Origin of the sequence: Novosphingobium sp. CCH12-A3 (assembly GCF_001556015.1) — a bacterium.
GTDB lineage: Bacteria > Pseudomonadota > Alphaproteobacteria > Sphingomonadales > Sphingomonadaceae > Novosphingobium > Novosphingobium subterraneum.
This window is the reverse complement of sequence record NZ_LSIA01000281.1, coordinates 1-41314: the sequence shown is the minus strand read 5'-3', so window position 1 is coordinate 41314 and position 41314 is coordinate 1. Positions and strand designations below refer to the sequence as shown.

The following is a 41314-nucleotide window of genomic DNA, read 5'->3' as shown; positions in this document are numbered from 1 at the left end:
CGGGCGGGAGTGCTGGGGCAGCTCCCGCTGCAGCGGGAGCGCCCCGGCTTTCCGATCCGGAGAAGAGGCGACTGGTCCGCGCGGTCTCGATCTCCTGGAGTCGCCGCTGCTCTTCTGGACTGATGCCGGGATTGGGCGTCGCTATACCGGGTGCCGGCACCGGCTGTCCTCGATCTTGGGTGCTTAAGATTGGTCGGCCGAGGTCACCGGGAAGGGGCGGACCGAGTTGGGGCACGCCACTGTAATCTCGCGGCAGCCCGGCCAGGCCGTCAGCCGTCGAGCGATTTTCGGTCGAATAGAGTTCGTCGTTGGGCCGACCGGCGTCGCGCGTCTGAAGCGCGTAGAGCAGTGCACCACCGAGGCCGACGCTGGCGACAAGACCAAGCCCGGCGAGGACCTTGCGCGATAGTCGAGTGACGCGGGGCGGTTCGGCGCGCAGACGCATCGGCGCTGGCCCGACCGGCTCGCCGGTCAGGGGCTGTGCATCATCGTCTGGCACTTCCTCATTTGGGGGCGAGTTCGCGCTCACGAGGTGGGCCTCCCGTCTGTTCGGACGATCCTGACGCGCTTCTGCTCGCGACCGGAACCGAACCGCAGTTCCGCCGCCGCGAAGAGTCGATCGACGATCATGTGGTGGCCGCGAACGCGGTAGTTCACCAGTTCTGAGGTGTTGCCCTCGGGCCCGACGACGAAGAGCGGCGGCATCTCGCCCTGACCAATGCCTCGCGGAAACTCGATGAAAACCTGGCGACCGTCGTCGAAGGCGCGCAGTGGGCGCCAAGGAGCGCGGTCACCCTCGATGGCATAGCGGAAATTGACGTTGGCGAGATCGACACCGCTCGCAACCGGTTGAGCGGCCTGCGCGTCGGCGTTCTGCCGGCGCAGCGCGATGAGTTGATCCTGCGGATACTGCCAGGACACGGAAGCCATGTAGGTTCGCTCTGTCGACCGCAACTCCATGTGATAGGTGCGCATGTTGGTGTTGATGACCAGGTTCGTCATCAGGTCGGCCCGTGTGGGCTTCACGAGGATGTGGATCTGGCGCGTCGCGCCCGATCCGCTCTCGGTGTCGCCGATGATCCAGCGCACCGTGTCCCCGGCCGCAACAGGGCCTGCACCGACAAGCTGTTCGCCGGGCTGAAGCGCAATGTCGGTGATCTGACCGACAGCGGTATATACCTGATAGAGCGCGCCTTGCGTCCAGGGATAGACCTGCATGGAGTTGATGAAGCCGTCGCGCACCGGCTGGACGCGGGCCGCCTCATTGGCCTGGTTGACGCGCGCCGTTGGGTTGGCCGGCTCGGGCGCGCGTCGCGTCTCCGGCACACGCTGCAACTGGCCGGGTAGCGGCAGCGGCCGCGGCAGTTCGACCACGGTGACGGGCGCTGGCGGATCGACGGTCTGCACGGCGGGAGCCGCGTTGTCGTAGGAGATCTCGGGCGGTGGGTTCGTGGTGGCGCAGCCCGCGAGCGCAGTTGTCGCCAGCAGGACCATCGGGATTGCGGCTCTGCGGAGAGCCGGGATTGCAAGTGCGTGCGAAGCCGGGTTTCCGGCTTTACGGAAAGACGGCTTCATTGCCCAAGCTCCCGTGACCAGTTGATGGCGTTGACATAGATGCCGAGCGGGTTGGCCCTCAGCCGATCGGCGTTGCGGGGGACCTGCACGACGATCGTCAGGATCGCGGTCCAGCGCGTGGTCTCGGCGAGCTGGCCGTTCTCATAGCGGCGCTCGACCCAGGCGACGCGGAAGCTGTCGGGCGAGGCGCGGATGACGCTTGAGACATCGACAGCAACCTGCTGTCGGCCGACCCGCGTGAACGGGTCGTTCGAGCGAGCATAGTCGTTGAGCGCCATGGCGCCGCGATCAGTCGTGAAGTCGTACGCCCGTAGCCAGTTCTGGCGCACGATGATCGCGTCCGCCGGGATGCTGCGGACCTGTTCGATGAAGCGCGCGAGATGAAAGGCGATTTGTGGATCGGTGGGGCGGAAGTCGGCCTCGGCGGGTGCGACCGCCTGGGACTGACCCAGTCGATCGACCTGCACGACCCACGGCACGACGGTCCCGCGAGCTGATTGCACGACGAGGGCGGTGGCGAACCCCGCCGTAAGGATCAGCGAGCCGAAAGCCATCAGCCGCCAGTTTTTCGCCTGGATCCTGGAGGCCCCGATCCGATCGTCCCAGACTTGGGCAGCACGTTGATACGGCGTCTCCGGCTCGGGTGCCTTGCCGTAGTGAGTGGATGGTCGTTTGAACATCAGCGGTCGCCTTGAGTCAGATTTACGGAGGAACCGCCGCCATGGGCGTCGCCAGAGCGGACGGCATGAGCCGTGGCCTGGGCGGCGTGAGTCATTTGCTGGGACCGGCGCATTCTCTGCGCCCAAGCCGGCGGCCCGCCAGCGCTCGCAGGCGCCGCGCCATCGCCGGCGGCATCACCCCCTATCGAGCCCATGGTGGACGTTCCGCCTGTCGCTTCGAACGCCGCTTTGCCGCCTGCGTTGAAGCTTGACCTCATGGTGTCGGCAGCGCGCGATGCGGCACGGCGCAGAGGTGAGACAGCCGCGCTGCCGCCCGCACGCGCAACGCCTCCGAGGCCGGAGGCCACCCCGGCCGCGCCGGACTGTCCGGCTGCGCCAAGGCTGTAGGCTGTGGACGCTCCACCCGCGATGGCGGCGCCACCACGAGCTGCGGCTGCCGCACCTCCTGCCAAGGCCGCGCCGCCGGAGGCTGCTGCGCCGACGGCGCCGGCGCCAAGAGCGACCACGCCGCCCGCTGCGAGGCCGGTTCCTATCGCCGCGCCTGCACTGAGCTGCGGGCCGCCAGAAACGAGCCCGGTTGCGATTCCGGGACCAAAAATGCCGAGGCCGAGAAGTGACAACGCGGCCAGCACGATCGCCATGGCTTCGTCGATCGACGGATTCTGCCCGCCAAAACCGGAAGTGAACTCTGAGAAGAGCGTTGACCCGATGCCAATGATGACAGCGAGGACCAGAACCTTGATGCCGGAGGAGATGACGTTGCCGAGCACGCGCTCGGCCATAAACGCGGATTTGCCGAACAGGCCGAACGGGATCAGGACGAAGCCGGCGAGCGTCGTCAGCTTGAATTCAATGAGGGTGACGAACAGCTGGATAGCGAGAATGAAGAAGGCGAGCAGGACCAGCGCCCAGGCAAGAAACATGCAGGCAATCTGGATGAAGTTTTCAAAGAACGACCAGTAGCCCATCAGGCTGGAGATGGAGTCGAGCAATGGTCGACCGGCGTCTAGGCCGGTCTGCGCAACTCTTCCCGGGCGCATGAGGTCCGCAGTTGAAAATCCGGTGCCACTCGCCTTCAGCCCGAGACCGGCGAAGCTTTCGAAGACGATACGTGCGAGGTTGTTCCAATTGCCGATGATGTAGGCGAAGACGCCGACGAAGAGCGTTTTCTTCACTAGCCGCGCCATGATGTCGTCGTCGGCGCCCCAGCTCCAGAACAGTGCCGCGAGCGTCACGTCGATGACGATCAGGGTCGTGGCGATGAAGGCGACCTCTCCGCTAAGCAGGCCGAACCCGCTGTCGATGTAGCGAGTGAAGACCTCAAGGAAGTGGTCGATGACGCCGGTGTTGCCCATGATGCTATCGCGCTTCGTTGATCTGTGGCGCGGTCGGCGCGTGATCTTGCGCGTCTGTCCCTCGTAGTTGAGGGCTGAAGACGTCACCGGTGGGTGATGCTACGTCCGGCAGGCGCTCAGCGGGACGAGAACCGGGCGCGAGAAAGCGGTGGCGGTTCTCAGCCCAAGCCCGGCGGCAGTCAGGGTCCCGCGGACCTTCTTCACCGAGTGCCTGGCAGCGGATGAGCGCGTCCCGCAGGGGATCCGCAGTTTCTTGAGCCGTTCGTCCGGACGGCCAAATCTCTGGCACTTCCTCTTTCCGGGACATCTCGATCGCGGTCGCGGTGACCGCAACCGCGACGAAAACCACAGCGCCCACTCGAGCGACCAACTTGCCGTCCACTGTCAGGCCCCTCAGTTGCCGTTCGGGAACATGCGGGCATTGCCCGGCTGGTAGCCGCTGCCGGGCGTGAGAAAGCGACGGCGCTGCTCACGGCCCTGTTCCGCCGCTGCGGCGCGCTCGGCTTCGGAGAGGCTCTGAGCGCGCCCGTTAGCGGCGACGACGGCGGTGAGGTCGGCGAGCTGCTGGGCCTGCAGTGCGAGCAGTTGATTGCCGGCCTGCGTCGCCTGCAACGCCCCCGTCGCGCCCTGGCTCTGGCCGATAAGCGCTGACATCTCCGTACGGTTGGTGTCGATATTGCCGACAACACCCGCCTGGACTCGCATAGCGTCCTGCAGACCACCGACAGTGTTCTGCCAGCGCTCCCGCGCCTGTGTGACGAGCGCCTGATCCGAGGCGGACATCGACGCATTGCCGTATGTGGTCTGGAATGCTCGGTCGATCTGCTGGACGTTGAGGGCTATCCCCTGCGCCTGGCTCAGAAGCTGTTGCGTCCGCTGAACCGACTGTTGAAGCTGCTGAAGCGAAGAGTGCGGGAGGCTGGCAAGATTGCGCGCCTGATTGATCAGCATCTGAGCTTCGTTCTGAAGCTGAGTGATCTGCTGATTCACCTGCTGGAGGGTCCGCGCCGCAGTGAGGACGTTCTGGGCATAGTTCGTCGGGTCGTAGACGATCCACTGAGCGGCAGCCGGGGTGCTGAGGACCGGTGAAAGTGCGAGCGGGACCGCGAGGAGCGCGGCCGTCACGCGCAGTGCGCGACTGTGGGTTTGAATCAGACGTGTCATGGACGTGCCTCCGGGTCTTGTTGATTGACGTTGGTGAGGTCGGTGATCAGGTCGGCAGCCCAGTCGAGTCGGTTGGCCGCCAGCCACTCGGCGAGGAACCGCTCGGTGCCGCTTCGGGCGTGGACATCGGCGATCATCGCTTGATGCTGTTTGGATGAGGCTGCGCACAGCGCCAGCGCCACATCCGACAGGCCCAGCTCGAACAGGCGATTGCCCCGTCGCGACTGGCAGTAATAGTCTCGCTTGGGCGTTGCCCGCGCGAGGATTTCGATCTGCCGGTCGTTGAGACCGAATCGGCGGTAAATCGCGGTGATCTGCGGCTCGACCGCGCGCTCGTTCGGCAGGAGGATGCGCGTTTGGCAGCTCTCGATAATCGCCGGCGCTATCGCAGAGCCGTCGATGTCGGAGAGCGACTGGGTGGCGAAGATGACGCTGGCGTTTTTCTTGCGCAGCGTCTTCAGCCATTCGCGGAGTTGTCCGGCGAAGCCGTCGTCGTCGAGGGCGAGCCAACCTTCATCCACGATCAGGAGTGTCGGCCGGCCGTCGAGGCGGTCCTCGATGCGATGGAAGAGATAAGCGAGCACCGCTGCCGCTGCGCCGGTGCCGATCAGACCTTCGGTCTCGAAAGCCTGGACATGCGCCTCGCCAAGATGCTCGGCCTCAGCGTCCAACAGCCGGCCATAGGGGCCGCCGACGCAGTAGGGTCGCAGCGCCTGTTTCAGGTCGTTGGACTGGAGAAGGACGGACAGCCCGGTCAACGTGCGCTCGGCGACCGGCGCCGACGCCAACGACGAAAGCGCCGACCACAAATGCTCCTTGACCTCGGGCGTAACCGGCACGCTCTCTCGGGAAAGGATCGCGATCAGCCAGTCGGAGGCCCAGGCGCGCTCGGCGACGTCGTCGATGCGGGCGAGCGGCTGGAGCGACACACTCTCCTCGGAGCCCTCGGTCAAACCGCCGCCGAGATCATGCCAGTCGCCCTGCATGGCGAGCGCCGCGGCGCGGATCGATCCGCCGAAGTCGAAGGCGAAGACCTGAGATTGTGGATAGCGGCGGAACTGAAGCGCCATTAGTGCGAGAAGCACCGATTTACCGGCGCCGGTCGGCCCGACGATCAGCGTATGACCGACATCGCCGACGTGGATGGAAAGCCGGAACGGGGTCGAGCCCTCCGTTCTGCCGTAAAGCAGTGGGGGTGCATCGAAGTGCTCGTCCCGTTCCGGTCCCGCCCACACCGCTGATAGCGGGATCATGTGAGCGAGATTCAATGTGCTGATGGGCGGCTGGCGGACGTTGGCGTAGACATGCCCGGGGAGTGAGCCCAGCCAGGCGTCGACAGCATTGATGGTCTCAGTCATCGCCGTGAAGTCGCGGCCCTGAATGACCTTTTCCACCAGCCGGAGCTTCTCGGCCGCGACGCGGGGATCATCATCCCAGACGGTGATGGTCGCGGTCACGTAGGCTTGGCCGGCATAGTCGGCGCCCAGCTCCTGCAGCGCCATATCAGCGTCAGCAGCCTTGTTCGCCGCGTCGGTGTCAACGAGCGCCGATGCCTCGTTGGTCATCACCTCCTTGAGAATGGCGGCGATCGACTTGCGCTTTGCGAACCACTGCCGCCTGATCTTTGTCAGCAGCTTGGTCGCGTCGGTCTTGTCGAGCAGGATCGCTCGGGTCGACCAGCGATAGGGAAAGGCGAGCCGGTTCAGCTCGTCGAGGATGCCGGGCGTCGTCGCGGTCGGGAAGCCGACGATAGTGAGGATGCGTACGTGCGCATCTCCAAGCCGGGGCTCCAGCCCGCCGGTAAGCGGCTGATCGGCGAGCAAAGCGTCGAGGTACATCGGCGTTTCGGGCACGCGGACGCGATGGCGCTTCGTCGAGATCGTCGAATGCAGGTAGGTGAGCGTTTCGGCGTCATCGAGCCATACGCACTCCGGCATGAAGGCGTCTATCAGGTTGAGGATACGGTCGGTGCGATCGACAAAACTTCGGAGCACTTCGCGCGCATCGACGCCGGCATGGTCCCGACCCTCGTAAAGCCAGGTCTCGGCACGGGCGGCATCCTCGGCCGGCGGTAGATAAAGGAATGTGAGGAAGTAGCTGGATTCGAAATGGGCGCCGGCTTCTTCAAAGTCTGCCTTGCGCTCGGCATCGACAAGCGCCGAAGCGCTGTCGGCAAATGTGCTTGCCGGATATGACACGGCGCCATGGCGCTGCGCTTCGACGAATATGGCCCATCCGGAACCGAGGCGACGGAAGGCGTTGTTCAGCCGGCCAGCGACGGCGACGAGCTCGGCTGGCACTGCGCTGTCGAGGTCAGGACCGCGAAAGCGGGCCGAGCGCTGCAGGCTGCCGTCTTTGTTGAGGACGACGCCTTCGCCGGCGAGCGCCGCCCAGGGTAGGAAGTCGGCGAGCCGGGTATTCCGATTGCGGTATTCGGATAGGTTCATCATTGCCCGGCTCCTCAAGTCGCCAAGTGGCCGGGGATGCGCAGATGCTTGCGCACGACGTCGACAAATTGCGGATCACGTTTGGCCGCCCAGACGGCGGCGAAGTGGCCGACCGCCCATAGCGCCAGCCCGACCAGCCAAAGGCGAAGGCCCAAGCCAAGCGCGGCGGCCAGGGTACCATTGAGGATCGCGAGCGAGCGCGGCGCACCGCCGAGCAGGATGTGCTCGGTCAGCGCACGATGAACCGGCACGGAAAAGCCCGGCACGTCCGCGCTATGATCCGCTCCAACGGCCATCAGACAAGCGCCCCGCCGCCGAACGAGAAGAACGAAAGGAAGAAGCTCGACGCGGCGAAGGCGATCGACAGGCCGAACACGATCTGGATCAGGCGGCGCGCTCCGCCCGACGTGTCGCCGAAGGCGAGAGTCAGGCCGGTGATGATGATGATCATCACCGCGATGATCTTTGCGACCGGGCCCTCGATCGATTCGAGGATCGACTGCAGAGGAGCTTCCCATGGCATCGACGAACCGGACGCATGAGCGGCAGGTGCGAGGGCTATGGAAATGAAAGTGACGGAAGCTGCCGTGGCTATGTGACGGCGGATGCGCAGGGCATGCTTGATCATTACCTGTCTCCTGAGATGGACGGAATTGTTGGAGTGACGCAGTAGTCACCGTCGGGGCCCAGGCCTTCGACGCGGGCAAGCTCGGCAAGGCGGCGCGAGGAGCCGCGGCCGGAGAGCACCGCAACCAGATCAATGGTCTCGGCGATCAGCGCGCGCGGAACCGTGACGACGGCTTCCTGGATGAGTTGCTCCATCCGGCGAAGAGCGCCAATGGCGGTGCCGGCGTGGATCGTGCCGACGCCGCCGGGATGGCCGGTGCCCCAGGCCTTCAGCAGATCGAGCGCCTCTGCACCGCGCACTTCGCCGATCGGGATGCGGTCGGGACGAAGACGCAGCGAGGAACGGACAAGATCGGAGAGAGAAGCTACGCCGTCCTTCGTGCGCATTGCGACCAGGTTTGGCGCGGCGCATTGCAGTTCACGGGTGTCCTCGATCAACACGACGCGATCGGATGTCTTCGATACCTCCGCTAACAGGGCGTTCGTGAGCGTGGTCTTACCGGTGGAGGTGCCGCCGGCGACGAGGATGTTCCGCCTATGAAGAACGGCCTGACGCAGCGTTTCGGCTTGGTCGGACAGCATGATGCCAGCCGCGACATAGTCATCGAGCGTGAACACGGCGACGGCTGGCTTCCGGATCGCGAAAGCCGGCGCGGACACCACTGGCGGCAGAAGGCCCTCAAACCGCTCCCCTGTTTCAGGCAGTTCGGCGGAGACGCGGGGCGCCCCGGCATGAACCTCGGCCCCGACGTGATGTGCGACAAGTCGAACTATGCGTTCGCCGTCGGCTGGAGATAGGCGTTCACCGGTGTCGGAGAGACCTTCCGACAACCGGTCGACCCAGAGCCGCCCGTCGGGGTTGAGCATCACCTCGACGATCGCGGGGTCTTCCAGAAACGTGGCGATCGCCGGGCCGAGCGCAGTGCGCAGCATCCGAGCACCGCGAAGGATCGCCTCCGATTTCTGGTGAGCTGCCGTCACGTCGTCCCCGTTCTTTTGCGGGACCGCCGCGGGCGGCCCTGGATCGGGGATGAGTAGAAGAGGCAGAAATCATGGCGTGACAACAACCATCATGTGGCCGTCGTACTGTGGCGTACAAAGACAGGGAAACGGCGGAACGGTCGAATACTTGTGATACGTCAAACAGTGATTATTCCGCGTCGCGCGCGGGGATGTCTTCCGCGATTTCCTGCCTGAGCTTCGGACCTTGCGCGAGTCGTCTGCCGAGCGCGGTCACGAAGGCTTCGTAGCGCTCCGACGCTTTGGCGCGAGCCGCGACCTGCGCCGGCTCCGGCAACGGCGGGTTGGAGGTCAGCCAGAAGCGGATGAACACGGCTAGCGTCTCGACCGATATTCCCAGATCGCGCTCCATGCGCGCCATGCGTCGGTCGAGCTGGTCAAGCCGCTTCGTCGTCGCGGCCTCCTGACGCTCGGCAGCGTCCGGCGAGAGGAATGAAGCGATACCGGCCTCGGCTACCAGTGACAGGGACAGATCGCGCCGGGCAGCATGGGCTGCGAGCGCCTTCATGACGTCCGGGTCGAGATAGACCGACAGCCGCTGCTTCTTCAAAGGTTTGGTCACCCCCGCCTCCTACAGATCGATGCCATCGCCGGGATCGAGCGATGCCTGCCGAGCGACCTGGCGCATGGCCTGCGTCATGCGGCTGAGGCGCGCAGCATCCTCATCGACGTCGTCGCGAGGATCGATCTCGAATTCGTTGTCGACGATCGCCTTGCGTTCGACGGTTTTCATGCGGCTCAGTTCAGGCTGATGCCGTTGCTCGGAGTCCGTCGGGTCGTCGTCGGCTAGGTTATCTGCCGTAGCTGGCGCACTCACCACGGGAGGTTCCGGTATGGCGAGCGCGCTCCAATCGTCGGCTCGAGCGCTTGCGGGCTTCGTGAGTGCGGGAGGCGTAAGGATGCGCTCCTGGAGCCGACGATCCTCGTAATAGCGTGCCTTCTTTGCGCGGATAGGCGGGATGCCGGCGACCATGACGATCTCGTCTGACGGCGGGAGCTGCATGATCTCGCCCGGCGTGAGCAATTGCCGTGCAGTCTCCGAGCGCGACACCATCAGGTGGCCGAGCCAGGGCGATAGCCGGTGGCCGGCATAGTTCTTCATGGCCTTCATTTCGGTCGCGGTGCCAAGCGCGTCCGAAACGCGCTTGGCGGTTCGCTCGTCGTTGGTGGCGAAGCTGACGCGCACATGGCAGTTATCGAGGATCGAGTTGTTCGGGCCGTAGGCTTTCTCGATTTGGTTCAGCGATTGCGCGATGAGGAAAGCTTTCAACCCGTAACCCGCCATGAAGGCGAGCGCGCTCTCGAAGAAGTCTAAGCGTCCAAGTGCGGGAAATTCGTCGAGCATGAGCAGCAGCCGGTGTCGATTGCTCTTCGCCTGCAGATCTTCCGTCAACCGACGTCCGACCTGATTGAGGATCAGGCGGATCAGCGGCTTGGTCCGGTTTATGTCAGATGGCGGCACCACGAGGTAGAGCGTGGTCGGATACTTGCCGCCAACCATGTCGGCGATACGCCAGTCGCAGCGACGGGTGACCTCGGCCACGACGGGATCGCGATACAGACCGAGGAACGACATCGCTGTCGACAGCACCCCGGAGCGCTCGTTATCGGACTTGTTGAGCAGTTCGCGGGCGGCGCTGGCGATCACCGGATGTGGACCGGCCTCGCCGAGATGGGCGGTCTTCATCATCGCCGCGAGGGTCGACTCGATCGGGCGCTTCGGATCGGAGAGAAAGGCGGCGACGCCGGCCAATGTCTTGTCGGCCTCTGCGTACAGGACATGCAGGATCGCGCCGACCAGAAGGGCGTGCGATGTCTTCTCCCAGTGGTTTCGCTTTTCGAGCGAGCCTTCCGGGTCGACGAGAATGTCGGCGATGTTCTGCACGTCGCGGACTTCCCATTCGCCGCGGCGCACTTCGAGCAGCGGGTTGTAGGCCGCCGACTTCGCGTTCGTCGGATCGAAGAGCAGCACGCGGCCATGCCGTGCGCGATAGCCGGCGGTGAGCGTCCAGTTCTCGCCCTTGATGTCGTGGACGATCGCCGACCCCGGCCAGGTCAAGAGCGAAGGCACCACTAGGCCCACGCCCTTGCCTGAACGGGTCGGCGCGAAGCACAGCACATGCTCCGGACCGTCATGGCGGAGATACTCGCGCTCATGCCTGCCGAGTACGACTCCGTCGGGGCCGAGCAGTCCTGCAGCCTTCACCTCTTCCGGTCGCGCCCAGCGGGCCGAGCCATAGGTCTCGACGTTCTTGGCTTCACGCGCCCGCCATACCGACATGCCGATCGCGACGGCGATGGAGATGAAGCCACCCGACGCGGCCATGTAGGCGCCCTCGACGAAGATAGGCGGCGCATAGGCGTCGTAGAAATACCACCACCAGAAGAAGGCCGGGGGATAATAGATCGGCCATCCGGCCAGTTCGAACCAAGGCTGACCGAGCTGGGGCTGGAAGCCGAGACGGTAGGCTGTCCATTGCGTGGCACCCCAGGTCGTCATCAAAACGATCAGGAACACGGTGAGGATCTGCCCCCAGAGGATTTTCGTCGCCGACATGGCAGGCACTCCTTTCTTGGTGGGGCTACATGCCGAGGCCGCGATTGCGGCCGAAGCTCCAGTCGACGCCGCCGCCCCCGCGTGAGACCCCGGAGACGTGCTGGCCGAGTTGACGTTCGAGGGACGGCGTCCAGGGCACGAGCTGGAAGCCGAGCCCGTCGTCGATCATGGCGAAGCGGCCCGAGGCGAGCGCAAAGCGTTGCCGATAGGTGCCCGCTACATACTCACCCGTTCCGGCCTTGGTGAATGGCCGGCCGGTTTCGGCCGCGAGCTTCTCGCCGAGCGCTTCGACCTCGCGCTGGCGCAGCGAGTCGATCAGTCCGGGCGAGAAGCTGACGCCACGGGTCTGCCGTTCGGCGAGCCCTTGGTGGATAAGATGCTCGGCGCGTCGGTCCATTGCCTGCCGCACCTCCGCGCCAAAGCCGCCACCACCGAGAGCCACCGGTTCGCGGGCGATGGCCTGCCGGTCGAGCCAGGTGGCGCCGGTCGCATGGACCTGCTGTTCGATATCGAGATCGGATCGAACAGCGAGTGCGACACGGCGGCGGCCCTGCACGTTGTCGAACTTGCGCAGCTCGACGATCGAACCCGGCGCGCTGTCGGCAGCCGCGTCGAGATCGGGGAGCTTAATATGATGGGTTCGCCCGTCGGTGCCGTCGACGACGGCATAGGCCGTGCCCTTCAGTTCGTCGTCGAGACCGCGATCGACCAGACGCCCGATGACAGGGTCATCGATGCTTTCGCCCGCGAGCACATAGCTCGCGGCGCCACGCTCGATGCCACGCTCGGTCAGGCCACGATGGATGCGCTTGATGATGTCGCCGCGTTCACCGAGGGCGCGCAGCGTCTTCTCCGCAGTCTCCGACACAACCCACTGACCGGGACCGACCTGATCGGCGAGACCAAGCGTCTCCAGCTTGCGCATCCTGCCGACCTTCAACGCGTGGAATTCGTCAGGCTTCTGATCGGGACGTGGCGCGAGGTCGACGATGCCGGTGCGATAGCTGTCGCGGGAGATCTGCCGATCGAGATCGGTCCAGCGTTCCGCCTCGACCTGACGTCCGAGGTTACGACGGATCTCCTGCTCGGTGCGGGGCCCCAGTTCCTGGGTGACGAGGTCTTGCGCGCGGGCGCGCATGCCTTCCTTGATGTAGTCGCGGGAGATTACGAGGTCCTGGCTGTCGTCGGTACGTCCTCGCAGGATGATGTGGACATGGGGATTGTCGGTGTTCCAATGATCGACGCCGACCCAATCGAGCTTGGTGCCGAGGTCCTTTTCCATCTGCCCCATCAGGTCGCGGGCGTATGTCCTGAGGTCGGACATCTCCGTTGCGTCCTCCGGTGAGACGATGAAGCGGAAATGATGGCGGTCGTCCTGGGTTCGCTCAGCGAAGGCCTTCGGATCGGCGTCTCCGGTCTCGGGACCGAACAGCTGGGCCTTCTCCCCGTCCCGGGTAACACCCTCGCGCCGGAGGTAGCTGAGGTGGGCGCTAAGCGGCGCGGCCTTAGCGGTGTGCCGCACGACGCGCGTCTTGATAACCACGTTGCGAGACCGGCTGGTCAGGAGCCGGTTTGCCTGCACTGTCGCGCGTTGCCCGCGACCGAACCGCGAGCGATTGCTCGTGGTGATCTGGCCGGATCGCGAGACGCGGCCGCCAGCCCGCTGTGCGGCCGCAAGTGCTTGAGCGATGAAGGGCCGTGCCTGTTGTGCGCGTGTCGAGCGGATGCGGCCAGGCCGGATGCGGAAATCGTCCTCGCCGCTCATCGCCAAAGCTCCGCACATCGCGCAAAGCGAAGGAACCACTTGGAAAAATGGCGATTGCGCAGGCTGCGCCAGTTAGGCGCACCTCGCGCAAACACGCCATAAGTCCCTGAAAACACACGACCGCACCAAGCCGCACATCGCCGGCTTTTATCTCGCCATCGTTCGGTTGTGCTGACTGCTCCCCCTCCGCAGACTGCCCATCTCCCGCCAAGGCACGCCACGGTACGAACGGGTGCGAACGCGGTCATCGCGGTCCCCCGGAAACGCTGCGCGCAACGAAAAGGCCATCGGTGGGCGAAGCCACGGGGCCTTGATCGCGCACCGGTGCCACCGCCGTGGCGGTGTCCGACTTGCCTTCAGACTGCAACGGCACGACAGACTCTCTGCCGGCCGACTGTGCGACGAAGAGCGGCGCTCTCGTCCAGGTCAGCGGATCGGCGGACGCCACCATGACAGGGCCGGTGAGTTCACCGCCCCCCACGATGGGGGCGAGCGTCGCGACATAGGCGCGCGTTTCGGCCGGCAATGGGCGGCCGGCGAGATACTCTTCGTAGCGGCCCGGACCCGCGTTGTACGCCGCCAAAAACCCCGGCGATCCGTAGCGGTCGTGCATCTCGCGCAGATATGCAGCACCCGCCAGAATGTTGTCCCGGGGGTCGTAGGGGTTGCCGCCGAGCCGATGCCGGACGCGCAACTCCTCCCACGTGGCGGGCATGATTTGCATCAGGCTCATTGCGCCGGCCGACGAGATCGCGCGCACATCGCCCGCGCTTTCGACGCGCATGACGGCACGTATCCACGTTTCTGGAACGCCAAACCGCTGAGACGCCTCTGCGATGTACGCGCCATAGGGATCGCTGCGTGATGGCTGCTCGACCTGCGCCTGCTGGGCGCAGGCAGTGCTCGCGGCGGATCCGGCGAGGACCAGGCCGGAAAGGAGAAGGAGAGCTGCACGTCGGAGGGCGATCCTCCCTCCGACGACAGGTTTGATGCGTGTGGCGGGCATCGTTCAGTCCCGCTCGCCGCGCTTTGGCGGACGGTTCCAGTGCAGGCCCCAGGCGGACTTGTCGTCGGCCGACTGGAACAGGTTGGCGCGGATCGGATGTTCGAAGGTCGGATCGTCAAGCTGCAGCGAGACGTATTCGCCGGCCTTCTCGCCGGTGCGCTTCCAACCCGCGCCGATCTCCGCGCCGGTCTCGTTGCTCATGGTGTCGAGCACATGGACGCGGTAGTCGGGCGCGTTCTCAGCTTCGGACGGCTCGGCCGCGACGATGATGATGTCCTGGTGCAGGGAAAGTGTCGTCAGATGGCCGATGAAGCCATCATTCTCGCGCATGAATTGACCGATCACGGGCATTGGTCGTCTCCTTCAGATTGCGGTGGACAGGGTCATGGGCGCGCCGTCACCGCGTCGGCGCGCGCCAGACGAAGCGGCCATCGCCGTCCTCGTCGGTGTAGAGAGGGGTGGCCCGGCCGATCACGGCGGTGGCCGGAAGCGGGCCGAAGTAGCGGCCGTCGAGGCTGTCGCGGACCTGCCAGTTCATCAGGAACAACTCGCCAGCCGCGACCAAGCGGCAGCCCTGCCAAACGGGGAGCGGGCGACCGCGACGATCGCGATCGAGGGCGTCGCCGATCGGCACGCCGTCGACCGTGATAGCGAGCCCAGTCCGGCAAACCCGCTGACCCGGGAGGGCGGCGACGCGCTTCAAGAGCGGTACGCCGCGTGGCAGGTAGTCGCCATCGGACAGGAATGTTGCGAGCGGCTCGGGCGCGTCGACCGCCACCAGATCGGTCACGTCGAGGGCGCCTACATCGCCGATCGTGTAGAAGCCGACCGGCGTGCTGGCTGAAGCGTTCCAGATGAGGCGCGGCGCGAATGAGGCGATCGAGGCGAGGCCTAGAAGCGACACCGCCGCCGTCGTGGCGATGGCGTAGGAGAGCCGCGTCATGCGCCGATCTCCTCGCGCAGGAGAAAGGCGCGATGCTGCCGAAGACCATAAGCGCGTGGCGTTTCGCCGACGGTCATTCGGTTGTGGACGTGGCGCCAATGGTCCGGCGAGACCTCGATCGGCTCGATGCCACGCGCCTCGATGGCGTCGATGAGCTGGAGCATGCGCTCCACCTTCGGCCAGCCGTCGACGCGCAGGAGGATGTCCGCTCCGGGCGTGACGGTCGGCATCGTCTGGCACGGCGCAGCAGGCTCAACAGCGCGCAGGATGTCGAGGCGCGAGAGCACTGTCCCGTGCTCATTCGCGGCCCATCGGACCAGCGCAAAGATGCTTCCGGGAGGGAAGAAGAGGATGCGTCGGCGCCGGTCGAGGATCTGTTCGCGTATCTCGCGACCGAACCGTATCCAGTGCTCCGTTCGCTTCTCGACCCAAGTAAGTTCGACCTGGGTGAAAGCTTCTGGCGGCGGCTCGGCGGCAGCGCGGCCGACGCGCATTGGCGCGGCGACATGGCCGGTCATGATCCTTCTCCTGACGGGGGTGGGAATTCGCGCTCGAACAGCGCGCGCAGCATGTCGGCGACGGTCTGCCCGCGCTGGAAGGCGGCGATCTTGATGCGGCCGCGCATATCCGCAGTCACGTCGATCGTCAGTCGCGCCGAGAAGTCCTCGCCGGCTTGTGCGCGCGGGGTGTGGCGCTCGGGCGCCTTGATCCAGCTCTCCGGATCGGCCGGACGCGCCGCGAAGCTGCGTTTCGGGAACCGCGCGCTCATGCGCCGATCCTCGCGACTTCCGCCGCGAGCGCGGCGATCTCGCGCGCGCCAGGGCAATCCTCGTCCTGCTCGGCGGCGAGCCGGCCGGTCTGCACGACATCGGCGAAGACGATGCGCTGGCCGATCGTGGTCGAGAGCAAGGGCGGGTCGTGATCCGCGAGCGTTTCGGCGGTCTCGCGGGCCAACACGGTGCGAGCCGCGCAGCGGTTCAGCACGAAGCGGGCGGCGAGTTGCGGGCGGTAGATGCGTGCTTCGCCGAGCAGCGAGAGCATTTCGGCGGAGGCCCAGCCATCGAGCGGCGACGGCTGCACCGGAATGAGCACGAGATCGGCCGCGAGCAGCGCCGAGCGCATCAGCCCAGCGACGCGCGGCGGGCCGTCGATGACGACATGGTCAACGTCGCGGGCCAACTCCGGCGCTTCGCGGTGGAGCGTATCGCGGGCCAGGCCGACGACACCGAACAGCCGCTCCAACCCCTCTCGGCTGCGCTGCTGCGACCAGTCGAGCGCCGAACCCTGGGGGTCGGCGTCGATCAGCGTCACGCGCTGTCCACGGCGAGCCCATTCGCCGGCGAGGTGCAGGGCGAGCGTCGTCTTCCCGACGCCGCCCTTCTGGTTGAGCAGCGCGACAATCATGACGGTCTCCCGGCGATCGGGGACTCGTCCACAGCGGCCGAAAAGCACGGTCGCGTTAGAAAGATTCCGTAGGAATCTAGGTTAGATAAGTTACAGGGCTTGCAAGTCGCTGATTCAGCGCGAGGATTCGTCGAATCCGGTCCCCGATAGCACGAGACTTCGGTCCCCGATGGCACGATAGTGCCGGTCCCCGATAGCACGAGACGATTCACAGCTTATCCCCAGGGCGAGTTTTCGAGCGGCGACGGCGGCGCGGAATGCCAAGCGCGTCGGGATCGGTGGGTGCGAAGGACAGGATGTCGGGACCGCCGACGCACTGCTCGATGGTGAGCTGATACCCGGGGAGCGGCTGCCGGCGGACGATCTCGCGGAGGTCGTAGGCAAAGTGCTTGAGCGGCGAGAGGCTACCCGACTTTGCATGGAGGTGCGGAAAGTCGAAGCTCCAGCCGAACTCCTGCTTGCCGCCGTGCTTGCGCACCAGGCGGTACAGCCAGCGCTCCAGCCCTCCGGTCAGGCCGAAGTAGTTGCGGTCGATGGTGAGCACCAGCGCGTCGTCGAGCACCGCGCTGTAAAACCAGTCGGGAACGATGAGTTCGAGGCCGAGCGGCCTGCCGCGTTGGTCGGCTCGTTCCTTCCACTCGTTGATCCAGGAGAACCGGTGCATCCGACGCTCTGTCGGCTGGCGGATCGAGGTCGCGACGGTAGTCGACTGCAGTCGGTCGAGTGCGGCCTTGAGCCGATCGTAATCCCGCAGCGATACGCCGCGGCCGATGAAGTTCAGGATTTCATACGGGGTCGTGGCCATCAGCCGCGACGGCTGGAGCCCCACGTCGCGAGCCTCGACGATCTGTGAGGCGGCCCAGATGAGGATGTCGGCGTCCCAGATCGTCGCCATGCCATGCTCGGGCACTGCCTCGACACGGATCTTGACCGAGCCGGCCTTGAAGTCGATCGGCGCAAGCCGCTTCGACTTGGCGAGGGAGAAGAACGGATAGGCCATCAGGTCCTGCGCATCGCGAGGTGCCAAGTCACCGGGCAGCGCCCGGAAGAGGTCGAGTTGCGCTCGCTCGTCGCTGCGTTGATGGCGGGACGACATCACGGAGATCGGATCAGCGAAGGCCGGACGTGCCGGCGTTGCGGCCTTGGGAGGCCGCAGCTTTCGCAGGAGCGACGATGCCGCCACGCGGATCCGAGGTGGAGGTCACCAAGCCGCGATCGGCCCACGCCTGCAGGTCGGTCAGCGAATAGACCACCCGTCCACCGAGCTTCCGGTAGGTCGGTCCGGTGCCATATGTTCGGTGCTTTTCGAGCGTGCGCTCCGACAGCCCGAGAAAGCGCGCGGCTTCCTCTGTCCTGAGGTAGCGTGGCGGCATGGGGGCGGCCGTTTCGTCCATGATCGAACCTCCGTGGTTTCGCGGCGCCTGCCTCGGACAGGCGGCGGATTGCGGTCACGGTGGCGCGATTGCGGCGGTCGGCACGATGTCGAAGTAAAGGAGATAAGTTCGACACCCTTTGGGGCGTCAGCGGTCTCGGCGTGGCCGACGCAAGATCGAACGATAGCCGCCGTGGACGAGCTTCGCGCCGTCTCTAGCCAGGCGAATGGTCGTCTCGCGGATTGCGCTGCCTACCCACGAGGCTGCGTCGTGATCATGTTTGGGAAAGACGGCGTCGGCGATTGCACGATACGTCGCTCCGGATGCCCGACCGTCGAGGACGCGCAGCATTTCGCGCGCCCGCTTTTGTCGGGATCGGGTGATACGCGGATCCGGCGGGACGGTTTTTCCAGCGAGAGCCGCCCAAAAACGAGCCAGCGCGCTCAGGCGGTCGGGCGTAAGCTCATCGAGAAGGACCATGGCCGCGAGACTTCCGGCACCGTCGCGGAAAGAAGCGTCGAACTTTTCGCCCCGGATCTGAAGGCGCAGCATCTCGCCATCGATGCCATTTATGGCCTGCGCCCTGATGAAATCGTCAAGTGAGGGAGGCGTGTGAGCCGTCGGGATTTTGCCGAGGACGACGATCGATGGATCGAAGTGGGCGTCCCAATAGACTGGAGAGACGATTGCAGATGCAGAAGGGTCTGCCGGGAAATCGCAACCCCCATCGGGATGTAAACTCCCGGGTTAGTTCTTCGGTGTTGTCGCCTGCCTGGAGGAATTCGTCGTATGATCGCCGGTACTCGGTGTTTCTCCGCAAAAACTCCCAGGCGAGATCTCCGGGAGACAGAGCATCGACATAGTCGTAAGCGGCCTCTGACCGCCATGAATCTTCTTCAGACATCCTCCACAGCCTCCGCAGTTTTAGCGCGCGAATTGAGCTGCGGACACGATTCCAAGTTGTGTGAGGGCTGGGAATAACGAAGGCGGAGCAACGTGATGCGAAACCTGCATCACGTTCAGTTCACGCGGCCGGCCAGTAAACCGCTATAGCCGTTCTTCGTCATCCACTTTGCGCGCGCGAGATGCGAGCGGTAAACGCGCTCGGCACGCTCGGGCTCGGCGTTCACCGAAATCCCGAAAATCGTCTCGACGACGTCTGCCCAGGAAGCGCCTTGCGCTTCGGCATCCAGCAAACGCAGGTAAAGCTTCACATTGGCCGCGTCATACGCGGTCGGCGTCGCGCTGCTTGGCGGTTCATCAAGAAATAAGCTTGTAGTCACGGCGTTCCCCGGCGCGGATATCCATCCATACTGGAGCATTTTGTTAACGATGTTACGAGCGAGCTTCTAGCGCAACCCGATGAGAGGGGCGTTTGCGAGTTCGCTCCTCGCGTGGCGTCAGGCTTGCCCTTTGCGATCAACCACCATCACTCCCACACCACGGTCGGAGCTCAGGAACACGACGCCATTCTGTTCGAAAGCGCGCCTGACCTCATCCCGCGTGCTCTCGTACACCTCGAGGCCACTGGCGGACTCGAGGCGCTTGAGGGCGGTCAGAGATACGCGAGCCTTGTCAGCGAGCGTCTCCTGTGTCCAACCCAGCAACGCGCGCGCGGCCCGTGATTGTCGGGCGGTGATCATGCATGATCACCTCCCACTCGGACCTACGCGCACGCCAGAACTACGACTATAATAGTCGCCCTATGCCAGTTTGGCCACCGCAAAGCCGACCGGGCAAACGTCAGCTGATTCGGTTGCCAGAAAGCTGAAAGGCCCCGACCTTCCGGCCGGGGCCTTGCGCGGAGGCCTCAGTCGCCGCGCCGCCCGCTCGGGCGGGACCAGATCAGCGAGAAGGTATCGCCGTCCTCGTCGTCGAAGAGGTTGGCGTAGATCGGGGCGTTGAAGCTCGGATCGTCGAGCTTGAGGCCGAGATATTCGCGGCCCTCGTTGGAGCGCTTCGACCAGGCGGCGCCGATCTCGGCGCGGCCCACCAGGACGCGGTGGCTGGGAGCGTTCTCGCCGGTGGCGCGGGTATCGGGGACGATGCGCACGCCCTTGGCCTGGACGCTGAGGGTGACGATTTCGCCGGTGAACTCGTTCGAGCCGGTCTTCTTGAAGGTGCCGATGGTCGCCATTGTAATTCTCCGTTTTCCGTTCCCGAGCCCGCACCATTGCGGCCTCGATGGCGATCGGCAGGCCGGAGGCGGTCGACGGCGCACCCCGAAGGGGCCTGACAGCTTAGGAGGGCTTTCTTGTCTCGCGAGGAATGACGGCGCAGCCGGCAGGGGAAGAAAGTTCGACGCGGCTGTTGCGTCATAGGCGATCGAGGCGAAGCCGTACTTCGGCCAGATCAGGCCATTGAAGAGGCCGTTTGGAGCGGTCTAGGCACGGTCAGATAACGGAGAAGATGGCGACCCTCCCGCATCGGCAAGTTGGCGCAGGGTGTGCGCAGCGGCTTCGTTCCCCATCGACAGGCATTGCTCCAGCATCTCCGTCCACTGCCACCGGGAGTGTCTCTGCCTTCGGTGCACGAGCGGATGCGCTGCCGGTGTTGCCCAAAGCGCTCCCCCGCGGGTTGCTTTTCGGCGCGATGAACAATCAGCACCCACCGCTTCATCTGCAACCTCGGAGGCTACGAGGATATGCTTTGTCTGGTGCTGTTCCGGTCCGCCGGAACGACGTCGACAAAGATCATGCCCGAGTAAGGTCCGGGCTGGATGGGCTGGGAGTCGCCACTAGTCCAGCGACCCGGAGGAAGGCGGTGATCCCGACCGCGACGGCCCCGAAGATCGAAAACGCCATCTGCCACGCTTCCGACGGCATCAGGTGCTTCACGATGCCATGGGTGGCATGAAAACCCGCGATCGCCGCCGGGGCGACGAAGGCGATCACCACGACGAGTTTCAGCCACATCGGGCGGACGAAGGCGATCAGGAGGTGCCCGATGGCGAGCGTCATCGCCGCCGCAAGCGCGCCCACGACGACAGCGCCGGCAATGCCGGCGCCGCCTTCGTTGGCCCAGGCGCCCGTCGTCACGCCGACGAAGGCGGGCAGAGCGAAAACGGCCAAGGTGAACACCAGCCAGCAGAGCAGGCCGACGGCGAAGAGGGATGCGAGTATGGCAAGGACGATCATGGCAGTGGTTTCCAATCGTTCATGGCTGACGATCGCGCCTCCACCACTGAACTGGCCCCCATTTCGACCGGACAGTCGGCATAACGCGGGAGGCTTGAGGCTATCCTCAAGCACAGGCTTATGGCTGACGATTATCGACGGATCGAACTGATCACCGGCGAGGCACGGCGCCGACACTGGTCAACCGAGCAGAAGCTTCAGATCATCGAGGAGAGTTTCCTCCCGGGCGAGACGGTGTCGTCCGTGGCGAGACGACGTGGCGTCGCGCCCAATCTGCTTTATCGTTGGCGCCGTCTGTTGACGGAAGGCGGAGCGACAGCGGTGGGATCAGACGAGCCTGTGGTTGGGAGTTCGGAAGTGCGACGGCTCGAAGAGCGCGTCCGCGACCTCGAACGGCTGCTCGGCCGCAAGACGATGGAGGTTGAGATCCTCAGGGAGGCGCTGGCAAAGTCGGAGTCAAAAAAACCGAGCTTGCGGCTCTTGTCGCAGCTGAGGGACGGTTCCCGATGAAGGCGGTTGCCAAGACGATCGGAGTGGCCCGCTCCCATCTTCATGACAAGGTGTATCGCGCGAAGAAGCCCCGCGGTCCCTATCGCAAGCTAGAGGATGAAACCCTGGTGCAGCTCGTTCGCCGCATTGCCGACGAGCGCCCGACCTATGGCTACCGCCGCATCACGGCCCTGGCTAACAGGGAGCTTGCCAAGGCGGGCGAGCCGTCCGTCAACCACAAACGCGTCTTCCGCATTATGCGCCAGAACGCCATGCTGCTGGCCAGGCACACCGGCCGCCGGACCGGCCGTGTCCACGACGGCAAAGTCATCGTCATGCGCTCGAACCTTCGCTGGTGTTCAGACGGGTTCGAGATCTCGTGCTGGAACGGGGACCTCATCCGGATCGCCTTCATCATCGACGCCCATGACCGGGAAATCATCGCATGGCATGCCGTCGTCGGATCGGGCATCAGCGGCGGGATGGTCCGGGACATGATGCTCGAGGCCGTCGAGAGGAGGTTTGGCGCCCTCAAGTCGCCGGCGCCGCTCGAATGGCTGACAGACAATGGCAGCGCCTACACAGCCAAGGCGACGCGCGACTTCGCCACAGCGCTCAATCTCATTGCCTGCTTCACGCCAGTCCAGAGCCCCGAGTCGAATGGCATGTCGGAGAGCTTCGTCAAAACCTTCAAACGCGACTATGTTCGCGTCAATCCCTTGCCAGATGCGTTCACCGCGCTCGGCAAGCTCGCCGGATGGTTCGAGGATTACAACGAGAACCATCCTCACTCAGGGCTCAAAATGCGCTCCCCTCGGGAGTTCATACGGGCACAAGCTCAATAGCTGACTGTCCGGTCAAACAGGGGCAACTCCAACCACCACCACAGCGCGCCTGAAGTATAGCGAATGACAAGCCGGGACGGGAGCGGAAATCCTGCCGGACTTCCGCTTGCGGCCGTGAAGCCTTGCCCGCGATCAGCGGGCGAAGGGATCAACCTCATGGACGATCGCGGCGAGTTCGCCGTCATATTCGCCCGCGGGCATGACACCAATGCTGCCGTCGCCCGCCTGGAAGATGACAATCGAGACCATCAGGGTGGTGGCGAGGCTGAAGGCGAAGGCGTGAGCTTGATTGAGGGACATCTGCTGGGCTCCTGCTGGAGCGGGGGACCATCCCCCGCCGACAGGCGCCCGAAGTGTTCGGCCGTGGACTGCAATCACCGCGCAGGCGAAGCCGCAGCGGCGGCATGCTCGCATAGCCGACCCTTCATGGGTTGATGGCGACAAGTCCGCGGCTGGACCAAGGATCAGCGCTGATAGGCGGAGGTGGTCTTCGCGTCGGGAGACCCGTTTTCAGTCTCGACGCTGCTTTCGACTTAGCCTCGCGTCGTGTCCTCAGATGGCTTCATTTGCGCTATGTTCTTGGCGGCAAGTGTAGAGTCGCGAAGGGCTGGACGATGGCGGAGTTCACAGGAAGGAGCCTGCACCTCGTGAAAAAGGCTTTGACGATCGCTGTGCTGGCGATCGAGCGGCAGCCGGGCCCCTTTCAGTCGTCTTCGGACCAAGCGGATATGAAAGCGCTCCTCGACGCGTTGATTCAAAACGACACCGAGCTTGCCTTCTACGCGCGATCCGCCCGTATCGCAGTGACAGGCGAGCCAGACTGAACGTGGGGCTGCCAATGACGGAGACGCTCGCTTTCGAGAAGCGACACAAGGACGGAAGCTTGTGGGTCGTCGGCCAGACGATGGAGGGACAACCTACCGGGTACTGGGAGTGGTTTCGCCGCGACGGTTCGAAGCTGCGGTCCGGCTACTTTGACCAAGGTCAGCAAGTTGGTGATTGGACCACGTATGATCACTCCGGGTGCGTCTACAAAGTCACGAAGATGAAGCGCTAGGCAGCGGCGCATGCGTGGCGGCGCTTACGCGCCGCCGTGCTTCCAAACTGGAATGCCGAGCTTCTTGGCCTTGTCGGCGAGGTTGTCATTTATGCCCGTGCCCGGGAAGTGCAGCACGCCCTTCGGCACGATCTCGAGCATCTGGTCATTCCGCTTGAACGGTGCCGATCGTCCGTGCTTGGTCCAATCGGGTGCAAAGCCGATCTGCGGAACATTGCGGTTCGATGCCCAAAGCGAGGCGATTCTCTCGGCACCCTTTGGCGACTTTCCATGGACCAGAACCATGCCGGCGTGCTTGGCGTGAACCTGATCGAGCTTTGCCCAGATAAGCTGGTGATCATTGAAGTCGAGGCCGCCGGTGACGACGATCTTGGGGCCAGGCGGCAGGAGCACCTCTTGGTCGGCGCGCTTCTTCGCCATCAAGAAGTCGCGGCTGTCGATCATCGCCGAAGTCAGATTGCGATGGTTGACCTTCGATCCGCTGCGCGGGAGCCAAGGCTTGCCGACGTGGCGTTCGTAGTGTTCGGCGGCCTGGTCGCGCATTAGCTCGAAGGCGTTCTGGCGCTCTATCAGCGTGATGCCCTCTGCGATCAGGCGCTCCAGTTCGACCGATTTCACCTCGCTGCCGTCCTGTTCGCGTTGCGCCCGCTTCTGGGACTGCTCATTGTCATCCAGTTCGCGGCCGATCCGGTCGGTCGCGCGGTGGAAGACGTTCACGGTCGACCAGAGGAGATCGTCGAGGTCAGGTTCGAGGCGCGTGTCTGCCAGGGTGCCGATCAGAGCGTCGAAGATGTCGGCGACGGCGCCCGCGACCTGGTTGCCGTCCGGCAGAAGCCGCTGGTCGGGCTCGTCGGTGAAGGGTCGGTAGCCGTGGAGTTGCAGTTCGTTGAGGACATGGTCGGTGGGTGAGGATTCGTGATGCGGTTCGTAGTCGTCGTGATCGCGCATGGGATGCTCCATCGGTTGGACCGCGACCGTCGCGGCCTTCATGGCGACGAAGCCCGCGGGCCGGACGGCCGGGCACCCGGAGCGAAAGCGTGGGGCTCGATGGCTAAGGCCGGCTATTTTGCTTCGCGATGGAAAGCGGCCTCTGGGCCGCGCCGGAAAATAGTCGGCCGCCGCCATTGCCCGGTTGGCCGGCTTGTGGGCCGATCGCCCTCTCGAAGGCCGAGGCGCGGTCCCCCTCCGATGGAATGATGCATCCGCCGAGCACGGCGGCGAAACTCACGCCCGTTCTCCTGCCGGCTATGCCGCCAACGCCATGAAGCGCGCGACGTCCTGCGGCGCGACCTGCAACCGGGCTTCCACGCTCAATGTGTCTAGGCCGAGGCTGCGCAGATCCTCGTTGAAGTCGCCCAGCTGCGGCGAGATGACAATCGCCTCGATCCCTCCCGCGTCGGCCCGTTCGATGAGGGTGTCGCGCGCCGCATCACCGGCCGGATCGTTGTCGCGGACGATGTAGAGCCGCCGCAGTGTGTCGGGGAACAGGATGGCAGCGAGATGGGCTGCGGAGAGCGCCGCCAGCATCGGCATGTCGGGAAGGACCTGCCGAAGCGACAGGACGGTCTCGATGCCTTCGCCCGCCGCTATCACATCGCTGCCGATGCCGAAGCGGACCGCGTTGCCGAGAAGATCGCCCATGGCTCGCCTCGGCGTGTCGATTGGCGCCTTGTCGCGGCGGCGCGGATCGAGCCAGGTGCGATGCGCCCCGGTGATCTTGCCGTCGAGGTCGGTGACGGCCGCGATCATCGCCGGCCAGGTCTCGGTCGGCGAATGCTCTTCGGGGCGATAATAGCAGCGCGGGTGGAAATGCAGGCTTCCGGTTCCGCGTAAATCCGTAATGCCGCGTTCCCGTAAATACGTTTGTACGAGCGTGCCGTGGATCGGCTGCGACATGCGGACCAGTCGGCGGGCCGCTTCGGGGGAGCCATGCGGCGCTGGGTTCTGCCGTTCGTGCTGACGGGCCTCCGGTGGCGGCGGCATCGAGAGAAAGGTCCGCGCCTCGTCGGCGACATCCTTGAAGTCGATGAGGCCGCAGCTTTCTCGGATGACGTCGAGGAGATCGCCATGCTCGCCGGTGGCCGCGTCGGTCCATTTGCCGGCGGGACCTTTCGGCGTGTCCTTGAGCCGGACATACATCGAGCGGCCGGGTGTGTTGCGCGCATCGCCCACGAGCCAGTAGTTGCCCTCGCGGCGACCGCTGGAAAGATAATGCCGGCACACCGCCTCGGCCTGCCGGCCGAGACTGTGCGCGAGATCGGAAGCGTCCTGACGTGCCATCACGCGGCCTCCCGCTCAGAGATGCGCGCCACGGGATATGTATCGAGCACCTTGGCGAGGACGCTCGGTCCGGCGGCGTCGGCCGGCAGGAAAAAGCGGAGCTTCCACGAGATGATCTCGCTGAACAGGCCGTAGGTGCGCAGCCGGTCCCGCATCGCCTCGGTGAAGCCGGTCAGTTCTAGGCGCTGGGCATTCATGACGCGGGCGCGCCGAAGCTGAAGGCCGTCAGCGAGATCGAGGATCGTCGTGCCGTCCATTAGAGCGGTGAAGGCCTGCTCAGGGGTCAGCGATGTTGCGCCCGTGGTGACGGCGTTTGCCGCCCAGGCGGGCGAGACGCGGCGGCCGATGATGCGCTCGCCGCCATCGGTCTGGAGCCGGTAGACCCGCGTCGACTCGTTTGGCAGCCGCTTCCAGATCGGCAACAACAGGCCGGCGACAATGTGGATCGTGCTGTCGGAAAATTCCGGCACGTCATTCAACTCAGCCCACCACGCGGCGGCGAAGGCGGCGCGATCGGCTTCCTCCCAATGGCTCTCACCCATCATGCGCAGCGGCGTATAGTGCTGCTCCATCGGCCGGACCAGGCAGACGCGGCGCTCGATCTCGCCATCGTCGAGCATCATCGATGGTGCGGAAATCTGCACGGCGGCGCGGCCGGAGCGACCATTGACCAGGAGCCGTGCGCGCGGATCGGAGAGATGATCGAGCGCGTCGGCGAGGCTCGTCGGTCGATTGCGCTCCCGGCGGATGATGGTGAGAAGCCGCGTTTCCGCACCGGTGCCCGGGTGCGTATGGATGACCTCGCTGCCGGTGACGATGAAGCTCTCGGCCTGCAGCGTTTCGAGTCCGACGTCATAGACTCCACTACGAACCGCCCCGTCGACCTTCGCCGTCAGGAGTTGCTCAAACGCCGTAAAAAGCACGCCCTGCAGGTCGATGGTCAGCGCGAGAAGACGGTTGAGGAAGGTCGTGATCGGCGGCAGCTCGTCCTTGATGCCGTTGTCATCCGTGAGCTTGAGTCCGGTGGCGGACTCAAAGCGGTCGAGCGAGCAGTTCTCGACCTTGCCACGCACGAGCAGCAGATAGAGCTGGCGTAGCGCATCGCGCGCATAGGGGCTTTCGAGATTGTCCTCTGGCCGGAAGAGACCCTGGCCGCCGGTCTGGCGCTGCCCACGCGTGATCGCGCCGAGTGTATCGAGCCTACGCGCGATCGTGGAGAGGAAGCGCTTCTCAGCCTTCACGTCAGTGGCGATCGGGCGGAAGAGCGGCGGTTGCGCTTGATTGGTCCTGTTAGTCCGACCGAGACCCTGGATCGCCGCATCGGCCTTCCAGCCCGGCTCCAGCAGATAGTGGATACGCAGGCGCTGGTTCTTCGCGCCAAGATCGGCGTGATAGCTGCGCCCCGTACCGCCCGCATCCGAGAAGACCAGGATGCGCTTCTGGTCGTCCATGAAGGCGGCGGCCTCGGCGAGATTGGCCGAGCCCGCTCGATTCTCGACGGCAAGGCGATCGCCTTTGCGCACAACGCGCCGTGAACGGCCGGTGACCTCGGCGACGACATCGGAGCCAAAGCGCTGGACGATCTGGTCGAGGGCGCCGGGAACGGGTTCTAGCGATGCGAGTCGTTCGATCAGCTCGTCACGGCGGGCAACGGCCTCCCTGCTCTCGACGGGGTGACCGTCCCGGAAGACTGGCCGCGACGACAGATTGCCTTCACTGTCGGAGAACGGCTCGTAGAGCTGCACCGGGAAGGAATGGGCGAGATAGTCGAGGACATATTCTTTGCAGTCGCAGTTTATGTCGAGCGTGGTGGCGGGAGGCGCAGGTTTCCTTCGGTTTTCCATGATTTCACTCCAGATAATTACGGTTCCCTCGACCTCAACAAGTCGAAGGAACCAACATGCGATCAAGATCATCATTGCCGTTTCGAGCGGCCCCGCTCCGGGTCGAAGACCCGCCCAGTCACGGCACCCTTCTCACCACATTCCTCTCCTCTCAGTCGCTCGACGAGAAGTCAGGCTGTGCGGTTCTGTATGGCGCGGCGGTCCGCCATTTCCTGCATTGGCTGGGCCTGCATAGGATCGCCATCCGCACGATTGACGATCGGGCTGTCCGGCGGTTCGAAAAGCATGGGTGCCGGTGCCACCGGTATTCGGCGCAGCAAGCGCACTACAAGGCTGACCAAGCAGCAAGGGTCAGGCGCTTCGTCCGGTTCCTGGAAGATCAAGGCTACGTCGAAGTCGACGACGGGATCGACGATCTGCCACGGCACCTCGCCGACTATTCCGATGCGATCGATCGCCTGCAACTTGCCGAGGGACCGGCACAGGCCTATCGGTCCGAGGCCGAGCATTTCGTGGCCTGGCTTCGCATGGCGCGGCGCCAATGGATCGATATCGATGACACGATCATCGACCACTATGCAGCGCATGATTGCCGATGCCCGGTCTGGCGCAAGCGGGGCAAGTTGGTCGCAACGGGCACCAAGCGGCGGCGGCGATGCGCACGGCACTTCGTCGAGTTCCTGCGAGGCCGGGGCGCCATCCCATTGGTTGAACCGGTGGCGGACGATGACCCGCACATGTCGGCTTACTTGGCATGGCTCAAGCAACACCGCGGCGCCACGGACGAGACGATCCGGCGCTACCGGACCGATATCAGACGGCTCATGCCAATGCTGGGCGAGCCTTCGCAATGGGATGCCGCCGGACTCAGGAGCGCATTCCAACGACGAAGCAAGGAGACGCCGGGGTCGGCATCGCTGCTCGTCACGATAATGAGGAGCTACATCCGGTTTCTGGTCGTGCGTGGCGAGTGCCGGCCGGCATTGTTGCATGCAGTTCCATCAGTACAGCGCTACCGCCTTTCGACGCTGCCGCGCCACGTCGACCCGGCAACGATCGAGAGGATCATTGCGGCCTGTCCGACAGATCGTCCGGTGGAAGTCCGGGACAAGGCCATCATTCTCCTGCTCGCCAGGCTCGGCCTGCGGGCTGCCGATATTCAGAACATGCGTCTCGACGACATCGACTGGCGATCCGGCCACCTGACGGTCAAGGGCAAGACGCGTCGACCGGACCGCCTGCCATTGCCGCAGGATGTTGGCGACGCGATCCTGGCATATCTTGCGGCAGCCCGCCCGAAGGCCGCCGAAGAGCATCTGTTCCTGCGTGCACAAGCACCGTTTCGGCCATTCCGCTCGTCCGCTGAGATAGCGGGCATCGTCGCTCGTACGCGCGACCGCGGTGGGATCGAAGGAGTGCCGACCGGGTCGCACATATTCCGGCATTCGCTTGCCACCAACCTGCTGCGCGCGGGCGCAGGCCTGGAGTCCGTCGGGACCATCCTGCGTCACAGCTCGCCCGAGACCACTGCCATCTACGCCAAGGTCGATCTGCCGATGCTCATGAAGATCGCGCAGCCCTGGCCGGGAGAACAGTCATGCTGAACATCCACATTTCCAGATACGTGGCGCTGCATCGCAGCCTCGGGCGGAAGTTCTCTGAACAGGAACGCATGCTGCGCCTGTACGCCGCCTACGCCGAAGGATTCGGCGACCGGCACATCCAAGTCCAGCGGATCTACGACTGGTGCCACACGGCGAGTTCGCAAAATGTGGCCCGCCGGAGGTTTGATACCGTTCGCAACTTCAGCCGCTTTATCCAAGCCGATGATCCAGTTTACGAGGTTCCGCCTGTCGGTGTCTTCGGTCGGGGCAAGCGGCCACGCCCGACCCCGACCATCATCGAACCGGAACAGGTCCGGGCGATCATGACCGCGGCGTTGGACGTTGCGTCCCAAGACACGATCAGCCCATACACGTACCATTATTTGTTCGGCTTGCTGGCGGCGACAGGTCTCCGGATTTCCGAGGCCCTCGCTCTTCAATGCAACGATCTGGTCGAGGATGGCCTGATCGTCCGCAACGGCAAGTTCGGCAAGCAGCGGCTGATTACCTTGCAGCCATCGACCCGTCAGGCGCTCGAAGCATATCTCGCCACCCGAGCAAGGCTTGGCGCCACGGGCAATGACCTGTTCGTGACCATTCGGGGGAGAGCACCACACAAGGTGCGCGCCCACGTGGTGTTCGTCAGGCTGGCCCGGCAGCTCGGATACCGCGGACCGACCGGAACGGCCGGGATGCGGTTACACGACCTGCGGCACACTTTCGCCGTGCGTTCCCTTGAGTCCTGTCCGCGCGACAGGGAAGCCATCGCACACCACATGGCCGGACTCAGCGTATATCTGGGGCATGCGTCGGTCGCCAACACCTATTGGTATCTCGAGGCCACTCCGGTGCTGCTGCGCGATATCGCTGTCGCCAGCGAGCAACTTTACCGGGGAGAAGCGGCATGACGGCACTCGCTCCGCATCTCTCGATCTACCTGCGTGAACATCTGCCGCGCGAACGTGCTGTCAGTCCGCACACGGTGAAGACCTATGCCAACTGCTTTGTCCTCCTGGTCCAGTTCGCTGCCGATCGGCTGAAGCGTCGGCCGACCGATCTCGAGATCGAGGATCTCGGCACCGACATGATCATGGCCTTCCTTGACCATGTCGAGAACGGTCGCGGCAGCTGTGTTCGGACCCGCAATGGCAGGCTCGCCGCGATCCGGTCCTTCTTCCGCTACATCGAGTATCGTATTCCGGCCTGCCTGGATCAGGCCCTTCGCGTCAGATCGATCCCTACCAAGAAGACCGACAAGGCGCTGATCGACTACCTCGACCGGGCAGAGATCAAGGCTTTGCTCGACGCCCCGGATCCCCGGACACGCCTTGGCACCCGCGATCGCGCAATGCTGCATCTGGCCTATGCTGGCGGGCTGAGGGTGTCGGAACTCGTAACGCTACAACTGCGCGATTTCCCGGACCGCTTCCTGTCCACCGTGCACATCATGGGCAAGGGACGGCGTGAACGGGTCCTCCCGCTCTGGAAGGAGACTCAGTTCGCATTGCGCGCGTGGCTTGCGATCCGCCCCGATGCGCAAGCTGCCGAGATATTCCTCAATGCCAGCGGGCAACCCATGACCCGCGACGGATTTGCGTTCCGTTTGGCGGAGCACGTCAAGCGCGCGGCAGAGAAGCAGCCGTCGATCCTTGGCAAGCGCGTAACACCGCACGTGCTGCGCCATTCCTGCGCAATGCACACGCTCGCGGCGACCGGGGACATTCGCAAGGTCGCATTATGGCTCGGGCACGCCAGCATCCAGAGCACTGAGACCTATTTGCGCGCCGATCCCGAGGAAAAGCTGCAAATTCTCGCGGCGCACGGCGCCCCTGCCATCAGGCCCGGGCGCTTCAAGCCGCAAAGCGACGATCTACTATCAATGCTTCAGGAAATACGTGCAGGAGGTCATGTCAAAATTTGACACAGGTCCGCATCGCAGTTCGAAGCGCCAGTGGCGCTCCCGCCAACAAAGCTTCGCCTTCGAGGCGGCCGTTGATGCGTAGCATAACCGAACCGTTTTGACGGAGAAGCATCGGAATGAGTTGGGAACCAGTGAGGTTGGCCTGCCAAAACGTGCTCTGAGCGTTCGCGCGGCCGGTCGGAATGTCAATTAATCGACCAGCAAAATTCCATGTAACCGTAACGCGCGGCACCGTCGCGGGCTTGTTAAGGAGCATGGCCATCATGGGGCGGTTGCCTTCACAAAACAGGCTAAACGACTTGATGTTTGGCGAAGCAGCTACATCGACATAGGCCATTGGGGCGCGACCTTGGACCGGCACGACCTCCCAAGCAGTCCCAGGCAGCGGCACTGCGTCCTCAGGTGGGCTGTCCATAAGCAGGCGAGCAATGTCCTGGGGCACGGGCAAGCGGCCTCCTTGAGGCGCATAGACCGTCAACTTTCCCTTTTCCCAAAGGCCAATTTGAACAGCACGGCGATTTGCATCAAGCAAAACATAGGCTTGCTCTACACCGCCTTGATGCGGCGCATTTCCCGTAACCCAATAGAGAGATCCTTGTCGTTGGAGACCGGATATCGCCGAAAGATTGCTGGCCAGCAGGTCTATTTTGCGGCCCAAACGCGAACGTATCGCGTCAGCTATCGGACCACTTGTCAAAAGATCTATTCCGTTGGGATCGGAATCACTTTGGAATTTTCCTATGGAACTCGCAAGATTGGTCCAGGCTAGCGGCGTCGGTTTTCCCAAGACTGGCCTTGCTTGCAGAGGTGCTTTTGAAGCAGCAGATGCCGGCCCAGACCCCTTGCACAAGAGCAGTGGGGATTGCGACACGAGCGCTGACTTGAACGGATCCAGGCGCTGTCCAGGCGCGACGTCTGCTTCAAGGCGGACTACGCCTCGCTTTTCGTCGTCATTGACCGTCAAGATCACGCGTCCGAAATCGTTGGCATTGACAGGAAAAGGAAAAAAGACCGCGCTAACGCCTTCATAGGTCGGGCCAAGAAACGAAGCCGCGTACTCAAACCGGGTGCTTTTTACAGTCTGACCAGACGCTTTGAAAGTAAAGCCGGTTTCGTTGATCTCAAGGCTCGCCCCTCGAGAGCAATCGCCACGCGGCGCATACGAGCCATAGCTTCCTTCGAGATCCATGCCTTTTAATGACGTCAATGTCACTGCGCCTGCGACGCCGGGCAAGCCCAGAAAAATCCCTGCGAGAAAAACGATAATGGGGCGCTTGGGCAGTTTGTTCGGCATGGCAGATCTCCATGGCGGACAGCCTTGCATCGGGACCTCGATTGAAAGCGACGAACGACTGCCTCGGGGATTTTCTACAACCTGCACCATTCCAGCGGTGCCGACAATCCTAACGGCCCCAGCATTCAACCTTGTCAGGCAATTATCTGGAGTGAAATCATGGAAAACCGAAGGAAACCTGCGCCTCCCGCCGCCACGCTCGACATAAACTGCGACTGCAAAGAAGCGGTTTAATGTTGAGCTCAACATTACACATATTCCCGCGGCGTGATGTCGACATGCACGTCGTTCCATTCCTCGGTCGGGATCTCGGCCAGTCGGCGCTCCATCAGTGCCTCGCCGGTTGAGACGATCTGAATGACGGCGCTGTGCCCGTCGGCCAGGTCCCCCTCGATCGAGCGGATCAGCGTTGGGGTCTTCATGCTGGTCAGCAGATGACCGAAGAACCGCTGCTTGGCGCTTTCGAATGCAGAACGCGCGGCCGACTTCGCCTGACGGTTCAGGGTGCCGCTATCGCCGGTGATGTTGGCGGCCTGCATCGCGGCGTCGAGATGGTTATGGATGATGGCGAAGGCGCCGGCGTACGCATCGTAGATGCGGGTTTGCTCGGGCGTAAGCTGGTGCTCGACCAGTTCGTATTCAACGCCGTCATAGGAGAGCGACCGGGCCGTGTAGAGGCCGAGGGCGCGCAGGTCGCGGGCAAGCACCTCCATGGCCGCGACACCGCCATTCTCTACGGCCTCCACGAACTCGGCGCGATTGGAGAAGGGAAAATCGTCACCGCCCCACAGGCCGAGCCGCTGGGCATAGGCGAGATTGTGGACGGTTGTCGCGCCCGTTGCAGAGATGTAGACAACGCGCGCGTTAGGCAGCGCGTGCTGGAGCCGGAGCCCGGCACGGCCCTGCTGTGAGGGCGCAACATCGCCCCGTTCTCCCTTGCCGCCGCCGGCGTTCTGCATTGCGTGCGACTCGTCGAAAATAATGACTCCATCGAAGTCGGAGCCCAACCATTCGACGATCTGTTTGACCCGCGAAAGCTTCTCGCCACGGTCGTCGGACCGTAGCGTGGAATAGGTGGTGAAAAGGACGCCTTCGTTGAGCCGGATCCGCGTGCCCTGAGGGAAACGCGCTAGCGGCGTGACCAGCAAGCGCTCCATACCGAGCGCCGACCAGTCGCGTTGCGCGTCTTCCAGCAGCTTGTCGGACTTCGAGATCCATACTGCCTTGCGGCGACCCTGCAGCCAGTTGTCGAGGATGATGCCAGCGGACTGACGGCCCTTGCCGGCGCCGGTCCCGTCGCCGAGCATAAAGCCCCGCCGGAAGCGGACGGCGTTTGGCGCGTCGTGCGGCGCGGCGGTGACGAGATCGCCGGTCTCGTCCACGGTCCAGGCGCCTGCAAGGTGTTCGCCATGAGCTTCGCCGGCATAGATCACCGTCTCGAGCTGGGCGTCGGACAGAACGCCCTCGGTGACGATCGCGGCTGGAAGCGTCGGGCGATAGCTCGGCTTCGGCGGCGCGACCGACGCCATGGCGGCCGACTGTACCAATTTCGTGGGATGGGGCAGCGCCTTCGGGATGCGGATCGACTGGAGCGCATAGGCCTCATAGATCGAGTCCGACAGTCGGCATGCTTCTGGAGGCATCCGCTCCACGTTCTCATATTCAAGCGGCATGCCTTTGATCTCAGCCGTCGGCCGGGCGGGCATGGATGCTGCGCCCTTGGCGAGATAGCCGCGAACGGTGCGCAGCGCCGTGTCCGGGGAGATCTTGGGCAGCGCGACCGCCATGCGCGGGGGCAAGTCGCGTTCGATCCAAGCGAGGAGCGTCGCCACGTCGTGCGCGATGCCGGGGGATGCCGGGAAGTGTGCAGCATCCTCGGCCGGCGCCTTGTCGATGACAGTCAGGCGGGTTTCGATGGTCGTGCCGTGCTTGGCATAGACAGAGCCCGCGATCGCCGCACTGAACACGACGCGGCCGCGCTCCTGCAGCCGGGCGAAGTGGTCCCGCCAGGCCGGCAGCTCGGGCGAGAAATTTGCGCCGGTGATCGCGACCAACCGGCCGCCTAGCGCGAGCCGCGCCAGAGCTGAAGCGATATGGCGATAGGCGGCGTCGGCGACGCGTCCTGAGACGGCCGCCATGACCGAGAACGGCGGGTTCATGATGATGACACTGGGAATGGCGGCGCGGTCGAGATGATCATCGATCTGCGCGGCGTCGAAACGCGTGACCGAATGAGCTGGAAAGAGACAGGCAAGAAGATCGGCGCGGGTCTCGGCCAGCTCATTGAGGATGAGATCGCAGCCTTCGATCTCGGCAAGGATCGCAAGCAGGCCCGTGCCGGCCGAGGGCTCCAGCACCCGGTCGGCGGACGTGAGCGCTGCGGCGGTCAAGGCCGCGAGACCGAGCGGAGACGGCGTCGAGAACTGCTGACGCGCCTGGGCCTCCTCAGACCGGCGCGTGTGTGTCGGCAGCAGCTGGGAGATCTTGCCGAGCGCGGCGAGCCGTGCGGCCGGAGACGCGGCTTTGCGGAAAAGCGGCTTTCCGTATTTGCGCATGAAGAGGACGGTTGCCGCTTCGCAGGCGTCATAGGCCGTTTTCCAGTCCCAGGCGCCACTAGCGTCGGACGCGCCGAAGGCCTGTTCCATGGCTGAGCGCATGATCGCGGCATCGATCGCGCGGCCCTGTTCGAGATGAGGAAGGAGATGGCCGGCGGCGGCGAGAATGGCGGCGGCCGGCGGCGCGTTGGGCGCGAGCAGAAGCGAGGCCGCCGGAGTGGCTCTGGAGACGGGAGCGGAAAGCATGGAGGGAACCTCGAGAGAGCAGGAACGGACGAGCCGGCCCGGCGCTCTCTCTCGACCGGACGGGCTCAACCCCGTCCCGGCCGACCTCTCACTCTGACGTGGTCAGCGGCCATCGCTCCGGCTTGCGGGAAGCACGTCTTCGGCAGTTGCGCGTGCCGGCGGGCGATGCGCCGTTCCCGGCGAAGGATCGCACTATTGTCGCGGATCCGTCCGAGCGCCCGCCTCAGGGCGAGGCATCGGGTGGACGGTAGAGCTCGAAGGGGTTGCCGTCGGCCAGATGGCCGAAGGGCGTAAAAACGTAGTCGCCGTCGTCACGTCCAACGGCGCAGATGACGTAGCGAACCTCGCCCGTCGCGATCTCGGTGCATTCAATTAGCGCCAGGTCGCCGCTGGTCGCGGCGTACACCAGCGTCTCGAAATTGGCACGGGCATGGTCGGGAATGCTCATCGCGCGGCTCCCTGAGGAAGTCGATCGGCGAGCCAGCGTCCGGTGCTGATCCATTCGAGCGTCCGGCCGGTCGAAAGATCGAGTAGATGGGCGCCGCCAGAGAAGCCGTCGATTACGGGGGCCGAGGCAATATTCGCCCACTGGAAGCCCCAATGTCCGGTCAGGCCGAAGGCCGCGGCGCAGCGGGTAACGAAGGTGATCACCAGTTGCTGGTCAGCGCTGCCAGGATCGCGCAGCCACAGGCGAGCCGATCCGAATTCGGGCGAAAGGGTGAGCAGGAACGGCTCGGCCGGGGGATCCTCGCGGGAGTTCTCGGCCATCAGCGTGGTGTAGATGTCGAAGGCGCGCGTCGCGTTGGCGGGAGTGCCGACGTCGAGCAGGCAGGAAAAGCGGGTGAGAAAATCGGTCATGGCGGACTCCTGAAACGAAAAAAGCCCGGCGCTGGGCCGGGCTTGGAAGGGATCGAAAGACTGTCCGGCTAGTAGCCGAACCGCCAGGACGGCCAGTCTTGACCGTCGTCGGCGGCCTGCACTGCCTCGCCGAGATAGGCGGGATCGCCTTCGACGATGGTGGGATCGCGGACTGGTGTCTCATCGATAACGGTGACGCAGGCAACGAGCCCGTCCTCGACCTCGACATGCACGGGAACGAGATACTGGAAGACGACGCGCCGGGGCGCCGGGCTGGATTGCGACATGGCGTAGCTCCTCGATTGGGGGAATAGACGGAGCGGCCGAAGCCGCCCCGCCAAAGCGATCACTCGGCCGCGACGAGGTGGCGTTCATCGTCTTCGCCGGCGGCCTCCTCGTCATCGCTCGAGAGAAAGTCGGGCAGCGCCGCGCCATCATCCTCGCCTCCGGTCTGAGTTTCCGCCGTCGACGCCTCACCCTCGGCGACCACGCGCAGCGGCTCCGGCAGCCAGCCGGTGTCCGCCAGCAGGCGCTCGGCCTCCTTCGCCATGTCGCCCTTCTTCAGATGGTCGATAAGTTGTGCGGCCTGCTCGCCGGCGCCCTCGCGGACCGCCTGCAGGATGCGAGGCTTGGTCACCCGGTTGAGGTAATTGCCGAAGGTCGGTCGCCAGCCGGCCTCGACCAGATCGAGGCCTGTCGCCTTCGTCAGGCGGTCGGCCTGCGAAAGCCTCATGTCGAGGGTATGCTGGGATACACCGCTGCCGCTATGCGGGTTCGGCCGCTCATAGAGCGCATTCACGCCATAGCTGACGCAATGCGCGAGGAGAGCCATGCGGCTGGGCTCATCCAGGTCGGCGAGCCAGTCCCACAAGGCTGCATCGTCCTTCGGGATATCGCCCGCCCAGGCGGCGTGGCGGTCCTGCACCGCACGGGCGGACGGGCTGTCCTTCAGCGCGTCGTCCTGGGCCGGGAAGAAGACGTGCTTCACCCCGGCTTCCATGGCACCCGTATACATGCGGGTCATGAAGGTGTCCGAGACGAGCTTGTGGAGGAGCGCCGTCATGGCGACGTGCGGGTTCTCCGCGACGGCGTTGCGCAGCGCGAGCGTGCGATAGGCCGTCAGCTCGATCACCAGGCGCTCCGGCAGCGGCTTGATGACGCCGTCATCCTCGTCGTCCTCGGGCTCGGCAGGCTGGCCGCCGATGGTGATGACCGCCTTCCGCACCGAGGGCTCGGCCGGATCGCCGTCGGCGTCCACGCCGGTTTCGACCTCGGGATCAATCGGCGCTTCATCCTCCGCCCGCACGTAGCCACGGTCGATCGCGAGGCTGCCGTCATGGGCGATGCTGATGAAGACGCCCGCGCGAGGGATGTCGTCCGCCTCGTAGCGCATCGGCCGGGTCTCGAAGGCGGCTAGTGCCGTCTCGATCTCGCCGAGGCGCTGGTCGACCTCGTCCGGCAGTTCGTCGGCGCCTTCATACTCGGCTTCGAGCTTCTGATACTCGGCATTAAGCGCGTCGATGGTCGCCTGTTCCTCGGCCGAAAGGTCGAGCGGCTCGCCCTGCAATTCCCGCAGGCCGCGCGTCGTGTCGTAAGCAAAGCTGACCGCGACCTCGATCCACTTCCAGCCTTCGGCGGCGATCGTCTCGGCGTTGGCCTTGAGCTTTTCGGCGACCAGGCGGTCGAGCAGGCTCGCGTCCTGCAGCCAGCCGCCATCATCGGACTGGAAGAGATCGCGCATGACGATGCCGCCTGCCGCTTCATAGTTCTCGATGCCGACGAAAACCGCGCGCTTGTCCGAGGCGCGGACGGTTGTCTCGGTCAGCATGCGCCGGATCTGGTAAGGCTCCTTCGACCAGGAGTCCTTGATCGCGTCCCAGACCTGCTGCTGACGGGCGTGGTCGCCCGACACGGTGAAGGCCATGAGCTGCTCCAGCGTCATGCCGTCTTCGGCATAAACCTCGAGCAGCGCTGGCGACGCCGAAGCAAGCCGCAGCCGCTGCTTGACGACTTGGGCCTGCACGAAGAAGGCCGCGGCGATCTCCTCCTCGGTCATGCCCTTGTCGCGCATGTCCTGAAAGGCGCGAAACTGGTCGAGGGGATGGAGCGGCGCGCGCTCGATGTTCTCGGCGAGCGAGACTTCTTCCGCGAGGATCGCGCTGTCGCGCTCGCGCACCACGCACGGCACCGGCGACACCTTGGCGAGGCGCTTCTGCTTTACCAGAAGTTCCAGCGCACGGAACCGGCGGCCGCCGGCCGGCACCTCGAACATGCCGGTGTCGTTGCCTTCGGCATCGACGACCGGGAAAACGCTGATGCTCTGGATCAGGCCGCGCCGGGCGATCGAGGCCGCCAGGTCCTCGATCGAGACACCAGCCTTGATGCGCCGGACGTTCGACTGACTCAGGACTAGCTTGTTGAAGGGGATGTCGCGCGAGGGCGACAGGACGATCTTTTGAGCTGCAACAGCCATCGGGATGTACTCCGCGACGGGCGGCCAAGAGACTCTCTCTCGACCTCCAACCCGTCACGAAAAACCCGTCCTTCCTCTCACTCTCCTCCTGGGCGCGCCCGGCGAGACCCCGAAAGGGCATCGGTGCGACCAAGGAATCTGGCAAGCGCCTCATCCTCAGGCGCATCCTGGTCGAACAGGATGTATTCCGCGCCGAGGCGCCGCGCGTATTCGGTAATCCCCACCAGATCGGCGGGGAGATTATCGCGGTCGCCTTCTCCGACCCAGATGAACCAGCCGTAGGGTGTCGCCGCGACAAGCTCATCGCCCTGATCGGCGTGAACATTTAGATAGGTGCTCGACGCTTCCGAGAGGTGAGCGGTCGAGCAATCGAAGAAGACTCGGAGCGGGTACGAGATCATGCTCATGCCGCCCTCCTTTCAAGCTCATCGGCGGTAACGTCGCGGGCAGCGGCCTCAGGCGCATGCGCCAGCAGCCAATCGGCCGCCTTGCTCGCCTGACTTGCGGCCCGAACGATGGCGCGGTTGTCCTCGCGCAGGACCTGCAGCCACGAGCCGATATAGTCGGCGTGGCGGACGGTGGGCACGATGCCGAGTGAAGCGCAGCAGAAGGCCGCGTTCATTTCGGCGACCAGTTCCTCGAACGCGTATTTCTTGGTGCCGAAGCCGCCGGTCAGGTCGCGGCCCACTCGGCTCGAGTGACCCGTCGCGTGTCCGAGTTCATGCAGGGCCGTGCGGTGCCAGTTGATCGGCTCGAAATAGGCTTGTGGCGGAGGGACCTGCACATAGTCGAGCGCAGGCACGTAGAACGCCCGATCACCCGCGATGCGAAAGTCTATGCCTGAGGCGCGGATCAGCGCTTCGACCTGTGGTTCGATCATCTCCTGCGGCGGCGGGGGCGCATTGACCGTGACGGCCTCCGGCAGGCCCTCGCACTGGGCTGGTAGGGTAGGCCCGCAATGTCTCGGAGAGAACATCGCTAGGCCCCCCTCCGAACCGAACGTGCACCTTTCAGCGCATTCGGCTCTCCACGACTGCGTGCTGTCCGCCGTTGGCGGTCGGTCGGCTGTCCGGCATGGACATCGTTGTGGCAGCGGGAGCACAAGACCATGCGTTTACGCTGACGGGCGGCCGCCATATGGCGACTGAACCCGGCATGCTGCAATTCGCCGATCCTGCGGACGTGATGAACCTCACAAGGTTGGTCATTGCTACCGCAACGCTCGCATTCGCGGGCGTTGAGCCGCTCGACCAGCTCTGTCCTGCTGAACACGAACTTTGCTGAGGAAGGGATATCGATCCCGCCCCAGGTGCGCGTGTGTCGCTGGAGGTCCTTCAACTGCCACAGTTTTATTGTCCGGGTGGTGTCTCCCACCTCGTAGCTAATATAGAAGTCCGTACCGCGACGCAGTTTGGCGAAGACTCTGCGAGCCGATGTCCTGTGCTTTCCGGCGATGGTTTTCACGCATGAGAGCAAGGCGAAGTAACCTGCCTTGTTCAGCTTGCGTTTCACGTCGTCAGCAATGGCATAATAGTTCGCAAAGCCGCGCCATTCGGCGTTATAGGCTAGGACGATTTCCACATCGCTTGCGAAGCGCAAGGCCGCCCTCCCAACAGGTCTGAAGCTGTCGTAGTCGCCCCATTCCTTTGAGTTGACGAACCGCACGACGCGGTCCCTTGGCACCAGAAGTTTCATCCGGTCGGCCAAGCCTCGCCGCACTGCCGGACGACCATCGAAGATCGCCTTGTGCGGATTGGGATTGGTCATGGTCCGGACTTCGTATCCGAGGAACCGTGCCCCATCCGAAGCCTTGTGGATTCCGCTTTTCTCGGCGGACACGGCCAACTTCAGGTGATCGGACAGGTAGGTCCTGACCTCCTCCATGATTTGTCGTGCTTCCGATTTGCTACCAGTGACGCCGATGATGAAGTCGTCGGCGTATCGGCAGTAGCGCAGTCTCCTGTAGTTCGGATCAAAGGCGTCGCTGGCCGGAACGGCAAGCCGTTCCGCCTTGAGCCGACCGATCTCTTCCAAGAAGGAAGTGACTCTGGGATCGTCGCCGCGCCCTTTGGCGCGAAGTTGATCCACTGTGCGGCGGACATAGGACAGGCGGTTCCTGATGCGCCGGGCATCAGGGGATGGTGATCGCTGCTTCCCTTTGTCGAAGCCAGCCATCTTGGCCTGCATGAACATATCCAGTTCATGCAGGTAGATGTTCGCCAGCATCGGGGAGACGACCCCGCCTTGGGGCGTTCCGCTGTAGGTCTTGTGAAAGACCCAGTCTTCGACATACCCGGCCTTGAGTAGACCCCGGATGAGCCGCACGAAGCGACGATCCGCAATCCGTTTTTCGAGCAGGGATACGAGGACATCATGATCGATGTTGTCGAAGAACCCGACAACATCGACGTCGATCAGCCATTTCACCCCGGTCCAGATGGCGCGGATCGATTCCAACGCCGTGTGGCATGAACGTTTCGGGCGGAACCCATGAGAGTGTCTGGAAAACAGCGGCTCATAGATTTGCTCGAGGATCGTCCGCACCACTTCCTGGACCAACTTGTCTTCCGTGGTCGGCACGCCAAGTGGCCGTTTCTGGCCATTGGCTTTCGGGATATACACCCGTCTTGCCGGTTGAGGTCGATAGGTCCCGTTCGCAAGCCGTTCGATGATGGACCTGACCTTGTCGGGCGAGAAGCCGTCGAATGTCTGACCATCAACTCCGGGCGTCATCGCCCCTTTATTCGGGGCGATCCGCTGGTAGGCATGCTCCCAGAGGAGCGGGCTTTTCAGCA

41 protein-coding genes and 4 pseudogenes are annotated in these 41314 nt (G+C 64.2%); 5 read left to right on the top strand and 40 right to left on the bottom strand.

Features of this window, described 5'->3' with window-relative positions; genetic code table 11:
* The 27 genes and pseudogenes from AX703_RS26980 to AX703_RS22410 form a co-directional block, all read right to left on the bottom strand.
* Positions 1 to 529 (bottom strand): annotated as a pseudogene (locus tag AX703_RS26980) (conjugal transfer protein TraI); the annotation flags it as partial.
* Positions 526 to 1575, bottom strand: coding sequence for a P-type conjugative transfer protein TrbG (gene trbG / locus AX703_RS22525; protein WP_062347414.1), 1050 nt, complete (start codon positions 1573 to 1575; stop codon positions 526 to 528). The gene trbG and the pseudogene AX703_RS26980, both read right to left, overlap by 4 nt.
* On the bottom strand, positions 1572 to 2255 hold the full coding sequence (gene trbF / locus AX703_RS22520; RefSeq protein WP_024350821.1) for a conjugal transfer protein TrbF: 684 nt from the start codon (positions 2253 to 2255) through the stop codon (positions 1572 to 1574). Before trbF ends, trbG begins: the two co-directional genes overlap by 4 nt.
* Positions 2255 to 3610, bottom strand: a complete 1356-nt coding sequence (trbL, locus tag AX703_RS22515) for a P-type conjugative transfer protein TrbL (protein WP_062347423.1) — start codon at positions 3608 to 3610, stop codon at positions 2255 to 2257. Before trbL ends, trbF begins: the two co-directional genes overlap by 1 nt.
* 4 nt (positions 3611 to 3614) lie before the next feature.
* The gene (gene trbK-alt, locus AX703_RS26975; protein ID WP_369821051.1) at positions 3615 to 3959 is read right to left on the bottom strand and encodes a putative entry exclusion protein TrbK-alt; all 345 of its coding nucleotides are present in this window, start codon (positions 3957 to 3959) and stop codon (positions 3615 to 3617) included.
* Between the two features lie 44 nt (positions 3960 to 4003).
* Positions 4004 to 4774, bottom strand: coding sequence for a P-type conjugative transfer protein TrbJ (gene trbJ / locus AX703_RS22510; RefSeq protein WP_062347412.1), 771 nt, complete (start codon positions 4772 to 4774; stop codon positions 4004 to 4006).
* Positions 4771 to 7224: a conjugal transfer protein TrbE gene (gene trbE / locus AX703_RS22505; RefSeq protein ID WP_062347410.1), complete on the bottom strand. Its 2454-nt coding sequence runs from the start codon at positions 7222 to 7224 to the stop codon at positions 4771 to 4773. Before trbE ends, trbJ begins: the two co-directional genes overlap by 4 nt.
* Before the next feature lie 11 nt (positions 7225 to 7235).
* Entirely contained in the window at positions 7236 to 7517 is a 282-nt protein-coding gene (locus AX703_RS22500) for a VirB3 family type IV secretion system protein (protein WP_024350825.1), read from the bottom strand.
* Complete coding sequence (locus AX703_RS22495) at positions 7517 to 7849, bottom strand: TrbC/VirB2 family protein (RefSeq protein ID WP_024350826.1); 333 nt, start codon at positions 7847 to 7849, stop codon at positions 7517 to 7519. Before AX703_RS22495 ends, AX703_RS22500 begins: the two co-directional genes overlap by 1 nt.
* Positions 7849 to 8829: a P-type conjugative transfer ATPase TrbB gene (gene trbB, locus AX703_RS22490; RefSeq protein WP_027297073.1), complete on the bottom strand. Its 981-nt coding sequence runs from the start codon at positions 8827 to 8829 to the stop codon at positions 7849 to 7851. The genes AX703_RS22495 and trbB overlap by 1 nt, the downstream gene beginning before the upstream one ends.
* Positions 8830 to 8998: 169 nt before the next feature.
* Positions 8999 to 9430, bottom strand: coding sequence for a hypothetical protein (locus AX703_RS22485; RefSeq protein WP_024350828.1), 432 nt, complete (start codon positions 9428 to 9430; stop codon positions 8999 to 9001).
* 9 nt (positions 9431 to 9439) lie between these two features.
* Positions 9440 to 11425 carry a conjugal transfer protein TraG gene (locus tag AX703_RS22480; protein WP_062347420.1) on the bottom strand — a complete coding sequence of 662 codons (1986 nt, stop codon included), beginning with the start codon at positions 11423 to 11425 and terminating at the stop codon, positions 9440 to 9442.
* A 25-nt stretch (positions 11426 to 11450) separates the two neighbouring features.
* Positions 11451 to 13190, bottom strand: a complete 1740-nt coding sequence (locus AX703_RS22475; protein WP_062347408.1) for a VirD2 family relaxase/mobilization nuclease — start codon at positions 13188 to 13190, stop codon at positions 11451 to 11453.
* Between the two features lie 244 nt (positions 13191 to 13434).
* Positions 13435 to 14196, bottom strand: a complete 762-nt coding sequence (locus AX703_RS22470; RefSeq protein ID WP_062347406.1) for a lytic transglycosylase domain-containing protein — start codon at positions 14194 to 14196, stop codon at positions 13435 to 13437.
* 3 nt (positions 14197 to 14199) lie between these two features.
* Positions 14200 to 14547, bottom strand: coding sequence for a DUF736 domain-containing protein (locus tag AX703_RS22465; protein WP_062347404.1), 348 nt, complete (start codon positions 14545 to 14547; stop codon positions 14200 to 14202).
* A 46-nt stretch (positions 14548 to 14593) separates the two neighbouring features.
* On the bottom strand, positions 14594 to 15139 hold the full coding sequence (locus AX703_RS22460) for a S26 family signal peptidase (protein WP_062347402.1): 546 nt from the start codon (positions 15137 to 15139) through the stop codon (positions 14594 to 14596).
* Positions 15136 to 15657, bottom strand: coding sequence for a DUF2840 domain-containing protein (locus tag AX703_RS22455; RefSeq protein ID WP_062347400.1), 522 nt, complete (start codon positions 15655 to 15657; stop codon positions 15136 to 15138). Before AX703_RS22455 ends, AX703_RS22460 begins: the two co-directional genes overlap by 4 nt.
* On the bottom strand, positions 15654 to 15908 hold the full coding sequence (locus tag AX703_RS22450) for a hypothetical protein (protein WP_062347398.1): 255 nt from the start codon (positions 15906 to 15908) through the stop codon (positions 15654 to 15656). The genes AX703_RS22455 and AX703_RS22450 overlap by 4 nt, the downstream gene beginning before the upstream one ends.
* Complete coding sequence (gene parA / locus AX703_RS22445; RefSeq protein ID WP_027297065.1) at positions 15905 to 16543, bottom strand: ParA family partition ATPase; 639 nt, start codon at positions 16541 to 16543, stop codon at positions 15905 to 15907. Before parA ends, AX703_RS22450 begins: the two co-directional genes overlap by 4 nt.
* A 208-nt stretch (positions 16544 to 16751) precedes the next feature.
* Entirely contained in the window at positions 16752 to 17639 is an 888-nt protein-coding gene (locus tag AX703_RS22440) for a replication initiator protein A (RefSeq protein WP_058454246.1), read from the bottom strand.
* 13 nt (positions 17640 to 17652) lie between these two features.
* Complete coding sequence (locus AX703_RS22435) at positions 17653 to 17937, bottom strand: AlpA family transcriptional regulator (RefSeq protein WP_024350838.1); 285 nt, start codon at positions 17935 to 17937, stop codon at positions 17653 to 17655.
* 126 nt (positions 17938 to 18063) lie between these two features.
* Positions 18064 to 18396 carry a DUF2285 domain-containing protein gene (locus tag AX703_RS26970; RefSeq protein WP_231735662.1) on the bottom strand — a complete coding sequence of 111 codons (333 nt, stop codon included), beginning with the start codon at positions 18394 to 18396 and terminating at the stop codon, positions 18064 to 18066.
* A 115-nt stretch (positions 18397 to 18511) separates the two neighbouring features.
* Complete coding sequence (locus AX703_RS29000) at positions 18512 to 18820, bottom strand: transcriptional regulator domain-containing protein (RefSeq protein WP_072492857.1); 309 nt, start codon at positions 18818 to 18820, stop codon at positions 18512 to 18514.
* A gap of 115 nt (positions 18821 to 18935) precedes the next feature.
* On the bottom strand, positions 18936 to 19238 hold the full coding sequence (locus AX703_RS22425; protein WP_062347396.1) for a DNA -binding domain-containing protein: 303 nt from the start codon (positions 19236 to 19238) through the stop codon (positions 18936 to 18938).
* 78 nt (positions 19239 to 19316) lie between these two features.
* Complete coding sequence (locus AX703_RS22420; RefSeq protein WP_027297061.1) at positions 19317 to 19559, bottom strand: helix-turn-helix transcriptional regulator; 243 nt, start codon at positions 19557 to 19559, stop codon at positions 19317 to 19319.
* Positions 19560 to 19726: 167 nt separating this feature from the next.
* A complete protein-coding gene (locus tag AX703_RS22415; protein WP_062347394.1) occupies positions 19727 to 20053 on the bottom strand; it encodes a DUF736 domain-containing protein in 327 nt (108 codons plus the stop codon).
* A 556-nt stretch (positions 20054 to 20609) separates the two neighbouring features.
* On the bottom strand, positions 20610 to 21053 hold the full coding sequence (locus tag AX703_RS22410; RefSeq protein ID WP_062347392.1) for a hypothetical protein: 444 nt from the start codon (positions 21051 to 21053) through the stop codon (positions 20610 to 20612).
* A gap of 120 nt (positions 21054 to 21173) precedes the next feature.
* On the opposite strand from AX703_RS22410, the pseudogene AX703_RS22400 reads away from it, so the two are divergent.
* Positions 21174 to 22437, top strand: a pseudogene (locus AX703_RS22400) (IS3 family transposase); the annotation flags it as partial.
* An 82-nt stretch (positions 22438 to 22519) separates the two neighbouring features.
* Here the strand turns inward: AX703_RS22400 and AX703_RS28085 are convergent.
* Positions 22520 to 22687, bottom strand: coding sequence for a hypothetical protein (locus AX703_RS28085; RefSeq protein ID WP_164523378.1), 168 nt, complete (start codon positions 22685 to 22687; stop codon positions 22520 to 22522).
* A gap of 314 nt (positions 22688 to 23001) precedes the next feature.
* Here AX703_RS28085 and AX703_RS22395 point away from each other — a divergent pair, with 314 nt between their 5' ends.
* On the top strand, positions 23002 to 23211 hold the full coding sequence (locus AX703_RS22395) for a hypothetical protein (RefSeq protein WP_062347385.1): 210 nt from the start codon (positions 23002 to 23004) through the stop codon (positions 23209 to 23211).
* 257 nt (positions 23212 to 23468) lie between these two features.
* Here the strand turns inward: AX703_RS22395 and AX703_RS22385 are convergent, their stop codons facing one another.
* From AX703_RS22385 to AX703_RS22375, 3 genes and pseudogenes are all read right to left on the bottom strand, one after another.
* On the bottom strand, positions 23469 to 24392 hold the full coding sequence (locus AX703_RS22385; protein ID WP_027297056.1) for a DUF2493 domain-containing protein: 924 nt from the start codon (positions 24390 to 24392) through the stop codon (positions 23469 to 23471).
* A 297-nt stretch (positions 24393 to 24689) separates the two neighbouring features.
* Complete coding sequence (locus AX703_RS22380; protein ID WP_062347383.1) at positions 24690 to 25724, bottom strand: toprim domain-containing protein; 1035 nt, start codon at positions 25722 to 25724, stop codon at positions 24690 to 24692.
* A pseudogene (locus AX703_RS22375) lies at positions 25724 to 27571 on the bottom strand (strawberry notch C-terminal domain-containing protein); the annotation flags it as partial. The gene AX703_RS22380 and the pseudogene AX703_RS22375, both read right to left, overlap by 1 nt.
* A 53-nt stretch (positions 27572 to 27624) precedes the next feature.
* On the opposite strand from AX703_RS22375, the gene AX703_RS22370 reads away from it, so the two are divergent.
* From AX703_RS22370 to AX703_RS22360, 3 genes are read left to right on the top strand one after another with little or no spacing between them, the layout of a single operon-like run.
* Positions 27625 to 29172 (top strand): tyrosine-type recombinase/integrase, encoded by a 1548-nt coding sequence (locus AX703_RS22370; RefSeq protein WP_026149763.1) that lies wholly within the window; start codon positions 27625 to 27627, stop codon positions 29170 to 29172.
* Positions 29166 to 30080 (top strand): tyrosine-type recombinase/integrase, encoded by a 915-nt coding sequence (locus tag AX703_RS22365; protein WP_007015935.1) that lies wholly within the window; start codon positions 29166 to 29168, stop codon positions 30078 to 30080. The genes AX703_RS22370 and AX703_RS22365 overlap by 7 nt, the downstream gene beginning before the upstream one ends.
* Positions 30077 to 31093 (top strand): tyrosine-type recombinase/integrase, encoded by a 1017-nt coding sequence (locus AX703_RS22360; RefSeq protein WP_007015936.1) that lies wholly within the window; start codon positions 30077 to 30079, stop codon positions 31091 to 31093. The genes AX703_RS22365 and AX703_RS22360 overlap by 4 nt, the downstream gene beginning before the upstream one ends.
* Here AX703_RS22360 and AX703_RS22355 read toward each other — a convergent pair.
* The 9 genes and pseudogenes from AX703_RS22355 to AX703_RS22315 all read right to left on the bottom strand — a co-directional run.
* Entirely contained in the window at positions 31083 to 32387 is a 1305-nt protein-coding gene (locus AX703_RS22355) for a hypothetical protein (RefSeq protein ID WP_082737013.1), read from the bottom strand. The two genes, AX703_RS22360 and AX703_RS22355, sit on opposite strands and share 11 nt — an antisense overlap.
* 248 nt (positions 32388 to 32635) lie before the next feature.
* A complete protein-coding gene (locus tag AX703_RS22350) occupies positions 32636 to 35188 on the bottom strand; it encodes a strawberry notch-like NTP hydrolase domain-containing protein (protein WP_231735661.1) in 2553 nt (850 codons plus the stop codon).
* A gap of 223 nt (positions 35189 to 35411) precedes the next feature.
* Positions 35412 to 35636 (bottom strand): DUF6117 family protein, encoded by a 225-nt coding sequence (locus AX703_RS22345; RefSeq protein ID WP_062347379.1) that lies wholly within the window; start codon positions 35634 to 35636, stop codon positions 35412 to 35414.
* On the bottom strand, positions 35633 to 36046 hold the full coding sequence (locus AX703_RS22340) for a hypothetical protein (RefSeq protein WP_062347376.1): 414 nt from the start codon (positions 36044 to 36046) through the stop codon (positions 35633 to 35635). Before AX703_RS22340 ends, AX703_RS22345 begins: the two co-directional genes overlap by 4 nt.
* Before the next feature lie 68 nt (positions 36047 to 36114).
* Positions 36115 to 36333 carry a hypothetical protein gene (locus AX703_RS22335; protein ID WP_027297051.1) on the bottom strand — a complete coding sequence of 73 codons (219 nt, stop codon included), beginning with the start codon at positions 36331 to 36333 and terminating at the stop codon, positions 36115 to 36117.
* Positions 36334 to 36392: 59 nt separating this feature from the next.
* A complete protein-coding gene (locus tag AX703_RS22330) occupies positions 36393 to 38519 on the bottom strand; it encodes a ParB/RepB/Spo0J family partition protein (protein ID WP_062347374.1) in 2127 nt (708 codons plus the stop codon).
* A gap of 77 nt (positions 38520 to 38596) precedes the next feature.
* Positions 38597 to 38926, bottom strand: coding sequence for a hypothetical protein (locus AX703_RS22325; RefSeq protein WP_156452184.1), 330 nt, complete (start codon positions 38924 to 38926; stop codon positions 38597 to 38599).
* A pseudogene (locus AX703_RS22320) lies at positions 38923 to 39459 on the bottom strand (ArdC family protein); the annotation flags it as partial. The pseudogene AX703_RS22320 and the gene AX703_RS22325, both read right to left, overlap by 4 nt.
* 38 nt (positions 39460 to 39497) lie before the next feature.
* The coding region (locus AX703_RS22315; RefSeq protein WP_062347370.1) for a reverse transcriptase domain-containing protein at positions 39498 to 41314 on the bottom strand (1817 nt) is incomplete at its 5' end.

Coding starts and splice junctions, on each gene's coding strand:
- trbG (WP_062347414.1), bottom strand. CDS start 1,575: ATGAAGCCGTCTTTCCGTAAAGCCGGAAACCCGGCTTCGCACGCACTT.
- trbF (WP_024350821.1), bottom strand. CDS start 2,255: ATGTTCAAACGACCATCCACTCACTACGGCAAGGCACCCGAGCCGGAG.
- trbL (WP_062347423.1), bottom strand. CDS start 3,610: ATGGGCAACACCGGCGTCATCGACCACTTCCTTGAGGTCTTCACTCGC.
- trbJ (WP_062347412.1), bottom strand. CDS start 4,774: ATGACACGTCTGATTCAAACCCACAGTCGCGCACTGCGCGTGACGGCC.
- trbE (WP_062347410.1), bottom strand. CDS start 7,224: ATGATGAACCTATCCGAATACCGCAATCGGAATACCCGGCTCGCCGAC.
- AX703_RS22500 (WP_024350825.1), bottom strand. CDS start 7,517: ATGGCCGTTGGAGCGGATCATAGCGCGGACGTGCCGGGCTTTTCCGTG.
- AX703_RS22495 (WP_024350826.1), bottom strand. CDS start 7,849: ATGATCAAGCATGCCCTGCGCATCCGCCGTCACATAGCCACGGCAGCT.
- AX703_RS22480 (WP_062347420.1), bottom strand. CDS start 11,425: ATGTCGGCGACGAAAATCCTCTGGGGGCAGATCCTCACCGTGTTCCTG.
- AX703_RS22475 (WP_062347408.1), bottom strand. CDS start 13,190: ATGAGCGGCGAGGACGATTTCCGCATCCGGCCTGGCCGCATCCGCTCG.
- AX703_RS22470 (WP_062347406.1), bottom strand. CDS start 14,196: ATGCCCGCCACACGCATCAAACCTGTCGTCGGAGGGAGGATCGCCCTC.
- AX703_RS22465 (WP_062347404.1), bottom strand. CDS start 14,547: ATGCCCGTGATCGGTCAATTCATGCGCGAGAATGATGGCTTCATCGGC.
- AX703_RS22460 (WP_062347402.1), bottom strand. CDS start 15,139: ATGACGCGGCTCTCCTACGCCATCGCCACGACGGCGGCGGTGTCGCTT.
- AX703_RS22455 (WP_062347400.1), bottom strand. CDS start 15,657: ATGACCGGCCATGTCGCCGCGCCAATGCGCGTCGGCCGCGCTGCCGCC.
- AX703_RS22450 (WP_062347398.1), bottom strand. CDS start 15,908: ATGAGCGCGCGGTTCCCGAAACGCAGCTTCGCGGCGCGTCCGGCCGAT.
- parA (WP_027297065.1), bottom strand. CDS start 16,543: ATGATTGTCGCGCTGCTCAACCAGAAGGGCGGCGTCGGGAAGACGACG.
- AX703_RS22440 (WP_058454246.1), bottom strand. CDS start 17,639: ATGTCGTCCCGCCATCAACGCAGCGACGAGCGAGCGCAACTCGACCTC.
- AX703_RS22435 (WP_024350838.1), bottom strand. CDS start 17,937: ATGGACGAAACGGCCGCCCCCATGCCGCCACGCTACCTCAGGACAGAG.
- AX703_RS26970 (WP_231735662.1), bottom strand. CDS start 18,396: ATGGTCCTTCTCGATGAGCTTACGCCCGACCGCCTGAGCGCGCTGGCT.
- AX703_RS29000 (WP_072492857.1), bottom strand. CDS start 18,820: ATGTCTGAAGAAGATTCATGGCGGTCAGAGGCCGCTTACGACTATGTC.
- AX703_RS22425 (WP_062347396.1), bottom strand. CDS start 19,238: ATGCTCCAGTATGGATGGATATCCGCGCCGGGGAACGCCGTGACTACA.
- AX703_RS22420 (WP_027297061.1), bottom strand. CDS start 19,559: ATGATCACCGCCCGACAATCACGGGCCGCGCGCGCGTTGCTGGGTTGG.
- AX703_RS22415 (WP_062347394.1), bottom strand. CDS start 20,053: ATGGCGACCATCGGCACCTTCAAGAAGACCGGCTCGAACGAGTTCACC.
- AX703_RS22410 (WP_062347392.1), bottom strand. CDS start 21,053: ATGATCGTCCTTGCCATACTCGCATCCCTCTTCGCCGTCGGCCTGCTC.
- AX703_RS28085 (WP_164523378.1), bottom strand. CDS start 22,687: ATGTCCCTCAATCAAGCTCACGCCTTCGCCTTCAGCCTCGCCACCACC.
- AX703_RS22395 (WP_062347385.1), top strand. CDS start 23,002: ATGGCGGAGTTCACAGGAAGGAGCCTGCACCTCGTGAAAAAGGCTTTG.
- AX703_RS22385 (WP_027297056.1), bottom strand. CDS start 24,392: ATGCGCGATCACGACGACTACGAACCGCATCACGAATCCTCACCCACC.
- AX703_RS22380 (WP_062347383.1), bottom strand. CDS start 25,724: ATGGCACGTCAGGACGCTTCCGATCTCGCGCACAGTCTCGGCCGGCAG.
- AX703_RS22370 (WP_026149763.1), top strand. CDS start 27,625: ATGCGATCAAGATCATCATTGCCGTTTCGAGCGGCCCCGCTCCGGGTC.
- AX703_RS22365 (WP_007015935.1), top strand. CDS start 29,166: ATGCTGAACATCCACATTTCCAGATACGTGGCGCTGCATCGCAGCCTC.
- AX703_RS22360 (WP_007015936.1), top strand. CDS start 30,077: ATGACGGCACTCGCTCCGCATCTCTCGATCTACCTGCGTGAACATCTG.
- AX703_RS22355 (WP_082737013.1), bottom strand. CDS start 32,387: ATGCCGAACAAACTGCCCAAGCGCCCCATTATCGTTTTTCTCGCAGGG.
- AX703_RS22350 (WP_231735661.1), bottom strand. CDS start 35,188: ATGCTTTCCGCTCCCGTCTCCAGAGCCACTCCGGCGGCCTCGCTTCTG.
- AX703_RS22345 (WP_062347379.1), bottom strand. CDS start 35,636: ATGAGCATTCCCGACCATGCCCGTGCCAATTTCGAGACGCTGGTGTAC.
- AX703_RS22340 (WP_062347376.1), bottom strand. CDS start 36,046: ATGACCGATTTTCTCACCCGCTTTTCCTGCCTGCTCGACGTCGGCACT.
- AX703_RS22335 (WP_027297051.1), bottom strand. CDS start 36,333: ATGTCGCAATCCAGCCCGGCGCCCCGGCGCGTCGTCTTCCAGTATCTC.
- AX703_RS22330 (WP_062347374.1), bottom strand. CDS start 38,519: ATGGCTGTTGCAGCTCAAAAGATCGTCCTGTCGCCCTCGCGCGACATC.
- AX703_RS22325 (WP_156452184.1), bottom strand. CDS start 38,926: ATGAGCATGATCTCGTACCCGCTCCGAGTCTTCTTCGATTGCTCGACC.